Annotated in this window: 58 protein-coding genes and 2 tRNA genes (1 of these 60 cut by a window edge); 25 read left to right on the forward strand and 35 right to left on the reverse strand. The window is 56.4% G+C overall.

The window, feature by feature from the left end:
• Positions 1 to 89 precede the first annotated feature (89 nt).
• From JN414_RS03870 to JN414_RS03880, 3 genes are read right to left on the reverse strand one after another with little or no spacing between them, the layout of a single operon-like run.
• Positions 90 to 1,067: an NAD-dependent epimerase/dehydratase family protein gene (locus tag JN414_RS03870; RefSeq protein ID WP_202206809.1), complete on the reverse strand. Its 978-nt coding sequence runs from the start codon at positions 1,065 to 1,067 to the stop codon at positions 90 to 92.
• Between the two features lie 3 nt (positions 1,068 to 1,070).
• The gene (locus tag JN414_RS03875; protein ID WP_202206810.1) at positions 1,071 to 1,562 is read right to left on the reverse strand and encodes a DUF192 domain-containing protein; all 492 of its coding nucleotides are present in this window, start codon (positions 1,560 to 1,562) and stop codon (positions 1,071 to 1,073) included.
• A 19-nt stretch (positions 1,563 to 1,581) separates the two neighbouring features.
• Entirely contained in the window at positions 1,582 to 2,238 is a 657-nt protein-coding gene (locus tag JN414_RS03880) for an MBL fold metallo-hydrolase (RefSeq protein ID WP_232309341.1), read from the reverse strand.
• Positions 2,239 to 2,385: 147 nt separating this feature from the next.
• Here JN414_RS03880 and JN414_RS03885 point away from each other — a divergent pair, with 147 nt between their 5' ends.
• Positions 2,386 to 2,736: a RidA family protein gene (locus JN414_RS03885; RefSeq protein ID WP_046900317.1), complete on the forward strand. Its 351-nt coding sequence runs from the start codon at positions 2,386 to 2,388 to the stop codon at positions 2,734 to 2,736.
• Positions 2,737 to 2,907: 171 nt separating this feature from the next.
• Positions 2,908 to 3,630, forward strand: coding sequence for a CHAP domain-containing protein (locus JN414_RS03890; RefSeq protein ID WP_202206811.1), 723 nt, complete (start codon positions 2,908 to 2,910; stop codon positions 3,628 to 3,630).
• A gap of 69 nt (positions 3,631 to 3,699) precedes the next feature.
• Here JN414_RS03890 and JN414_RS03895 read toward each other — a convergent pair whose 3' ends face one another.
• The 7 genes from JN414_RS03895 to JN414_RS03925 all read right to left on the reverse strand — a co-directional run bounded on the left by JN414_RS03895 (position 3,700) and on the right by JN414_RS03925 (position 9,118).
• Positions 3,700 to 4,158 (reverse strand): 23S rRNA (pseudouridine(1915)-N(3))-methyltransferase RlmH, encoded by a 459-nt coding sequence (locus JN414_RS03895; RefSeq protein ID WP_202206812.1) that lies wholly within the window; start codon positions 4,156 to 4,158, stop codon positions 3,700 to 3,702.
• Entirely contained in the window at positions 4,159 to 4,611 is a 453-nt protein-coding gene (gene rsfS, locus JN414_RS03900; protein WP_202207243.1) for a ribosome silencing factor, read from the reverse strand. It lies immediately after the preceding gene.
• Positions 4,612 to 4,706: 95 nt separating this feature from the next.
• Positions 4,707 to 5,294: a nicotinate-nucleotide adenylyltransferase gene (locus JN414_RS03905; RefSeq protein WP_237389865.1), complete on the reverse strand. Its 588-nt coding sequence runs from the start codon at positions 5,292 to 5,294 to the stop codon at positions 4,707 to 4,709.
• Between the two features lie 32 nt (positions 5,295 to 5,326).
• Positions 5,327 to 6,583, reverse strand: coding sequence for a glutamate-5-semialdehyde dehydrogenase (locus JN414_RS03910; protein WP_202206813.1), 1,257 nt, complete (start codon positions 6,581 to 6,583; stop codon positions 5,327 to 5,329).
• Positions 6,576 to 7,670, reverse strand: coding sequence for a redox-regulated ATPase YchF (ychF, locus tag JN414_RS03915; protein ID WP_099211167.1), 1,095 nt, complete (start codon positions 7,668 to 7,670; stop codon positions 6,576 to 6,578). Before ychF ends, JN414_RS03910 begins: the two co-directional genes overlap by 8 nt.
• A 215-nt stretch (positions 7,671 to 7,885) precedes the next feature.
• A complete protein-coding gene (gene pth / locus JN414_RS03920; RefSeq protein ID WP_202206814.1) occupies positions 7,886 to 8,455 on the reverse strand; it encodes an aminoacyl-tRNA hydrolase in 570 nt (189 codons plus the stop codon).
• Between the two features lie 3 nt (positions 8,456 to 8,458).
• Positions 8,459 to 9,118, reverse strand: a complete 660-nt coding sequence (locus tag JN414_RS03925) for a 50S ribosomal protein L25/general stress protein Ctc (RefSeq protein ID WP_086634762.1) — start codon at positions 9,116 to 9,118, stop codon at positions 8,459 to 8,461.
• A 209-nt stretch (positions 9,119 to 9,327) separates the two neighbouring features.
• Between JN414_RS03925 and JN414_RS03930 the strand changes: the two genes are divergently transcribed.
• Complete coding sequence (locus JN414_RS03930) at positions 9,328 to 10,653, forward strand: MFS transporter (RefSeq protein ID WP_202206815.1); 1,326 nt, start codon at positions 9,328 to 9,330, stop codon at positions 10,651 to 10,653.
• Positions 10,654 to 10,674: 21 nt separating this feature from the next.
• Here JN414_RS03930 and JN414_RS03935 read toward each other — a convergent pair whose 3' ends face one another.
• The gene (locus JN414_RS03935) at positions 10,675 to 11,550 is read right to left on the reverse strand and encodes an SDR family oxidoreductase (RefSeq protein WP_202206816.1); all 876 of its coding nucleotides are present in this window, start codon (positions 11,548 to 11,550) and stop codon (positions 10,675 to 10,677) included.
• Positions 11,551 to 11,775: 225 nt separating this feature from the next.
• Here JN414_RS03935 and JN414_RS03940 point away from each other — a divergent pair, with 225 nt between their 5' ends.
• Positions 11,776 to 13,884, forward strand: coding sequence for a catalase (locus JN414_RS03940; RefSeq protein ID WP_202206817.1), 2,109 nt, complete (start codon positions 11,776 to 11,778; stop codon positions 13,882 to 13,884).
• 38 nt (positions 13,885 to 13,922) lie between these two features.
• Here the strand turns inward: JN414_RS03940 and JN414_RS03945 are convergent, their stop codons facing one another.
• The 4 genes from JN414_RS03945 to rfaD are packed head-to-tail and all read right to left on the reverse strand — an operon-like array spanning position 13,923 to position 17,943.
• Complete coding sequence (locus tag JN414_RS03945) at positions 13,923 to 15,323, reverse strand: amidohydrolase family protein (RefSeq protein WP_202206818.1); 1,401 nt, start codon at positions 15,321 to 15,323, stop codon at positions 13,923 to 13,925.
• A 55-nt stretch (positions 15,324 to 15,378) separates the two neighbouring features.
• On the reverse strand, positions 15,379 to 16,152 hold the full coding sequence (gene pgeF, locus JN414_RS03950) for a peptidoglycan editing factor PgeF (RefSeq protein ID WP_202206819.1): 774 nt from the start codon (positions 16,150 to 16,152) through the stop codon (positions 15,379 to 15,381).
• A complete protein-coding gene (lgt, locus tag JN414_RS03955; RefSeq protein ID WP_099211185.1) occupies positions 16,145 to 16,951 on the reverse strand; it encodes a prolipoprotein diacylglyceryl transferase in 807 nt (268 codons plus the stop codon). Before lgt ends, pgeF begins: the two co-directional genes overlap by 8 nt.
• 11 nt (positions 16,952 to 16,962) lie before the next feature.
• Positions 16,963 to 17,943: an ADP-glyceromanno-heptose 6-epimerase gene (rfaD, locus tag JN414_RS03960; RefSeq protein ID WP_202206820.1), complete on the reverse strand. Its 981-nt coding sequence runs from the start codon at positions 17,941 to 17,943 to the stop codon at positions 16,963 to 16,965.
• 82 nt (positions 17,944 to 18,025) lie between these two features.
• Between rfaD and JN414_RS03965 the strand changes: the two genes are divergently transcribed.
• From JN414_RS03965 to JN414_RS03985, 5 genes are all read left to right on the forward strand, one after another.
• Entirely contained in the window at positions 18,026 to 18,316 is a 291-nt protein-coding gene (locus JN414_RS03965; RefSeq protein WP_202206821.1) for an accessory factor UbiK family protein, read from the forward strand.
• Between the two features lie 201 nt (positions 18,317 to 18,517).
• On the forward strand, positions 18,518 to 19,024 hold the full coding sequence (locus tag JN414_RS03970) for a YbjN domain-containing protein (protein ID WP_086634776.1): 507 nt from the start codon (positions 18,518 to 18,520) through the stop codon (positions 19,022 to 19,024).
• Positions 19,021 to 19,848: a pyrroline-5-carboxylate reductase gene (proC, locus tag JN414_RS03975; protein WP_202206822.1), complete on the forward strand. Its 828-nt coding sequence runs from the start codon at positions 19,021 to 19,023 to the stop codon at positions 19,846 to 19,848. The genes JN414_RS03970 and proC overlap by 4 nt, the downstream gene beginning before the upstream one ends.
• 80 nt (positions 19,849 to 19,928) lie before the next feature.
• Positions 19,929 to 20,618: a TetR family transcriptional regulator gene (locus JN414_RS03980; protein ID WP_202206823.1), complete on the forward strand. Its 690-nt coding sequence runs from the start codon at positions 19,929 to 19,931 to the stop codon at positions 20,616 to 20,618.
• A 69-nt stretch (positions 20,619 to 20,687) separates the two neighbouring features.
• Positions 20,688 to 20,762, forward strand: a tRNA-Gln gene (locus JN414_RS03985).
• A 6-nt stretch (positions 20,763 to 20,768) separates the two neighbouring features.
• On the opposite strand, the gene JN414_RS03990 is transcribed toward JN414_RS03985, so the two are convergent.
• Positions 20,769 to 21,038: an HU family DNA-binding protein gene (locus JN414_RS03990; protein WP_202206824.1), complete on the reverse strand. Its 270-nt coding sequence runs from the start codon at positions 21,036 to 21,038 to the stop codon at positions 20,769 to 20,771.
• A 162-nt stretch (positions 21,039 to 21,200) separates the two neighbouring features.
• Between JN414_RS03990 and JN414_RS03995 the strand changes: the two genes are divergently transcribed.
• Complete coding sequence (locus tag JN414_RS03995) at positions 21,201 to 22,100, forward strand: rhamnan synthesis F family protein (RefSeq protein WP_202206825.1); 900 nt, start codon at positions 21,201 to 21,203, stop codon at positions 22,098 to 22,100.
• On the opposite strand, the gene JN414_RS04000 is transcribed toward JN414_RS03995, so the two are convergent.
• Together JN414_RS04000 and JN414_RS04005 are read right to left on the reverse strand one after the other, a co-directional pair.
• Complete coding sequence (locus JN414_RS04000; RefSeq protein ID WP_202206826.1) at positions 22,086 to 24,860, reverse strand: glycosyltransferase; 2,775 nt, start codon at positions 24,858 to 24,860, stop codon at positions 22,086 to 22,088. The genes JN414_RS03995 and JN414_RS04000 overlap by 15 nt on opposite strands.
• Before the next feature lie 108 nt (positions 24,861 to 24,968).
• The gene (locus JN414_RS04005) at positions 24,969 to 26,324 is read right to left on the reverse strand and encodes a calcium-binding protein (protein ID WP_202206827.1); all 1,356 of its coding nucleotides are present in this window, start codon (positions 26,322 to 26,324) and stop codon (positions 24,969 to 24,971) included.
• 566 nt (positions 26,325 to 26,890) lie between these two features.
• Between JN414_RS04005 and JN414_RS04010 the strand changes: the two genes are divergently transcribed.
• Positions 26,891 to 29,734, forward strand: coding sequence for a glycosyltransferase (locus JN414_RS04010; protein WP_237389866.1), 2,844 nt, complete (start codon positions 26,891 to 26,893; stop codon positions 29,732 to 29,734).
• A gap of 100 nt (positions 29,735 to 29,834) precedes the next feature.
• Here the strand turns inward: JN414_RS04010 and JN414_RS04015 are convergent, their stop codons facing one another.
• Both JN414_RS04015 and JN414_RS04020 read right to left on the reverse strand, forming a co-directional pair.
• Positions 29,835 to 31,226 (reverse strand): NAD-dependent succinate-semialdehyde dehydrogenase, encoded by a 1,392-nt coding sequence (locus tag JN414_RS04015; protein ID WP_202206828.1) that lies wholly within the window; start codon positions 31,224 to 31,226, stop codon positions 29,835 to 29,837.
• A gap of 91 nt (positions 31,227 to 31,317) precedes the next feature.
• On the reverse strand, positions 31,318 to 33,336 hold the full coding sequence (locus JN414_RS04020) for an NAD(+) synthase (RefSeq protein WP_202206829.1): 2,019 nt from the start codon (positions 33,334 to 33,336) through the stop codon (positions 31,318 to 31,320).
• Positions 33,337 to 33,499: 163 nt separating this feature from the next.
• On the opposite strand from JN414_RS04020, the gene JN414_RS04025 reads away from it, so the two are divergent.
• Complete coding sequence (locus JN414_RS04025; protein ID WP_046900350.1) at positions 33,500 to 33,673, forward strand: DUF1328 domain-containing protein; 174 nt, start codon at positions 33,500 to 33,502, stop codon at positions 33,671 to 33,673.
• A gap of 6 nt (positions 33,674 to 33,679) precedes the next feature.
• On the opposite strand, the gene JN414_RS04030 is transcribed toward JN414_RS04025, so the two are convergent.
• Genes JN414_RS04030 through mlaD form a run of 6 tightly spaced genes read right to left on the reverse strand, consistent with a single transcriptional unit; the run spans position 33,680 to position 37,718 of the window.
• On the reverse strand, positions 33,680 to 34,195 hold the full coding sequence (locus JN414_RS04030) for a disulfide bond formation protein B (protein WP_202206830.1): 516 nt from the start codon (positions 34,193 to 34,195) through the stop codon (positions 33,680 to 33,682).
• Positions 34,192 to 35,529, reverse strand: a complete 1,338-nt coding sequence (locus tag JN414_RS04035) for a trehalose-6-phosphate synthase (protein WP_064275514.1) — start codon at positions 35,527 to 35,529, stop codon at positions 34,192 to 34,194. Before JN414_RS04035 ends, JN414_RS04030 begins: the two co-directional genes overlap by 4 nt.
• Entirely contained in the window at positions 35,517 to 36,239 is a 723-nt protein-coding gene (gene otsB, locus JN414_RS04040) for a trehalose-phosphatase (RefSeq protein ID WP_202206831.1), read from the reverse strand. Before otsB ends, JN414_RS04035 begins: the two co-directional genes overlap by 13 nt.
• Positions 36,240 to 36,289: 50 nt before the next feature.
• Complete coding sequence (locus JN414_RS04045) at positions 36,290 to 36,964, reverse strand: DUF2155 domain-containing protein (RefSeq protein WP_202206832.1); 675 nt, start codon at positions 36,962 to 36,964, stop codon at positions 36,290 to 36,292.
• A gap of 2 nt (positions 36,965 to 36,966) precedes the next feature.
• A complete protein-coding gene (locus tag JN414_RS04050; protein WP_202206833.1) occupies positions 36,967 to 37,188 on the reverse strand; it encodes a hypothetical protein in 222 nt (73 codons plus the stop codon).
• Positions 37,185 to 37,718, reverse strand: coding sequence for an outer membrane lipid asymmetry maintenance protein MlaD (mlaD, locus tag JN414_RS04055; RefSeq protein ID WP_207204216.1), 534 nt, complete (start codon positions 37,716 to 37,718; stop codon positions 37,185 to 37,187). Before mlaD ends, JN414_RS04050 begins: the two co-directional genes overlap by 4 nt.
• Positions 37,719 to 37,912: 194 nt before the next feature.
• Here mlaD and JN414_RS04060 point away from each other — a divergent pair, with 194 nt between their 5' ends.
• The 8 genes from JN414_RS04060 to JN414_RS04095 all read left to right on the forward strand — a co-directional run bounded on the left by JN414_RS04060 (position 37,913) and on the right by JN414_RS04095 (position 44,505).
• Entirely contained in the window at positions 37,913 to 39,427 is a 1,515-nt protein-coding gene (locus tag JN414_RS04060; RefSeq protein ID WP_202206834.1) for a vitamin B12-dependent ribonucleotide reductase, read from the forward strand.
• Between the two features lie 145 nt (positions 39,428 to 39,572).
• Positions 39,573 to 39,941, forward strand: a complete 369-nt coding sequence (locus JN414_RS04065) for an AtpZ/AtpI family protein (protein ID WP_086634744.1) — start codon at positions 39,573 to 39,575, stop codon at positions 39,939 to 39,941.
• The gene (locus JN414_RS04070; RefSeq protein ID WP_046900946.1) at positions 39,919 to 40,668 is read left to right on the forward strand and encodes a F0F1 ATP synthase subunit A; all 750 of its coding nucleotides are present in this window, start codon (positions 39,919 to 39,921) and stop codon (positions 40,666 to 40,668) included. The genes JN414_RS04065 and JN414_RS04070 overlap by 23 nt, the downstream gene beginning before the upstream one ends.
• A 46-nt stretch (positions 40,669 to 40,714) precedes the next feature.
• On the forward strand, positions 40,715 to 40,939 hold the full coding sequence (locus JN414_RS04075) for an ATP synthase subunit C family protein (RefSeq protein WP_007284348.1): 225 nt from the start codon (positions 40,715 to 40,717) through the stop codon (positions 40,937 to 40,939).
• Between the two features lie 8 nt (positions 40,940 to 40,947).
• Positions 40,948 to 41,508 carry an ATP synthase F0 subunit B' gene (locus JN414_RS04080; RefSeq protein ID WP_046900359.1) on the forward strand — a complete coding sequence of 187 codons (561 nt, stop codon included), beginning with the start codon at positions 40,948 to 40,950 and terminating at the stop codon, positions 41,506 to 41,508.
• A 10-nt stretch (positions 41,509 to 41,518) separates the two neighbouring features.
• Positions 41,519 to 42,019, forward strand: coding sequence for an ATP synthase subunit B (locus JN414_RS04085; RefSeq protein WP_046900360.1), 501 nt, complete (start codon positions 41,519 to 41,521; stop codon positions 42,017 to 42,019).
• Between the two features lie 4 nt (positions 42,020 to 42,023).
• Positions 42,024 to 42,776, forward strand: coding sequence for a glycosyltransferase family 2 protein (locus JN414_RS04090; RefSeq protein WP_202206835.1), 753 nt, complete (start codon positions 42,024 to 42,026; stop codon positions 42,774 to 42,776).
• A 76-nt stretch (positions 42,777 to 42,852) separates the two neighbouring features.
• Positions 42,853 to 44,505, forward strand: a complete 1,653-nt coding sequence (locus JN414_RS04095) for a glycosyltransferase family 39 protein (protein WP_202206836.1) — start codon at positions 42,853 to 42,855, stop codon at positions 44,503 to 44,505.
• Positions 44,506 to 44,522: 17 nt separating this feature from the next.
• Here the strand turns inward: JN414_RS04095 and JN414_RS04100 are convergent.
• Positions 44,523 to 44,598, reverse strand: a tRNA-Ala gene (locus JN414_RS04100).
• Between the two features lie 143 nt (positions 44,599 to 44,741).
• Between JN414_RS04100 and JN414_RS04105 the strand changes: the two genes are divergently transcribed.
• Positions 44,742 to 45,047 (forward strand): YggT family protein, encoded by a 306-nt coding sequence (locus JN414_RS04105; protein WP_046900947.1) that lies wholly within the window; start codon positions 44,742 to 44,744, stop codon positions 45,045 to 45,047.
• A 3-nt stretch (positions 45,048 to 45,050) separates the two neighbouring features.
• Here the strand turns inward: JN414_RS04105 and JN414_RS04110 are convergent, their stop codons facing one another.
• From JN414_RS04110 to JN414_RS04120, 3 genes are all read right to left on the reverse strand, one after another.
• Positions 45,051 to 45,263, reverse strand: coding sequence for a hypothetical protein (locus JN414_RS04110; RefSeq protein WP_202206837.1), 213 nt, complete (start codon positions 45,261 to 45,263; stop codon positions 45,051 to 45,053).
• A 98-nt stretch (positions 45,264 to 45,361) separates the two neighbouring features.
• A complete protein-coding gene (gene tldD, locus JN414_RS04115) occupies positions 45,362 to 46,825 on the reverse strand; it encodes a metalloprotease TldD (protein WP_202206838.1) in 1,464 nt (487 codons plus the stop codon).
• A gap of 76 nt (positions 46,826 to 46,901) precedes the next feature.
• On the reverse strand, positions 46,902 to 48,065 hold the full coding sequence (locus tag JN414_RS04120) for an aminotransferase (RefSeq protein WP_202206839.1): 1,164 nt from the start codon (positions 48,063 to 48,065) through the stop codon (positions 46,902 to 46,904).
• Between the two features lie 530 nt (positions 48,066 to 48,595).
• On the opposite strand from JN414_RS04120, the gene glnA reads away from it, so the two are divergent.
• From glnA to JN414_RS04135, 3 genes are all read left to right on the forward strand, one after another.
• Positions 48,596 to 49,978, forward strand: a complete 1,383-nt coding sequence (gene glnA / locus JN414_RS04125; RefSeq protein ID WP_064275530.1) for a type I glutamate--ammonia ligase — start codon at positions 48,596 to 48,598, stop codon at positions 49,976 to 49,978.
• A gap of 84 nt (positions 49,979 to 50,062) precedes the next feature.
• The gene (locus JN414_RS04130; RefSeq protein ID WP_064275503.1) at positions 50,063 to 50,692 is read left to right on the forward strand and encodes a trimeric intracellular cation channel family protein; all 630 of its coding nucleotides are present in this window, start codon (positions 50,063 to 50,065) and stop codon (positions 50,690 to 50,692) included.
• Between the two features lie 29 nt (positions 50,693 to 50,721).
• Positions 50,722 to 51,714 carry an MBL fold metallo-hydrolase gene (locus JN414_RS04135; RefSeq protein ID WP_202206840.1) on the forward strand — a complete coding sequence of 331 codons (993 nt, stop codon included), beginning with the start codon at positions 50,722 to 50,724 and terminating at the stop codon, positions 51,712 to 51,714.
• A 21-nt stretch (positions 51,715 to 51,735) separates the two neighbouring features.
• On the opposite strand, the gene JN414_RS04140 is transcribed toward JN414_RS04135, so the two are convergent.
• Positions 51,736 to 51,948 (reverse strand): heavy-metal-associated domain-containing protein, encoded by a 213-nt coding sequence (locus JN414_RS04140; protein ID WP_046900368.1) that lies wholly within the window; start codon positions 51,946 to 51,948, stop codon positions 51,736 to 51,738.
• Between the two features lie 84 nt (positions 51,949 to 52,032).
• Positions 52,033 to 52,344 carry a putative quinol monooxygenase gene (locus tag JN414_RS04145; protein WP_235271740.1) on the reverse strand — a complete coding sequence of 104 codons (312 nt, stop codon included), beginning with the start codon at positions 52,342 to 52,344 and terminating at the stop codon, positions 52,033 to 52,035.
• A 157-nt stretch (positions 52,345 to 52,501) separates the two neighbouring features.
• Between JN414_RS04145 and JN414_RS04150 the strand changes: the two genes are divergently transcribed.
• Complete coding sequence (locus JN414_RS04150) at positions 52,502 to 52,957, forward strand: YbaK/EbsC family protein (protein ID WP_202206842.1); 456 nt, start codon at positions 52,502 to 52,504, stop codon at positions 52,955 to 52,957.
• Positions 52,958 to 53,020: 63 nt separating this feature from the next.
• Here JN414_RS04150 and gcvP read toward each other — a convergent pair whose 3' ends face one another.
• From gcvP to gcvT, 3 genes are all read right to left on the reverse strand, one after another.
• Positions 53,021 to 55,858, reverse strand: coding sequence for an aminomethyl-transferring glycine dehydrogenase (gcvP, locus tag JN414_RS04155; RefSeq protein ID WP_202206843.1), 2,838 nt, complete (start codon positions 55,856 to 55,858; stop codon positions 53,021 to 53,023).
• A 76-nt stretch (positions 55,859 to 55,934) separates the two neighbouring features.
• Positions 55,935 to 56,294, reverse strand: a complete 360-nt coding sequence (gene gcvH / locus JN414_RS04160; protein WP_048842819.1) for a glycine cleavage system protein GcvH — start codon at positions 56,292 to 56,294, stop codon at positions 55,935 to 55,937.
• A gap of 17 nt (positions 56,295 to 56,311) precedes the next feature.
• On the reverse strand, positions 56,312 to 56,767 hold the final stretch of the coding sequence (gene gcvT, locus JN414_RS04165; protein WP_202206844.1) for a glycine cleavage system aminomethyltransferase GcvT. Its footprint extends 678 nt past the window's final position; 456 of the gene's 1,134 nt are visible here — the last part of the coding sequence; its start codon lies beyond the right edge, outside the window — the gene reads right to left on this strand; its stop codon occupies positions 56,312 to 56,314.

Below are 56,767 nucleotides of genomic sequence, written 5' to 3' on the forward strand. Positions count from 1 at the left end.
GCCAGACCCTCGAAGAAGGCCCCGCCGCGTCGGTGAACGGGCTTATACGGCCACCTACACACACCGTCAATCAAAAAATCATATAAAAATCAAAAAACTGACTTTTTATGAAAATCCTTGAACCATTGGGCAAATTTCATGACCCCGTCCTCAAGCGAGACGCTCGGGGTCCAGCCACATAACGCTTTCACATCCTCTAAGCTTGCCCAAGTTTTCTCCATATCTGCCACGGGGCGAGCTTGATGTTCTATGCATGCAGATCGCTCGAGATGTTTTTCCAACAGCGCAATCAGTGTCGTCACTTTTTCCGGGCGATCTCCCCCCAGATTCAAGATGCGCGCCTCACCCACTTGAGGAGGAACGTCCGTGATCGAAAGAACACCCGATGTGATGTCATCTATATAGGTGAAATCCCGAGACAGTCCTTTTCCCTCGTAAAGGGTGACCGGACGGCCCTCGCAGATAGCTTTCGCGAAACCGTAATAAGCCATATCTGGCCGACCCCACGGCCCATAGACGGTAAAGAACCTCAAGCCTGTCTGTGGAATACCGTGAAGATAAGCATATGCGGAGGCCGTGAGCTCACCTGCGCGCTTTGTAACCGCATAAAGTGAACCCGGCTCATCCACGCGATCACTCTCTTTGAAAGGCAACGACTGGTTGCGACCATAGACTGAGGACGAAGACGCATAGACAAAATGCTTCAACCTTTTCAGGCTTCTGGATGCCTCCAGCAAAACAACCTGCCCCATGACATTCGCTTGTACATAGGAATACGGGTCTATGAGTGAGTATCGAACTCCCGCCTGAGCTGCCAGATGAATGATGACTTCAATATCAGAATGGCCATCAATGACTGATCGCATAGCCTCGCGGTCAGACACGTCCTTCTGCTCGAACACAAACCCTTTTTGACACGTCAGTCTGTTCAGGCGCGCCGTTTTCAAGAGCGGGTCATAATAATCATTCAGCGTATCAACGCCGACTACCTCCATGCCTCGCGCCAGCAAGGCATGCGAGACGTGAAAACCGATAAATCCCGCTGCCCCGGTAACTAAAACCTTCACGTATCAGTGCTTCAGTGCCGGGCTACTTACGGTATCCCCTACGCGGATACCCAACTCTTCCGTAACCCCCCCAGCAAGCTCAAGCGTGTTGGCCACAACCCCGTCACTGCTCAGGATTGCCTCACTCAGCGGAACCGCCTTCTCCGCAATGGCATGAACATGATTGGTGGAATCAATGAAAACGATATCGAGGGATACCAGTGTGTTTCTCATCCACATGTCCGAAACCTGCGGCTGCGGCCAAAGGAAAAGCATTCCCTTGTTTTTGGGCAGCTCCTTGCGGAACATTTCGCCGACTTCCTGTTCCCTGTAGGTTTTGGCCAACTCCACCGTAAACGAGTGCTTAACTCCGTCTTGCGTCGTGATTGTCAAAGGTGCTGTCGGAAGAACAGGCTGCGCCTGACGAATAGGTTCTTCTGCGGCACAGGCGGAAGCCGTCATACTGCCCGCGAGAACACCTATCGCACCTAATATGGAACAAGCCATTACACGCATGGGAAACCCTCTTTGAAATTTATCGTTCAGAAACAAGAAATGGATTGGACCGGCGTTCTTCCCCAATGGTCGTAGGCATTCCATGCCCACACAGCACCACAGTCTCATCCGGCAAACTCATGAGATGTTGGCGAATACCTGCAATCAGCGCAGGAGCATCCCCATAAGCAAAATCGGTTCGGCCTACCGTCCGGCGGAACAATGTATCGCCAACAATGGCACGACGACTGCCATGATCCACAAACACGATATGTCCTGGCGTATGTCCGGGAATATGACGCACCTCGATATCATGGCCCAGAAGTTGGAGTGTCTCACCGCTTTCCAGAAAGCGGTCCGGAACAACACTCACCATCCCTGTCATACCAAAATGCGCAGCCTGTTTCTCAATACTACTTAGCAGGAACGCATCACGCCGATCTGGCCCGAGAACAGGCACAGGATCTGATTGAATTTTATTCAGGCGTTCCCGGAGCTCATCAGCGCCGCCAGCATGATCAAGATGTCCATGCGTAAGAAGAATAGCCTCAACCGTCAGCCCACGGAGCTGAGAGAGCAGTTCATCCACATCCCCCCCTGGATCGACCACCACGGCATGGTTCCGTTCGTCCCAGAGGATCGTGCAATTCTGCCGGATCGGCGTCACAGGCACTCTTTTGACATTCAAAGGGACCACGGTTTTTTCTCCCGCACGGCCAGTTTAGCGATACCTCCCGGCGATACCGCGTCCCACCCCCTACGACAAGGGAGCCAAGAGGTGATTGACCGCTTCTTAAAGCCGCCTCACTCTGGGGCTTTCCAATCTCGGGATCAGGATACCCCCATGAGCCGCATCATTCGCACAGAACCCAACGCCATTCTTTCCAAGGCTGTGGAATATCATGGCTTTGTTTTCACTCAAGGCGTTGTCGCCTCAGACCTGTCACAAGATATCGATGGCCAGACCAAAGACGTCCTGGCTCAACTCGATGCCATTCTTGAAGAACACGGCACAGACAATACCCGCATTCTTCAGGCACAGATCTGGCTTAAAGACATCGCAGACCGCAATGCTCTCAACACGCACTGGTCCGCATGGCTCCCGGAAGGACTAGCTCCTGCACGCGCCTGCGTTCAGGCTGTCATGGCTGACCCACGCATCCTCGTGGAAATCATGCTGACAACCACGAAATAAGCCACCCGACCAAATACGGCACAATTAAGGCAGAATGCGACACGAGAAAGATTTTCATTAGAAATGAAAATTTAACCCTCAGTGATGCATTCTGCCCTTGTCAGGGTTGCATGAAGATTGTTAGCTCCCTGTCACCCGAACGACACAAGCCTATTCAGGATCAAAAAGATCGTGACGCATAAAAGTTGCCGGAAAACATTTTTCTCTGCCCTGGCGCTCTCAGCTGTCATGTTCTTTGCGAGTCATGCACAGGCCAAACACCTTCGTGGTTCACATGGCGGTCATAGTGTCTTCCGCTCTCATCGAGCCTCTCATTCCTACCACCACACCTTTTCAGCGGCGCACGTTATTCAGTGCGTAGCTTACGCTAAGGAAGCTTCTTCCGTCGTGCTGCACGGCAACGCACGGGACTGGTGGTATAACGCCGCGGGCCGCTATGCTCGTGGTAACGCTCCTGAGGCGGGATCAGTTCTAAATTTCCGTGGCATCCGTCGTATGCCTCTGGGTCACGTCGCTGTTGTCCGTTCCGTCGAGAACAATCGCACAATCTACATTGACCAGTCTCACTGGGCGTCCAACGGCATTGCACACAACGTGCGCGTCGTTGATGTGTCACCCAACAATGACTGGAGTGCAGTCCGCGTTGCCCTCAACGACCGTAGCGGCCGTCTTGGCAGCATTTACCCGACATACGGCTTCATCTATGGCCGCGCAGACGATGGTCGCCAGGCGCCGCAGGTCATGGTCGCCCGCGAAAGCCATGCAACCACCTTCCGTCATCGTGCGATCTTCAGAGGATCGAATGCTCTGAGTCATCCGATGAGCAACACAGAAGTGGCGGAAGCCCCGGACGATGCCTTTACATCTGACGCGCCGAACCGGTCTATCCGATAAGAATACTCCAGAAGCGAAAAGCGGGGCTAAGTGCCCCGCTTTTTTTATACCCAATCGCTCAGAAACTGCTTAATCAGGCCGGCTATCTTTATGATACGGATGGTTCGAATTGATAGCCTGAGCGCGGAACACCTGCTCGGCAATCATCACGCGCACTAGCATGTGGGGCCAAGTCATCGCTCCGAGAGCAATAACGGCGTCGGCTCTTTGGATCACTGATCCATCAAGCCCCTCTGCTCCGCCAATCAAGAAATGTACCGGACGGCCAGTTTCCTGCCATCGAGAAAACGTAGCCGCAAACTGCAGGCTGCTAAATGTCTTTCCTCCCTCATCGAGGGCAACGACAAAAGCATTGTCAGGACAGGCCCCCAGAAGTCCGGCAGCGTCTTTGCGCTTCTGCTCCATGACAGAGCCTTTGGAGGGCGCAATCTCTGTCACAGTCAACGCAGGCCGAATCCGGGCAGCGTAACGGTCGAAAAGCTCCCGTTCCGGGCCGGACTTCAGTCGCCCAATAGCAACGAGCTTCATTCAGCCCTGCTCTTCGTCCTTACCGACAGCCACTTCGGATTCGCTCGAATCCAGATCAGAGCCCCACATCTTCTCAAGAGCATACAGCTCGCGGCTTTCTGGCTTGAAAAGATGAACAACAACATCTCCCGTATCCAGAAGCACCCAGTCGCTGCCATTCGCGCCTTCAACCAGAACCCGGTTGAAGCCGTCTTCACCCAGCTTCTTCTCGATGTGATGCGCCATGGCTGCAATCTGCCGATCTGCCAGACCCGTTGCCACAACCATATGGTCTGCAAAGTTGGCACGGCCAACCAGATCCAGAACCACAATGTCCTCTGCCTTGTCTTCCTCAAGGCTGCCCGTGATGATGGACAGCATTTTTGTCAGAACATCAGGCTGCACAGGCTCGCGCTTGACGGCAGTCTTCTTGGGGCCAGCAGCAGCAGCCTTCTTGCGAGGCGTTCCAGGCACCTTGGCAGCCTCGGCCAGTGCCGCATCAGGGGTGCTGGTTTTCCGACGCGTGGTCTTGGCCTTCGGGTCGGTTGAGGTCGTCTTGGTGATGGCTTTTACTCCTGATCCGGTTCCAGACAGATTTGCCCGGACTCTCGCAACGCTGTAGCCGATATATCGTTCTGCGGCGCAGAAAGGAACGTCCATGCGCATCCTTTTCTTTGCGCCAGTATAGCAGCCTCCCTAGAAGGCCGTCGATTTCGCCGTAAAGCCGACGCCGCAGCCCCGTGCAAAGCAGGCGTTACACTCCCTGGCCGCGGCAGAATCGCTATTGGCACCATACGGGCCAGCATCCTCCAGTTTTTCCAGCGAGAGAATTGCGCCAGCCCATCCGCTCCCATCAACCAGACAAACTGAACATGAGGAAAGCGCTTCTGAAGCAATGCCACAGTCTTCACTGTAAAACGCTGTTTCAGCCTTGCTTCTATATCCGTAGCACAGATTCGACGGTCATCAGCGATCTTCCGGGCTGATGCAAGGCGCGCCCTGAACGATCCCATGCCCTTTCGAGGCTTGAGAGGATTCCCAGGTGAGACCATCAGCCACACCTGATCCAACCGCAGAGAGCGCAACGCCTGCTGAGCCACCTTCAGATGACCATAATGCGCCGGATTGAAAGAGCCACCCAACAGCCCAATCCGCATACGTCGGCCATCGCCAAACGTCGGGATCGTATTCAGCCTCGCACCTGTCCGTTGCCAAGCACTTCATAGCGATAACACGTCAACTGTTCGAGCCCCACCGGGCCTCGCGCATGCATCCGTCCCGTGGCAATGCCGATTTCAGCCCCAAAGCCAAATTCACCACCATCACAGAACTGAGTCGATGCATTCCACAGCACAACCGCACTATCAGTCCCATTCAGGAACGCGGCGGCAATCTCAGGATCTTCAGCGATAATCGCTTCCGTATGAGCACTGCCATGACGCGCGATATGGTCGAGAGCCTCCTCAACGCCATCAACAACAGCGATGGAGAGAATCGAATCCAGCCACTCCGTATCGAAATCGGCGGCACTGGCAGGAGGCAAGGTTGAAACTATAGATCTGGCAGCCTCATCCGCCCGGAATGTGCAGCCCTTGGCAGCCAGATCATCCACAATGTGCGGCAGGAGTGACGGAGCAATCGCCCGATCAATCAGAAGCGTTTCTGTCGCCCCACAGATTCCCGTACGGCGCATCTTGGCATCCAGAAGAACCCGACGCGCCATCTCAGGATCAGCACTGGCATGAACATAGGTGTGATTCAGTCCATCGGCATGGGCCAGAACAGGCACCCGCGCCTCACGCTGGACGCGTTCCACCAAAGATTTTCCACCACGTGGAATGATGAGGTCCACGCCCTCAGCAGCCTGAAGGAGCGCACCCACAAGAGTACGATCGGCAGACGGCAAAATCTGCACACAAGCCGGATCAAGACCCGCAGCCGTCAGCCCTTCAACCATCGCCGCATGAATTGCGCGCGCCGAATTCAGGCTTTCGCCTCCACCACGTAAAATGACAGCATTGCCAGACTTGATGCAAAGAGCCGCAGCATCAGCCCCAACATTCGGCCGGCTTTCGTAAATCATACCGATGACACCGAGCGGAACAGCAACACGACGGAACAGCAACCCGTTAGGGCGCTCCCATTCTGCAAGAACGCGTCCAAGCGGATCAGGCAGCTTTGCAACGTCTTCCAGACCCTTTGCCATGGCCTGAACGCGCTCAGGCGTTAACGTCAGACGGTCCCGGAATGCAGCAGTCCGATCATCAGAAAGCCCGGCTAGATCCTGCTCGTTTGCCGCAACGATTGCTGCGCTGTTGGCACGAAGTGCCTGAGCAGCAGCATTTAGTGCCAGATTACGCGTCGCCTCATCTGCTCGCGCCAATCCACGAGCAGCCTGACGGGCCTTATCCGTCAGCCCTTTCAGAATAGCCGCAGCGTCAGACATTGAATCGGAACAGGAGAATATCTCCGTCCTGCACAACATATTCCTTGCCTTCGATCCGCAACTTCCCAGCCTCCTTAGCGCCTGCTTCACCATTGCAGGCCACATAGTCGTCAAAAGCAACTGTTTCGCAGGCAATGAAGCCACGCTCGAAATCATTGTGAATGACAGCAGCAGCCTGAGGCGCCTTCACACCTGCCGTAATGGTCCAGGCACGCGCTTCCTTAGGGCCGACCGTGAAGTATGTCCGCAGACCCAGCAGGCGATAGCCCGCTGCAATCACGCGATCCAGACCACTGTCGCTCAGACCAAGCCCCTCAAGGAACTCCGTGCGATCTTCCTGCGGCAACTGGCTAACCTCAGCCTCAATCGCAGCAGACACGATCACAACGCCAGCGCCCTCCTCCTCAGCCCGCTTCCGAACTGCCTCAGAGTGAGCATTGCCGGTCGCCGCAGCAGCCTCCTCGACGTTACAGACATACAGAACCGGCTTCGTCGTCAGAAGCTGAAGACGCGCAGCCTCACCTTCCTGCCCCTTCGGCACGGCGGTGCGGGCAGGCTTGCCATCACGCAGTGCCACAATCAGCGGCTCCATGAGCTCAAGCTGCGCCTGTGCTTCGCGATCATTTCCACGCGCACGCTTCTGAAGATTGATCTGGCGCTTCTCAAGGCTTTCCAGATCAGAAAGCATCAGCTCGGTCTCAATGATGTCCGCATCCCGAACCGGGTCGACCCCACCTTCAACGTGGGTGATGTCATCGTCTTCAAAGCAGCGCAGAACATGAATGATCGCATCCGTCTCGCGGATATTCGCCAGAAACTGGTTTCCCAGCCCTTCACCCTTGGACGCGCCACGGACCAGACCCGCAATATCAACAAACTCAAGGCTGGTCGGAATCTCTTTCTGGGACTTACCAATCTTCACCAGAATATCCAGCCGAGGGTCCGGCACGGCAACACGGCCCGTATTCGGTTCAATGGTGCAGAATGGGTAGTTCGCTGCCTGCGCTGCGGCTGTTTCCGTCAGAGCATTGAACAACGTGGACTTGCCAACATTGGGCAGACCAACGATGCCGCAATTGAAACCCATTGTGCTCTCCATCTTTCAGGCCGCCACATCGGTCAGCCCAGTCTCAGAATTCAGTTGCCCTGTGTTCGCAGAATCCACGCCCACGGACAACACCTGCACCCTGCAAAACAGGCAGCAGAGTACGATTCCCGCCCGAGAACTCTCTCTGGCAACGATACCCGCACGTTATAACAGTGAAAAAAGCTGACCATAAGAGACCTGAAGTCTCGCGGCACTCAGGCCGTAAGCAGCGCCACTTTCGTCATGAACGCTTCATTCTCGCCCTTGGCCAGAATAGGCGCAGCATCCGCAACTGCCTCAAGCCACCGCTCAAGCTCCGGCTCTTCCGCCTTGGCGAAATTCCCCAGAACATGCCCGTGCACCCGGTCCTTATGCCCCGGATGGCCAATGCCCATCCGCACACGCCAGTAATCCGGTCCGGGAAGACAGCGATCCATTGAGCGAAGGCCATTATGCCCAGCCGCTCCGCCGCCACGCTTGATGCGCAGCTTGCCGAAAGCAAGATCGAGTTCATCATGGAAAACGGTAATGTCGGCCTGCGCGATCTTGAAGAACTGCGCGGCCTGCTGAACGCTGTCGCCCGACAGGTTCATGTAGGTCATCGGCTTGAGGAGCAGAATTTTCTGCCCCCCAATAACGCCCTCGGAAGTCTCCCCCCGAAAGCGCTTGCGCCACGGGGAAAACCCGTGACGCCTGGCGATTTCATCAACCGCCATGAAGCCGATGTTATGTCGATGACGGCTCATCCCCGGCTCGGGATTGCCGAGACCGGTCCAGAGCCTCATGACTTACTTCTTCTTTGCGCCCGGCTTTGCGGTAGCTGCAGCAGCAGCGGCAGCAGCCTTGGCAGCAGCTTCAGCTTCCATTTCCGCATCAATGGTCGGCGGAGCGATAGAAGCGATCACGAGATCAGCAGCCTGATGACCCGTCAGCTTTACGCCTTCCGTGCCCTTCAGGTCGGACCAGCGAACGCTGTCATGAATGTCGAGGACACTCAGATCAACAGTGAAGCTTTCCGGAATGCTGGCTGCATCAGCAGCAACGTCCACGGAATGACGGACAACGTTCAGAACGCCACCGCGCTTGATGCCAGGAGCCTTCTCTTCACCAACGAAGATGATGGAAACCTGAACATGCACCTTCGTGCCAGCTGCAACGCGCTGGAAGTCGATGTGAATCGGAGCATCCGTCACCGGGTGCAGCTGCACGTCACGGATCAGGGCTGCAACCGGCTCTGCGCCTTCTGCTGCCAGGTTGTACACGCGGGAGGACCAGCCACCACGGTGCAGTTCCTTCATGATCACGCGCGGATCAAGAGCAATGATGGAAGGCTCCTGCTTGCCACCATAGATTACTGCCGGAACCAGCCCGGCACGTCTCGTTGCGCGCGCTGCCCCCTTACCAGCCTTCGCGCGCGTCGAGACAGCAAGTGTCGTCAAATTAGCCACTGTTACGCTCCTGCGTATTGAATTTTGTCACCACACAGACCTCCAGGGGTGCCTGTGCGAGCGGCGAAATAGCGGAAAACTGCGCCACACACAACCTTTTTCCCAGATTCTACCTTCCTGATACCCTACCCCAACCATGGCTGGACCCACGCCCAAACCGCCAGATAGTCTGTCACAGTCCCCATAGTTGCCTGCGTCCCAGAGAATCCATGAGCATCGCCCTCCGCATCGAACATCTGCCATTCACACCCTTCCATCGCCGCCTACTGATCCTGGGGGGCTGCGGATATATGTTCGACGGCCTAGACTCGGCGATTGTAGCCTTCACGCTCCCCGTTCTGAAAACGGAGTGGCATCTGTCTGGCCCCTCTCTCGGCCTTCTCGGAAGCGCTACGTATCTGGGCTACGGCATGGGCTCGCTCCTTGCTGGCTGGTGGGCCGACAAATCAGGACGCAAATCCGTCATGATGAGCGCCCTTGCCCTCTACGCTATCGGCTCCCTGTTTTCAGCTATGTCCAGCTCCTTCAGCAGCTTCTTTTCAGCCCGTCTTCTTGCAGGACTAGGCGCAGGCGCGGAAGCAACCATTATTGCGCCCTATCTGAGCGAGTTTGTCTCTTCCCGCTATCGAGGCGCCTTCACGGCAAGTCTCACCGGGTTTTATTCGTTTGGATACGTGACAGCAGCTATTCTCGGCTTCATGCTCGTTCCATCGTCTCCTGACGGCTGGCGGTGGGCCTTGATGGCCACAGCCCTGCCTGTCCTGATGCTATTATGGTGGAGGCGCACCCTTCCGGAATCTCCAAGATGGCTGGACCAACGCGGGCGGACACACGAAGCCTGCCATATCGTCGGACTGATCGAGCAGAGCGCAGGTCTGGCCCCAGGTCTCACAACGACATCACACTCAGAGCCGCAGGCGATCCGCCCCCTGAAGGACCTGTTTGCTCCAGATCTCAGACGCTCAACTCTCATGAGCTGGGTCATGTGGCTGACCATCACTTTCTGTTTCTATGCGTTCTTCACATGGATCCCCACTCTCATGATCGAACGCGGCATGACGGTCACACGCAGCTTCGCCTACGCCATTTCCATCTATGCAGCCCAACTCCCAGGATATCTTGCTTCGGCATATTGCACCGAACGGCTCGGCCGAAGAACGGCCGTAGCAACCTTCATGATCGCTGGCGGGATTAGCGCCATCGGCATGGCGGCCAGTCAGACCCCCGCTCAGGTTCTGGTCTTCGGCATCCTGCTGTCCATGTTCATGAACGGAACCTATGGCGGCATTTACGCTTATACACCCGAGCTTTTTCCGACAGCCCTCCGAGGGCGGGGAATGGGTCTCGCCTCAGCTATTGCTCGGCTAGGCGCCATCTCATCGCCCGTCCTGATTGGCTGGATTTACCCCGCAGCAGGTTTCCCCGGCATTTTTGGCCTCACAACCTGCCTGCTCCTGCTAGGCGCGAGTGTCACATTGCTGTTTGGTCCCAAAACTGAAAAACGCCCGCTCGATCAGGAGCAGGCGTTTCCATAATTTACCAATACTTTCAGCACATCAAAGCATCGGCATCCCACCATTGACCGCCAGCAGCGCACCAGTCGTGTAACTATTCAGTGGGTCTGCAAAATAAACATAGGCACCCGCAAGTTCTGCTGGCTGACCCGGACGGCCCAGCGGGACATCAGAGCCCACTTTCTTCTGTGCCTCTTCAGGCATCCCCGTGGCAATGAAAGGCGTCCAGATCGGTCCCGGCATAACGCCATTTACACGGATCCCGCGCGCCGCAAGCTGCTGCGCCATACTAACTGTAAAATTCGCAATCGCCGCTTTTGTCATGGAATACGGCACCAAGATCTCGGGAGGGGTTTTTAGATTAACTGAAGACGTATTGATGATGGATGCCCCTGCCTTCAAATGCGGCACGGCAGCCTTCGTCAGGTAGAAGAGTGCGTGCGTATTCGTGTCAAAATGCCGCTTCCACTCCTCCTCACTGATATCCTCCAGATGCTCCGCCCAATTCTGGAAAGCTGCATTATTAACAAGGACATCGAGATGCCCCAGCTCCGCGAGAACCTTATCTATAAGAGCTGAGCAATGGGCTGAATGCCGAATATCTCCGGGCAACAACAGACAACGACGCCCCTCTGCCTCAATCTGGGCCGCAATCTCCTTGGCATCCGAGCTTTCGTCTTCAAGATAGGAAATGGCAATGTCCGCCCCCTCCCGTGCAAAAGCCAGCGCAACAGCACGCCCGATACCAGAGTCACCACCAGTTATCAGAGCCACTTGTCCCTTCAGCTTGCCAGCCCCCTTGTAAGTCTTCTCGCCATAATCGGGCTGAGGCGTCATCTTCGCTGAGAGTCCTGGAAAGGGCTGACTCTGCGCTTCAAAAGGCGGCCGAGGATAACGGTTGCGAGGATCGACAGGCATTCAAGCCTCCTGCTCTGCGAAAACGATGCAAGTAAGTCTCTAACGGTCCGCTCTTTCTTTCAGTTCAGAACATTTCCTCAAATTATTTTCCGGAACATTTGCCCTCGTCTCAGACTTCTAAAGTGACAGATTTCCAAAAAAGGAAATCAACGCACAGGAATTGAATCGAAACACCCGGCGTTATTTGCGCCGGACATTCGAGACGACAGCAGATCGGACCGAACCATGAGCGACACGGCAGACAAACGCACCACCGTGACCATCGGTGACCAGACCTTCGAGCGCGGCCCTCAAGGCGCAACCCATCAGACCGCAGAGGGCGACGCACCGACCCTGACAACCCAGCAGGGCGTTCCCGTCGCAGATGACCAGAACTCCCTAAAAGCAGGCCCACGCGGCGGAACGCTTTTGGAAGACTTTCATTTCCGGGAGAAGATCTTCCACTTCGATCACGAGCGCATCCCCGAACGCGTTGTTCATGCTCGCGGCTACGGCGCTCATGGCTTCTTCGAACTCACAGACTCCCTGTCTGACTACACAACTGCAAGCGTCCTCGGAAAAACCGGCACCCGCGTCCCGGCATTCGTCCGCTTCTCAACCGTCGCAGGTGGCAAGGGATCATTCGATCTCGCCCGCGACGTCCGCGGCTTCGCCGTGAAACTCTATACCGAACAAGGCAACTGGGATCTCGTGGGCAACAACATGCCCGTGTTCTTCATCCAGGACGCCATCAAGTTCCCCGACATGGTGCACGCCGTAAAGGAAGAACCCGATCGCGGCTTCCCGCAGGCGCAGTCCGCCCATGACAACTTCTGGGATTTCGCATCCCTCTCGCCCGAAACCGTTCATATGCTCCTTTGGATCATGTCAGACCGGGCCATCCCCCGCTCCTTCCGCTTCATGGAAGGCTTCGGTGTCCATACCTTCCGGCTCATAAACGCCGAAGGAAAATCCACCTACGTGAAGTTCCACTGGAAGCCGAAGCAGGGCCTTCAGTCAGTCGTCTGGAATGAAGCCGTCAAGATTAACGGCGCCGACCCTGACTTCCACCGTCGCGACCTCTGGCAGGCCATCGAATCCGGCGACTATCCGGAATGGGAACTGGGCGTACAGCTCTTTGATGACGCCTTTGCCGACAAATTCGACTTCGACATTCTGGATGCGACCAAACTCATCCCGGAAGAACTCGTCCCCGTGCGCCGAATTGGCCGCCTCGTGCTGGACCGCATGGTGGACAACTTCTTCGCCGAAACCGAACAGGTCGCCTTCTGCACCCAGAATGTCATCCCCGGTATCGGCTTTACCAACGATCCCCTCCTACAAGGCCGGAACTTCTCGTATCTGGACACACAGACAAAGCGTCTCGGTGGCCCGAACTTCACGCATATCCCCATTAACGCGCCCAAATGCCCATTCCACAACTTCCAGCAGGATGGCCACGCTGCCATGCACAACCCGAAGGGCCGCGTGAATTACGAGCCCAATTCCTGGGGCGCAGGTCCGCGTGAAAACCCCAAGACCGGCTACAGGCACTTCCCCGATGACAACGGTCGCACGACCCGCGAGCGCGGTGAACTCTTCGCCGATCACTACAGCCAGGCACGCCAGTTCTACATCAGCCAGACAAAGCCCGAACAAACGCACATCAAGAACGCGTTCGTCTTCGAACTCAGCAAGGTCGAGACGCCAAACATTCGCTCCCGCGTCATCGCCCATCTTCTGAATGTGGATGAAACGCTGGCCAAGGGCGTGGCCAAAGGTCTGGGCCTGAAAGACCTCCCCGCCCCAGCTCCAGCTGCCCGTACACCCATCACGGATTTGGCCGCCTCAACAGCGCTCAGCATCCTCAAGAACGGCCCCGAATCCTTCGCAGGCCGCAAACTGGGTGTCGTGATTACAGAGGGTACGGATGCGGCCTTGCTGGATGCACTCCAGAAAGCCGCAAAGGCGGAAGGCACACTGATTGAACTGGTCGCCCCCGTTGTCGGCGGCGTAACGCTGACAGATGGCAAGACCATCCCGGCTGGCCAGAAAATCGTCGGCGCCCCATCCGTGCTTTACGACGCCGTCGTGCTGCTCTCTTCCGTGGAAGGGACAAAGCTTCTGAGCAGGGAAGCAACAGCCCGTGACTTCGTGGCAGATGCGTTCGCCCACGCCAAATTCATCGCTTACGGCCCGGACGCTGCCCCCCTTCTGGCAAAAGGCGGCATCACGCCCGACGAGATGGACGATGGTGTAATTGCCATCAAAAAGGATAGCGATTTTAAACCCTTCATCGCAACCTGCCGGAAACTCCGCTTCTGGGATCGTGAAGCCAAAACCCACAGCGTCTGACACACAAAAAGAGCCGGGGATTACTCCCCGGCTCTTTTTTAATGCTGAACAGAGGCCGCAACCCGCCGATCAGCTTCCTGCCGAACATGCGCAAAATCCTGCTTCAGCGGCTTTCCATGCTCAACCAGCAGCACGCCCCCCACATACACCTGCTCCAGATTTTCCTGAGCCGCCGCAAAAACCAGCGTGGCATACGGGTCAAACACATACCCAAGATTGGTCGGATCAATCACAAGAAAATCCGCAAATTTCCCAGCTTCCAGGCTTCCAAGCCGATCCCCGACTTCCAGAACATCCGCACTCCCTCGCGTGTGCAGGCGCACCACATCATACGGGCTCATGATCGCGGCACTCTGATACTTGTCCCGGATGGCATAAAGCCCGGTCCGCATGTTCTCAAACGGGTCTGCCAGATCCGCACTGGCTTCCCCATCCTCTCCCATACCAACCCGCAAACCAGCTTTCAGATAGGCCGGAATATCCGCCGTCCCTGACGCCAGACGACCATTTGAAAGCGGATTCCAGACCATGGACGCCCCAGCCTTTACGGATCGGGCAATAATCTCAGGCGTCGTATGGATGAAATGCCCGAAAATCAGATGCGGCCCGAGAATGCCTTCATCCTCAAACCAGCGGAACCGGGCCTGCTGAGCTGAAACGTTCTCAGGTGGCTCCAGATAATGACTCTGGTTGGACAGATGATACTCCCGCATCAACGCGCCTTCGATCTTCGCAACGTCTCCGGTGTCGTGAAATCCCGTCCCACCATTGATCATCACGGACAGGAACGTGGATCCCACATGCTGCCCGGCGGACCACGCCAGAAAATCGTTCACATGTTGTCTGGCTTTAGCAAGCGACACATCGCCCTTACTCGGCAATGGCTCCAGACCATGCACGAACCGAATTCCAGAAGCCGTCTCTGCCTGGAACTGCAACCGGTCCGTCGCCTCGACAACAGCAGGGTTCGCCCCACCGTAATTGAAATTATAAGCCGCAGTCACACCATGCGCGAGATGGTCGAGCGCCCCATCCAGCGTGAACCAGTAGATATCTTCAGGCCGCGCAACGCTCGCTTTTCCGGAATACAAAGCCTCAATCCAGCCCATCAACGTCTGATCCGCCGCAAGGCCACGATACGCGGCCTGCCAGAGGTGGCTATGAGCGGAAATGAACCCTGGCATGACCCAATGTCCATGCAGATCCACATCCTGATCCGCTTGAAGATCCTTTGGAGGAGCACCGGAGCCGATTTGATCGATCACGCCATCTGAACGGACAGAAAAATACCCTTTAAAAGGCGCTTTCTGCCCATCGGCCATTGAAAAGATCAGGGCGTTACGAACCAGAAGATGAGAGGGTTTGGCGTAGGCGACGCCCCCGGCACAGGCAGCCACCAGCATGGAACAGAGAATCTGAGCAGGACGAAGCATTTTCATACCGGAACGATAACAGTCCCAGCGATCCGCACAAGCGCTGCGGCACTCTGCAATACTATGATGAAACGCGAGGCCGGATTGCTGAGATCTGGTGACCAATATGGCCACCGCCTGCGAGTGTCCGTCGGCGGTGGCTGAAGAACCTCTGGTCCGTCAATGTATCCACACCCAGTACTTCAACCTGCTGAACACCAGCAGCTTTCAGCCGCGCCGAGCAGTATTCTGGCAAATCGAACATGAAATGCCCTGCCCGCTCTGCCACACGGAAAAACAGGCCTGCGTTCCCGTCCTGAGCCAAAACGGCATCCCGCATATCCGGGCCAACTTCATAACTCTCAGGCCCAATGCAGGGGCCGACTACTGTCCGGATATTCTTGGCGCCCAGAGCTTTCATTTGCGTCACAGCAGATTCGAGAACGCCACCTACTGCTCCACGCCATCCGGCATGCGCGGCTCCCACAATCTGTCCATCCTCCGAAGCGAGAAGAACAGGACCGCAGTCTGCCGTAATCACTCCAACCCCGACGTCAGGGCGATCCGTCACCAGCGCATCGCCATCCTGCCCACGCCCCATAGCCCAGAGAACCGTCTCCCGGGTCACTGGAACCGTAATGTCACTATGCGTTTGCTTCAGACCCAGAAGCTTTTCTGGCTCAACCCCGATCTGCCGCGCAACACGCGCACGGTTTTCGCTCACGTTCGCCAGATCATCAGGAGACGACAGAGAGCAGTTCAGGCTGTCATAAGGTTTCGGGGACACGCCGCCGAGGCGCGTAAAAAAGCCATGTGGCACGCCAAGACCATTACTTCTGAGAATAGCCTCAGACATGTGCGCTCTCCTGCGCCGGACGACGAAGGGCATACGTCATCAGACCCAGCCCAGCGAGCGCCATCGGAATACACAGGATTTGCCCCATCGTGACCCCACCAGCCAGAAAGCCAATATTCGCATCCGGCTCCCGAAAAAACTCACAAAAGCTCCGCGCGCAGGCATATCCAAAGAGGAATAACCCTGACAGAAATCCGAAATGTGCCCGCAATCTTGGACGGGTTGCCGCGAACAGCATGACGCACAACAGGAGAACGCCTTCCGTCAACGCCTCATAAAGCTCGGAAGGATGCCGTGCCACGGGCCCACCTGTGGGGAATACCATGGCCCACGGCAGATCAGGCGATGCTGGACGCCCCCACAGTTCCCCGTTCACAAAGTTGGCGCAACGACCTAGCGCCAGCCCAATCGGAACCACCGGCACGATCCGGTCCGCAAAAGCCAGAAAACTCAGACGGTTTTTCCAAGAGAAGAACGCCAGAGCCAGAATGACGCCCAAAGCCCCACCATGAAACGACATTCCGCCGTCCCACGTCTTGATGATGTCCACTGGATGCGCGAGATAATCCAGAGGTCGGTAGAACAACACGTACCCAAGACGACCACCCAGCAGAACACCCAAAATAGCGTAAAACAGGAAATCATCGACCTGTTCACTGGTCGCTACTTCCGGTGCCAGCCTGTTCAATCGTCTCGCAATTGGCAACGCAATGATGAACGAGACCATATACGCCAAGGCATACCAGCGCACCGGCAGCGGGCCGACATGAAACGCAACGGGGTCAAACCCAGGGAACATCAAGGGCTGGCTCAAAGGTTTGACTCCGCTTGGGAAAGATAATCACGCACATACTGCCGTATTCCGTCTTCAAGCGACGTAAACGGCGCATCATATCCTGCCTGACGCAAACGGCTCATGTCCGCACAGGTGAAAGACTGATACTGCCCGCGAAGCTTCTCAGGCATCTCAACGAATTCCACGTCCCGCGCCCGATGCGCAGCGTCACAGACTGCATGCGCCAGATCCAGATAGCTCCGCGCCACACCGGCTCCGCAGTTGAAAAGACCACTGACATCCGGATGGTCGAAAAGCCATAGCATGACATTCACAACATCCCCGACCCAGATGAAGTCACGCTTCTGCTGGCCATCGGCCATTCCTGGAACGTCAGATTTGAACAGTCGTGCCGCAGCACCTCGCTGAAGATCATCATACTTGACCTTCACGACGGAGATCATGGACCCTTTGTGATACTCATTCGGGCCATAAACATTGAAAAATTTCAGTCCAGCCCACTGCGGTGGGGCCGGATGCCCAGCTTCCAGCTCACGCTTTACCCACAGATCAAAAACCTGCTTTGACCATCCATAAAGGTTCAACGGTCTGAGATGATCAATCGCATCCAGCCCGTCACGGAACATCTCAGGCTGGTCTGCGGCGCCATATGTCGCCGCAGACGAAGCGTAAATCATCCGGACATCGTTCTGGGCGCACCAACGCCAGAGAAACTGCGACAACGCCACATTAGTCGACCAGACAAGGTCTCCGTCTCGTGCAGTCGTTGCGCTGATCGCGCCCATATGAAAGACCGCTTCGATCTTTGGCGCTGTCTCGAGGAAACTCGGGAGCGCCTCAGGCGTGATGATCTGATCCGGCGCATGAGACGCGAGGTTGCGCCATTTTACGCCCTCACGAAGCCGGTCCACAACAACCGTCCGCAGCCCGCGCTGACGCAGGGCGGCATGAAGGCACGATCCAATGAATCCGGCTCCGCCGGTGACGATAATCATCCTTCCTGTATAGTCTGCCCCCGAAAACGATCCAAGCGACGCGCCACACACGACACGCCGCCTCTCTGCAGGAGTTTCTCCCATGTCTGACAGACCCCGCTTCTTCGACGACCTCGCAGGCCTTGCCGGCAATGCTTTTTCGGCTGTCACCGGTGCCCGCGAAGAACTACACTCCATCATCCGCACCCGCGTTGACGAAGTCCTGACCTCCCTTGAACTGGTTCGTCGTGATGAGTTCGATGCCGTTCAGGAAATGGCGACGCGCGCGCGCATGGCACAGGACGAAGCAGAAGCCCGCCTTGCTGCCATCGAATCGCGCCTGACAGCACTCGAAGACCTCGCAACTGAAGAAAAGGGTGGCCCTCAGGGCTAAAACGGTCGCTTTCGCTGCGATCCTGATGCAACACATCTTCGTACGAACTGCTTGAAGCTGTGCGTGATACTTGCACACTTCACCAAGGCCACATAACGTGATCAACGTCAGGAGAGGTCATTCCCCTCCTGGCCGCAGACATCTGGAGCGCCGCACCGGTGCATGACCGGTTCCGGCCTCCACGGCCTTGGGAGATCCGACATGCCTGCCCTGAGCACCTCACTCACCACAGAAACAGAATCCCATCCGCTTGACCTCATGGAACAGGTCATGGGCCTCTACGAATGGGAATTCGAGCGCCTTGGCCAGTCCGAAATGGCGGCTCAGGCCCCAGGTCAATGGTGTGACTACTCTCTCTATTTCACCTGGTCAGACGAGCTTTCAGCCCTGCATCTGAACTGCACGCTGGATCTACGGTCCCCCACAGCACGTCGATCGGACGTGCATGAACTGGTCTCCCTCGCCAACAACAAGCTGTGGGTTGGTCATTTCATTATTGATCCGGAAACCGGTGTTCCCTCCTTTCGCCATACGCTCCTGATGCGTGGTGTCTCAACCCCTCCAGGTGAAAGCATGGAAGACCTGATCGATATCGCAATGTCAGAATGTGAGCGCTTTTACCCCGCCTTCCAGTTCACTCTCTGGGGCGGAAAATCTCCTCAGGATGCACTGGACGCTGCCATGCTTGATTGTGTCGGAGACGCATGACCTTGCCATCAACACCTTCAATTCTGCTGGTTGGTTGTGGAAAACTGGGAGGCGCGCTTCTCGACGGGTGGCTCGCCTCTCCCACACCTCCCCATATCATTGTCGTTGATCGACACAGATCCAGTTCGGACGATACCTTTTCAGTCGTTCGAGCCGCGTCTGACATTCCATCGACCTTTACGCCGGATATTATCGTCCTGGCCGTAAAACCTGCGGCAGCGGAAGAAGCAATCAGTGCCTTAGGGGAGTCCTTGGGCTCTCGCATGAAGAAGGCTGCACTGCTTTCCGTCATGGCCGGCAGAACCTGTGCCGCCCTGTCAGATGCGACATCTAAAAGCGGCGCCACTCTCCCCATTCTTCGCGCCATGCCGAACACCCCTTCAGCGATCGGCGCAGGTATCAGCGGCTTCTATGCGTCTCCTCAGGCGACAGAAGAACAGACAAGCCTCTGCCACGAACTTCTATTCGCTGTTGGCGATGTTGTCCGCGTCGATAGTGAGGAAGACCTTTTAGCAGTAACAGCCGTCTCCGGCTCAGGTCCTGCGTATGTGTTTCTTCTTGCTGAACTGCTCGAAAAAGCTGGAGAAGCACACGGCCTTTCCCAAACGACAGCACGCCGTCTGGCACGCGGAACAATCTACGGTGCAGGCCGGATGCTGGATGACATGCCTGACGACGCGGCCGATCTGCGCAAAGCTGTCACCAGCCCGAACGGAACAACCGCTGCTGCCCTGAATGTTCTCATGGCTCCAGACGCATGGCCGTCAAATATTTCAAAAGCCATTGACGCGGCCACAAAACGGGCCGACGAACTCGCCGGTTGATCGTTTCTCTCTGGTGGGAACTTGCTGACACTGGCAAACGCTCCCACCATTAAGAAACAAGATTTCTACAGGAGACCGGCATGGAAGAGCGGCAGGACCCATTTGATACCGATGAGCTGGCATCAGACAGCACACCGGAACTGGACAGGGAAGCCTTCGATATTGCTCTCCTCCAGTCTGCCTTGAGTTTGGCTGGCTCAGACGGCTGGCACCGGTTTTCTCTAGTTGATGCCGCGCGCGAGGCAGGTCTGCCTGTCGATGCTGTGCGCTCACGCTATCCGGTCAAAGCACTGCTGCTGCTGCGCCTGGGACGGCTCGCCGATGAAAGCGCACTCCGCGACGAAGGAAATGGCGGCACACTTCGCGAATATCTTTTCGACCTGATGATGCGCCGATTCGATATTTTCGAAGAATATCGCACAGGCGTCAGGGCTGTCCTGCACGCCGTTCCCTATGACCCCGCTCTGGCAGCCCTGCTCGCCGGAGCAACTGTGGATTCCATGCGCTGGCTTGCTGACGCAGCAGGCATGGACTGTTCCGGTCTTGGCGGCATCTGGCGCATTAACGCCCTGACCGCCGTCTGGGGACACGCGCTCCGGGCCTGGGAAAAAGACGAAAGCCAGGATCTCGGAAGTACAATGGCGGCCTTGGATCAGGCCCTCAACCGAGCCGAGCGTCTGGGTATCCTGAAGGCATCAGCCCGTCGCAAAATGGACGAAGCCATGCGCACTACAGGGCTGCCAGATCACGAACTGGAACTTGAATTCTGATATTGGGCTTTACGAGACGCATTGGTTCGGATTAAAAGCCGATCCATCGCGTTCGTAAACGCGATCTACTGGGGCGTAGCCAAGCGGTAAGGCAGCGGATTTTGATTCCGCCATGCGGAGGTTCGAATCCTCCCGCCCCAGCCAAACTTTCTATAAATTCTGCTTCAATCCCGGGCTTGCCTTGAATCGGACCGTTCGCCCGGCAGGAACCTCAACAGGCTCTCCTGTCCGTGGGTTTATGGCATGACGTGCTTTTGTTTCGCACACAGTGAATGTCCCGAAAGAAGAGATAGTAAATCCCCCTTCGCGCTTTAGTTCATCAATAATAGCATCTACAAGATCGCTGGCCGCACGCTGTGCAGCGACACCTGTACAGTCGATAGAGTCCTGAAGAACGGCTGCGAGAAATGCCTTACTCATGGGCGCATGCTTCTCCTCTTTTGCGGACCTATCTCAGGATGTATCTTCAACACCTGAACATTCATCATCTTTTACAGCATTCCTCAGTATTTCTTACAATACAATCGGGCAACGATGATATAATCGCGCAAACAGCGTTAGCGTTCCATCGTCAGGGATTTCATGTCGCGTTCTATCTGCCTTTTCGCCTATCACGACCCATCAGCAACACTGGCTCCACACACCAGACACCTCCTGAGCCAGATTGCAGGATGCGGGTTCGAACTTCATGTCGCAGTCTCCGGACTGGATCCAAATGACACAGCGAGAATGACAGCCCTCGAAAACAGCTTTGCCTCCGGTCCGATCCCGATCAGGGCTAACCTGTACGCCAGAAAGAATTCTGGTCTTGATTTTGGAGCCTGGCAGGATCTGCTCAATAACCACTGCGACGCGGGAGCGAGTGAAATCCTCTTCGCGAATGACAGCGTGTTCGGGCCCATGACGCCTTTACGGCCCATTATGGAAAACATGCGGGCCACCCGCTCCCCTATCTGGGGCATGGTACGATCAGAAGCTATTACAGCTCATCTTCAGTCCTGGTTTCTCGTCATGACACGCGATGTTCTCGATCATCCCGCCATCAGGCGCGTGTTCCAGCAGCCATTCAACAGTATGAGCAAGCCGGAAATCGTCTTGCATGGTGAACTCGGTCTCGGCTTGGCCATGCAGGCCGCCAAACTGGATATCGCAGCTTCATGGAGCAGCACACGGGGGCTGGCACGCCTTTTATCCTTGAACCCAATGCATACAGATTGGCGCACTGTGCTCCACTCAGGGCAAGCACCGTTCATCAAGACAGAGCTTCTGCGAGATAACCCAAGCGGTGTCGCGTCAGTCCATCTGTGGCGAAGCGAAATTCCTGACAAAACCTTTTTTGACCCAGACTGGATCGCACTCTATCTGGCCAATAATCCACCGCGCGTTCAGCACAAGAAGGCCGGTTTCCGGGCACGACTGGTGCAGGCCCTTGCCAGTGAAGACAGACTGCGTGCCTTACCAGCTCTTTTAATGGGTCACTAACTTGGTTTTACGCTTGGCCACGCGCTCCAGAAAGCCTAGCACCTCTTCTGTCTGCGCCTCATACGTTGCCAGATCGCCCTTGAATGGATTGACATATCCGTCAAACTTTTCGGCCTGATTGAGCAAGGCTTCAACAGCCGCCGCGAGTGTTTCAGGACGCCCATCAAGAGGAAGATGCGTCCCGTTGATCCCGTCCACAACATCCTCTGACTGTCCCCCTGGAGCAGTCGTCACAACCCAGACGTCGCGCGCCAGAGCTTCACGAACAGTCAGGCCATAACTCTCTTTCCATTGGGAAGGAAACAGAAGAACATCAATCTGATCATAGAAGTCATCGAGTCCAGCCTGCGTGAAGGCAGGTACAATTTTTAGATCCCCTTTTACTGACCAGTCTTCAGCATGAATGGACCTGAAACCAAGATTGATCTTGTTATCAACCAGAACCAGCTCCCAGTCAGATCGCTCAAGAGACTCCATACATTTTTTAAGCTGTGGATATCCCTTTACTGCCTCAGTTCCGCCAACGAATCCGAAGCGTAGCCGCGAGCCCGGAATTCTCTGGCGACGAGAGCGTTCAGGCCACCGAAAGCCATTCCTGTTCACAACGATCCGCTCCGGCTCGACGCCATTAGCAAGATAGAGCTGACGATGCGCCTCAGACGGACTTATCAACAACGCCGCCTCAGCCAACGCCTGATGCATGATCGTCACGCGATCCCGTAAGTGTCGGGCATGAGGTTGGCACATCTGGCAAACCTGCTGGTCAATACGGGTCTGGAAGCAGTAATGCCCATCTTCCCGGACCATGAACTGCCGGTCGCATAGCCACCACGCATCATGCAGTGTCAGAACATACGGAACCCCGCGCTCCTGACAGACCCGCAACATTGCAGTACCCAGCCCCTGAGCCGCATGCACATGCACGACATCTGGCTGATAAGCGTCTAACCAATCGGCAAACACCTCAGCCATCTGCGGATTGTCGAGAGCTCCTATGAGGTCCGTTCCCTCCGGAATCACCGCGGATAACACATCCGTACCGTTGATGACGTAGCGAATACTTCCTGACAGATTTTCGTCCAGCCGTGGACGAGACGTCATGACTCCCACTTCAACACCACGCTGCGTGAGCCTTTCTGCCAACTCCTCTGCAACGATCGTCGCCCCTCCGAATGAGCGTGGAGCGTAATAGACATTTGCCATAAGGACGCGCAAAGCGTGCCGATCCGGCATCACAGGCATACCGAAAACAGCCTGCCCCTGCGTAACCGCCATCGCATCGGGCGCGTACCGTTCCATCACATCCTGCAGGGCCTGAGCCGCAAGGCGCCGACGCAGCGGTATATCTCGGGCCAAGGTCAAAAAACTCTGTTTCCAGTCATCATCGGTGACGGCCAGCAGACCATTCTCGCCATGCCGCATCACAGAGAGAAAAGCACTCCGGGGGGAGCAAACCGAAGCAACCTGGACGACTGCCGCCTCCAGAAATTTGATATTGCTTTTGCAGTCGTTGAAGAGCGTCGGTTCCAGAGGTGCAATGGCAATATCCGTTCGGGAAAGCACGCCCAGATAGTCGCGATAGGACAACTCAATGAGCCGCTCTACACGGTCTCCAAACTTATCAAAGTCACCCGAAAGCTTGAGTTGACCAATGACCCGCAGACATAACCGCGGCTCATCTTCCATCGCAGCAATCAGCCCAGCCTGAGCCTGCCGAAAATCTTCATCGTGCGTATTGGTTCCTGATCCATAAGAAACCCACACACGCTCTATATCCGTACCTTCATGGGTAGGAAGAGACGCCGCGATCTCAATCGTCTCATGATCAAGAGCATTTTCCAGCACTGAAACGTCTGTAAGGCCTGCGTCCAACATGGCTTGCGCCAATGCCGGGGTCGAAGCGATGCCACGGCCACACGCAAGCATACAGCGCCGGAATAAGGTAACACCCGACATGAGCAGATCCTGCTCTGCCTGCGGCAAACTGCTGATGTTCCCATTCTGAAGATACTCTTCAGCATCGAAAATAAGATCATCCACTTCCCACCACGGCTCAAGACGCAGGCGGTGGGCCTCGGCGACCAGCTTCATGACAGTCTCGAAGCCAGGAACCCTGTAAAAAATAACCCGCGTACAAAGCTGTAACCCAGACATCGCAACACCAATGTCCCGCCAGTCTACAACCTGAACAGACCATCCAAGGCGTTCCAGCAGATCCCGCTTTTGCCACACACGATACTTCGCACACTGCCGCAAAGAAACTTCTGCAATAATCAGAACTTTCGGGGCCAGTGCGGTCGCCGTTTTATCGAGTGGATCACTGTAAACGGAAAGCCCCGACACAGCTTCATCTGGAGAGGCCTTCTTGGCAGAGGTAAGAGAATCAGAAACTTTCCGCCCGTTCTTTCTGCCGGAACGAGGCAAAACCTGACGTACCAGAGCATTCCCTAAAGCACTGGCGCCCCCTTTGCCCCAAAGTTCGAGAACGCGGTCAGGCAGGTCTTTAAGAGACCTGCCAGAAGGCAGACGACCTAGCGTCAACCCTCTTATGAGCCTCAGTGGAGCAGTAACCCGCCATGAGAGGGAGCTCTGAACAAGAGCCATCTGCTCCCGGAGGTGCGTGTTCTCAATTTGCAGTCCCTCAGCCCTCATTCCGTTCAGACGTGCAGAACTGCGGTAACTCTCAAGTAGGACCCGCCGCGAATCTTCTTCGGCTGCCTCTGGAAGGAGTGTCACGTTGGAACCGGGATGCACTGTCATCAAAGAAAAGGCCAAAGTCTGGAAACGAAGAGGTACAAACAAAAAGAGCTGGGTTCTTACGAACCCAGCTCCCTTCATGAATGCTGGCGAACCAACAGACAGGGTAGATCAGCTCAGATTGAAGTTCGAAGCCTTCAGATCCGTAACGCCAACAAACGTGATGTTGGAGCCATCGGACAGAGCAATGGTCGTATTGCCACCGGCAACAGTTGCATTGGACAGAACGTTCTCAAGCCCACCGTTGTTCTGAAGACCGTACTGGTACAGAGCCATCAGGTTACCTGCTGCGCTGCCAAAGTCACTGATGGTGTAGTTGCCACCAGCGGATCCCTTGTTCAGAGCAAACAGGTTAGCAGAGCCGGAACCACCCTCAAGGGTAGCATTGCCCGTTCCACCAACCAGCGTATCAGCACCGGTTCCGCCAATGACGGTCGTGTTGCCGGTACCTGCGAAAGCCTGCAGAACACCGTGAGAAGACGCAGCAGAGATTGCTTCGTCGCCCTCGTTGCCCACGAACAGGCTGTAGCCGGACGTGCCATCGAACTGAGCGTTCAGGCCGGATGCACCGAACATGGTGGCATTGCCAGCCGTGATGGTGGTGTTACCCGTACCGTTCAGGAAGGACAGGGAGCCACCGACACTGATGCTGTTGCCAGTACCCCGAACCTGCTGGAAGTCACCTGCAGCAGAAATCGTATCGTTCAGGCCACCAGCAACCGTTGCGGTCGTTCCAGTCGCGAAGTACGTGCTGGAGCTGCCACCCGTGATAAAGCCGTTGCTGCCAACCGTTACGTTGTTGTCGTACGTCGTGTCATAGACCGTGGCATTGTTGCCAAGAGTTACGACCGAGCTGCCACCCAGAAGGGTAACAGTGTCCGTACCAGCAGAGCCATCAATCGTGTCCTGGCCTTCAGAACGAACAGCGTTCGTACCTGCACCCAGGGTAATCAGGTTATTGCCTGTTCCGCCACCGATGGTGTTGTTACCATCTGTCCCGGAAATCGTGTCGTTGCCCGACCCTGTAGCAATGTTCCAGTTACCGGTCTTGCCCGTCCCCGTGAACGTGTTGTCACCAACACCACCGATGAACGTGCCGTTCTGGTTTCCAGCCTGAACCGAAACGCCAACCCAGCTACCTGTCAGCAGGCTGATGTTCGAAGCGGTATCATTGGAAAGGTCAATTGAAACAGCGCCATTCAGTGTATCTGTAGCGCCGTATGAACCGGCGGCGATGTAAGCTACATCCCCGTCGATGCTATAGCTGCCGCCCTGAGTAATAACGCCCTGAGAAACGCTTGCGTCGCTCAGGCTGCTGTTACTGCCTGGAACCAGATCATAACTCGTCAGACCGCTAACACCAGCGATAGCAGACAAATATTGACTGGCCAGAGCGTGGGCCTGCGCACCGTCGACCGTGACCGCAAGGATCCGGCCGGAGGCGCCAACCACGGTAGTGATTGCCATTACCATGCACTCCTAAAAAAAGGTTGCCTCGCACTGGCGGCCCTCAGACCACCCAAATGATCGAGTGACGAGTCTTGCATATACCAAAGCCTATTTACCAAAAGCAATAAGGATTTGACGTATCTGTGCAAGACCTACCCGAGCATCGGAGCAATATAGAGACCCACTCACAGTGCAATTCCCTACTGTGATTTGAAAGACACAGAAAGGCTGGGGCAGGAATGCCCCATCACAGAAGGGAGCATTTTACGAATGGTTGCAATGACGGGATAAACTTTACAGCACGCAATCAATAAAAAATTAAAATACTTCATAAAAAACAAACAGAAATAGGGATTGTGTCTCTACAATGCCTTAAGATGTTTTCACACCATACCTTTACGAATCTGTAAATTGCACCTGTGACAAACCCATCCTCAACCTCCCCCTCGCCCTCTCTGCAGGATAGGTATCTGGCCGAATTAGCCAATTTTCTTATCCAGAGGCCCTTACCCGAGAGAAATTCAGGCCCCCAGGGAGATGGGGCTGACCACGCCGCCAGAGCAATTCTCTGGCTAGGAAGCGTCTTGCAAAATGATGCCTTCCCACAGGTGGCCACTATCCTTTTGTCTCCGGCGCTGGATGATGAACTTGGCTCCCAGCTCAGAGCTTGGCAGGAACTTGAAAGTCATCATTCAGAAAGAACATTCGCGAGAATCCACAGCGATGGTGATTCCGGCATATTGCTCTGTCACCGAACGCATGAGGAACAATGGGCAAAATCCAGTATTCCCGTGGTTCTAGTAGGGAAAACAACTCAGAGCCGCCCGAATGAAGTCGTTCTGTCAGACCATATTGCGCTCCGCCCAGCAGGGACGCATCCCTTCATTGAGCTTTTGGTGGGTCAGTCCGATAAATCCCGTGATTTCCGTCACAGGGTTCGCCAGCTTTTTGCTCATGACCTAGCCACACGCCAGAACGCCGCAGAGCTTCAACGATACAAGCAGGCTGCTGAACATGCAGAACACACAACTCACGCTCTCCGGATCGAGAGCCGGTGTCTCTCCAGAGGCATCCGCATTCGAGACGAAAAGATTGCGTCCCTGACGCATATTCTTGACCCGATACGCCAGGAACGTGACGCTTTCCGCGTAAAAATGGCGGAAGAAAACCACAGGCGGACAACGATCGAACACCATTATACAGAAAACCGCGAGGGTCTGGATTCCCTAAGAATCTTTCTGTCGCAACCCGCACCTTTATGGCGCCGGGTTCTTCGGGCTTTTCGAAAACCCTTTATTCCACATATCCCAACACTTCCTGAGCCTCTCGCCTTGCAGTCTTGTTCAGAGCAGGAAGACTTTTCATCTAGTACGTCTTTCGCTCTGGTAGAACCTTCTACAGTTCCCGATGATGGAACCTGTTCGCCTGAAGTCATACAGCGCGTTCTCTTCATCGCCGGTGAGCCCGATACACCTGGCGTTGCCTATCGATGTGACCGAAATGCCGAAGCCGTCCGTAACGCAGGATATGAGGCACGTATCCAGCCTTGCGCCACAGTCGGGTACGAAGACATCCGCTGGGCTGACGTCATGATTTTCTGGCGCGTGGAGTATAGCGGCCACGTCAGCACCATTCTTGATCTGGCGCAGCAGGAAGGCGTCAGAACCATTTTTGACGCCGACGATATCGTTTTTGTTCCACATTACGCGCGTATCGACTTCATTGACGGCATTCGCTCTGTGGGCGCGACGGAAGAGCGCATTGAGCGCTGCTTCGCAGACATGCGCCGGACTCTTGTGCGTTGTGAACAGGGATCAGCAACAACCCGGGAGCTGGCTCTTGCAATGCATGAGCTGCGCCCCGTCATCCATCTTCTTCCGAATGTCTATGACCATGAGACACTGCGTCGATCCCGCCTGGGCTGTCGCCTCCGCGGAGAGCCTGGTCGTTCAACATCTGACGACGGACTGATCCGCATTGGATATGCTACGGGTTCTCGCACCCATCAGCGTGACTTCACCATTGCTTATCCTGCTCTGACCAGTGTGCTGAAAGCACGCCCCAACACGCGACTGGTTCTATTCAGGGAAAAAGACAATCACCGTCCCGTCCTTCTGATGGAGGAGTTCCCGGCTCTCAAGGCCGTAGAAAGCCAGATCGAATGGCGAGATATGGTTCCCCTTTCCGAACTTGGGGAAGAGTTCGCCAGATTCGATATCTCCATTGCGCCACTGGAAGTCGGCAACATCTTCTGCGAAGCCAAAAGCGAGATAAAATTCCTTGAAGCCTCTCTTGCAGGCAACGCCTCCATCGTTTCTCCAACCGGCCCATTCCGTCGGGTCGTAAGAAACAATGAAACCGGCCTCCTGGCTGAAACCCAGGAAGAATGGACCAGCGCGCTCCTGAAACTGGTCGACAACCCCGATCTGCGCCGCACTCTGGCCCGTAACGCCTATCATGACGTTCTCTGGCCCTTCAGCCCGGAAGCTCAAGCCCGGCGCATGGCACTCGCCCTGTCTTCCCTCAACGGCGATGTGGAAGCGGCTCAAGCGGCGGAAACTCTTCTGGCCCGCGGCCGCGTAAAGCCTCCTGCGCTGCCGGTCGTTCCAGAGAGTGAAACGCTCTTCCACCATGACATTCTGGGCGAAGCAGACGTCACAGTCATCGTAACATCCTACAATTACGCCAATCACGTTCTGGATGCTCTGGATTCCGTTGTTGCCCAGACACTTCCAATCCTGGACCTTATCGTGGTGGATGATGGGTCAACGGATGAATCCGCTGACCTCATCAGGATCTGGATGGAACGGCACACCGGCCGCTTCAACCGCCTGATCTTCAGACGGTCCATTCGCAATGCAGGGCTGGGTGGCGCACGAAACATCGGCATGGATGCTGCTGAAACCCCGCACACTCTGCAATTGGACGCCGATAACATCCTGCGCCCGGATGCTTGTGAAACACTATTGGCCGCCATGACATTTGGCATCGCCTACGCCTATCCGCTGATCCAGTGCTTTGACGAGAACGGGCCACTCGTCACAAAGAAGACCCCTGATCTGATCACACCACCCGGCGCACCTGTTCTTCTCGGCGATCTACCCTCGAATCCCCTGACACTGGTTTCAGGCAATCGCATTGATGCCATGGCCATGGTCGCCAAATGGGCGTGGGCAGCAGCCGGCGGCTACTATGTTTCACGTGAAGCAATGGGCTGGGAAGACTATGATCTCTGGTGCACTTTTGCTGAACTCGGACTACCAGGACGACAGGTTCCAGCCGTTCTGGCGGATTACAGGCAACACAGCAGTTCCATGACCAACGCATCGACAGAGCGGACCGCCCACAAAGCGCGTGTCGTTGCATATGTGCAGGACAGACATCCCTGGATTAATCTGACCGCAGAGAAGGCCCATCAGAGAGCCTGACCTTCCCCGATCAGTCTTTCAGACACAAAAAAACCCGGACAGTTTCCTGTCCGGGTTTTTTCATGAACAGGCCGGATCGCAAGATCCGACCAACTCACAATCAGAACGGTGCGTCGATATCCACGACATCAATCAGCTTGTGATTCACAAACTCCTTGATGCCCAGACCAATCAGCTCACGGCCATAGCCAGAACGAGCCACACCACCAAACGGCAGATCAGCCTTCACCATCGTGGGATGGTTCACATAGACCATGCCCGTGTGGATCTTCTCGGCAACCTTCACGCCACGCGCCGTATCCTTGGTAAAGACGGAACCGCCCAGACCAAACGGAGAGTCATTGGCAACGCGGATCGCCTCAGCCTCGTCCTTCACACGATAGAGCTGCGTGACAGGACCAAAGAACTCCCAATGACGGGCTTCATTGTCGCCATGCAGGTTCGTCATCAGCAGCGGCTGGAAGAAGGCACCCTTCTCAGGAACCGGTGCGCCGATCACTTCAACAACAGCACCGTGCTTCTTGGCTTCTTCAACCTGAGCCTTCAGATCATCAGCAGCCTTCTGTGAAGACAGCGGCGCAAGCGTCGTAGCCGGATCCATTGGATCACCAGCCTTGAACTTGAGAACCTCAGCCTTATAGATCTCCAGGAACCGGTCGTAGATGGAATCTACAACGATCAGACGCTTGGAAGACACGCAGACCTGGCCTGCATTCCAGTGACGCCCGAAAGCAGCCCACTTGGCAGCCTTTTCAACATCTGCATCTTCCAGCACGACAAATGCATCGGCACCGCCGAGTTCCATCGTTGCCTTCTTGAGCGCCTGACCAGCTGTGCTTGCCACAATTGCGCCCGCACCTTCAGAGCCGGTCAGCGCCACACCACAGACGCGCGGATCATTCAGGATCACAGCCGTATGGTGACGGGCAGCATAAAGATTGTGGAATGCGCCCTTGGGCAGGCCAGCCTCGATCATCAGGTCATCGAAGATGGCAGCACACTGCGGCACATTGGATGCATGCTTCAGCAGAACCGTATTACCGGCAGAGAGCTGAGGCGCGATGATGCGGGCGATCTGGTAGTACGGGAAATTCCAAGGCTCAATTGCAAAGACAATGCCCTGCGGCTGATGGATCAGGATGGCTTCGCCTTCCTTCGGATCAGCAACCGGAAGCTTTTCCGGCTTCAGAAGCTCTTCAGCGTTCTTGGCATAATATTCGAAGATCTCAGCGGAGAGAATGGTCTCCAGCTTTGCTTCTTCATAAAGCTTGCCCATCTCAAGGGTGAGAAGCTTCGCATATTTATCGATATCACGGCGAAGGATTGCGCCTGCAGCAGCCATAACCTTGGCGCGGTCTGCAAAGGAAACGTCGCGCCAGCTCTTAAATGCCTCATATGCGTCGGTAATCGCCTGCTGCACTTCCTGGTCAGTTGCTTCCGGGAAGGTTTTAAGCGTTTCACCCGTATATGGATTGGTCGTAGCGTAAGCCATGACGGAAAATCTCCGTTGAATAAAATGGTACCCAGCATATTGGCATGAAAGCCATGGGACGGAACCCCCAACCCCTCAAAAGTTTGAAAGTTCACATAGCCGTGTTCTGTTTAAGCTCTTCCAGCCATGCTCGTGCGTTACCATCGGACGGTGCCCTCCAGTCTCCACGCGGAGAAAGAGAGCCGCCAGCAACGATTTTCGGCCCATTGGGCATGGCCGAGCGCTTGAACTGACTGGTGGCAAAAAACCTGTGGATAAAAATCCTTAACCAGTGACAGATTTCTTCCAGATCATAGGATTTTCGCCGGTCTTCAGGAAAATGCATCGGCCAGGAACCGGTTGTAACACTTCCCCATGCCTTTTCAGCCAAAAAGGCGATACGTGACGGGCGAAATCCATACCTGAGCACATAGAAAAGCGTGAAATCCTGCAAGGCATACGGGCCAATCATCTGCTCCGTACTCTGAATTCCCTGCCCCACATCCGGGACGAGTTCCGGGGAGATTTCAGCATTGACGATCTTCTCCAGAACGTCTGGTGCACCACCTTCCAGCCTCCCTTCCCGGACCAACCAGCGAATGACATGCTGGATCAGCGTCTTCGGCATTCCAGCATTCACATTGTAGTGAGACATCTGATCCCCGACACCATAGGTGCACCACCCCAGCGCCAGTTCGGAAAGGTCACCCGTCCCGATGACAATGCCGTTTCGATGATTAGCCAGACGGAAGAGAAAGTCCGTTCTCAGTCCTGCCTGCACATTCTCGAAGGTGATGTCATGAACCGGCTTGCCCTCTGCATAAGGATGACCAATGCCCGCCAGCATCGTCTCGGCCGCAGGCCGAATATCCAGCTCATTGGTTTCTACGCCCAGTGCTGACATGAGCGCATGAGCAAGCCCACGACTTTCGCTGCCAGTGGCAAATCCGGGCATCGTGTAGGCAAGGACATGCGTCCGGGGCCAGCCAAGCTCATCAGCAGCTCTGACAGCAACCAGTAACGCCAGCGTACTATCAAGGCCGCCGGAAACACCAATGACAGCACGCTGCGCACCACTCGCCTGCAACCGCTGACGAAGCGCGCTCACCTGAATGGTCCAGGCTTCGTAGCAATCCCGAGCTAGCGTCTTCGGATCAGAAGGGACAAACGGAAATCTTGCAACGTCGCGCTTTAACCCAAGGTCTTCCAGTGGGGCAGACAAGGCGAACCCAATGGTTCTAAAACGGTCACGCCCGACACCAAACTGGCCCGTCCGCAAGCGCTCCTGCCGGAGAAGATCAAGATCCACATCCGCGACCACTAGCCGCTCTCCCTGAGGGAAGCGATCTGACTGCGCGAGAAGACGCCCATTCTCGTGAATGGAAACCTGACCATCCCATGCCAGATCAGTGGTGGATTCCCCTTCCCCAGCCGCTGCATAAGCATAGGCTGTCAAAGTCCGCATGGATTGAGCCTGGCACAGCAGAGAACGGTCATCTGTACGGCCAATTGTAACTGGCGACGCAGAAGGATTGAGAACAACACTCGCCCCCGCCTGAGCCAGCATTCCGCTGGGAGGGTTGGCCACCCACAAATCCTCACAGATCTCGACGCCCAGCGTCAGACCCGGCAGATCATGCGCTTCAAACAGAAGGTCCGCGCCAAACGGAACCTCAGCGCCACCAATCCGCACCAGTCCGGACGTTCCCAAGCCAGACGTGAACTGTCTGGGCTCATAAAACTCTCGGTATCGTGGAAGATAGGACTTGGGAATAACGCCAAGAATACGCCCACGATGAATGACTGCTGCACAATTATAGAGCAACTCCCCCCGGCAAAGCGGCAGCCCGACCACGGCAACACTCATCAGGTCAGCCGTCTGCCTGGCGAGCCATTCCAGGGCAGTTCGGGCACCATCCAGCACCACATCCTGAAACCGCAGATCATCAAGCGTGTAGCCAGTCAGCCCCAGCTCCGGAAAAACAACCGCAGCAACACGCTGTCGGTCACAGTCCTTCAGAACCTCAAGAACCCTCTCCGCATTGGCTTTTGGCTCGGCCAGAGAAACGGGAAGCGTACAGGCCGCAATCCGGGCAAAACCCTGATGATAAAGTGAGCGGAATCTGGTCATGGTGTCCCTCTCAGACCCAGGCGACCCGGAAAGCGGGCGTCACGTTTTAATGTGTTCAACGATACAGCCATTACGAAATTGAACCGGAGCGTCTTTGTCCCGTTCTGCCTTGCTCACCCCGTTTCTCCAACTGGAGGAACATCATGACCCAGGAGACTTACCAATGGATCTGCTTCGCTGGACGGTTGTCTTCCTCATCCTTGCCCTGTGTGCCGCCGTGCTTGGGTTCGGTGGGATTTCGGCAGATTTCGCCTATATCGGCAAGATCCTGTTCTTCATCTTCCTCGTACTGCTGATCATCAGCCTGATCTTCGGTCGCGGTCGCCCGAGACTCTGACAGGTTTCAGCCTCGGGAGCGCAGCATGCGCACGCTTCCGAGGCTGGCCACCACAAAAACGACTACAGCATACAAACCGCCCGTTTCCGTCATGGAAATCGGAAGGCCGAATAGATAATCCGGCGAATCACAGGGCTTGTTCGGCCGGGCCGGCATCGCTGCCATCCAGTCCTTGAAGCTACCGCCATGAAAAACCGGCGCGCGACATTCGGGAGCCGGACTTGGCCAGAACTTATGTTCAACGCCAGCATGCAGAACCGCCAACCCAATACTGACAGCAAGGCACAGCAGCCCCGCGAACACGGGATATCGTGCGTAACGTCGCGGCAAAAGCAACGTCAAAGCGCCAATCCCGATCAGAACGCGCCAGGGCCTCCTCTCCCACAGACACAGTTCGCACGGCGCCAGCAGAAGCCGGTGCTCCGCAAACCATGCCGTCCCGAGCGCCAAAACCCCGGCCAGAACGAACAGCCCTCCCAGTATCCTGGTCATATCGGGCTGCTTCGTTCCGGTCAGAGTCATGTGCGAGAGGCCTCCAGGCTATCTAGAAACTGCTTGGCCCAGCTTCCCGCTGTGTTGCGAGAGACTTCGCCGTAAAGTGCGGACCATGCCTCATGACGGGTCTGCACGTCCATGGTGAGTGCCGCATGAAGTGCATCTGCCATCCCCTCAGCGTCCAGCGGATTGACCTGAAGCGCCTCTGGCATCTCAGGTGCTGCACCAGCGAACCGTGACAGAACCAACACGCCCGGATCCTTGGAATCCTGAGCCGCGATAAACTCTTTGGCGACAAGATTCATGCCATCGCGTAGCGGTGTGATGTAGCCGACATCGGACACGCGATAGAGCCCCGCCAGAACATTCCGGGAAATCGGCCAGGTCGTATAACGGATCGGCACCCAGTCCGGCGTGCCATATGCCCCGTTGATCGTTCCCACCAAGCCATCAAGCTCTTCCTTTAGAAGACGATAGCTCTCAACGCCTGTACGGGAAACAGGCGTGATCTGAAGGAACGTTACCTTGCCCCGATACTCCGGATAATTTTTCAGGAGCATCTCGTACCCCCGCATCCGCTCGGGCAGACCTTTAGAATAATCCAGTCGATCCACACCGATAATCAGGCGCTTCCCAACCAGACTGTCCACAATCTGCTCCACGTCTTCCGTGGATGCACTTTCAATGGCCTGCTGCCTGAAACGGATCGGGTCAATCCCGATCGGAACTGCCTCTACTTCTGCCTTGAGACCATATTCCGCGAAACATCCCCGAAGGTTCTGGGCATCTTCTGGTGTCTGCACACCAATTCGGTCACAGCCCGCCAGCCCCTTCAAAAGGCGCTGCAATTGCGGCAGGAGACGCGCCACACTCCAAGGTGGAAAAGGAATATGCAGGAAAAAGCCAATCCGGCCCTTGACCCCTCTGTCCCGCAGCATCTCAGCCAGCGGAAACAGATGATAATCATGTATCCAGATCGTATCGTCCTCTTTCAGAAGAGGAACCAGACGATCGGCAAAGACGGCATTGGCTTCGTAGTAAGCCTCGCAATCTTCACGCGTGTAACGGATCAGCTGCGTTCTGTAGTGGCATAACGGCCAGAGAACGCCATTGGAAAAGTTCAGATAGAACCTGTCATACTGCCGGGGCGTCATATCAAATGTGGCATAAGTCACATTCCCAGCACGGTCCTCCATGACAGGCCGGTCCAGTGCGTCTTCGCACTGTTCCCCGGACCAGCCGAACCAGAGGCTGTCCCGTGTCTGAACAGCATCATACAACCCAACAGTCAGACCACCCGCAGGCTGCGTCCGTTCTCCGGGCGCTGGTGTACGATTGGAAACAACTATCAGGCGCCCCATCCATGCCCCTCCGATAAATCGTGCAGCCACCGGCGGAACGTGACTGCATCAGGAAAATCATCCGGAATGAGCCAGCCAGCACCGCCCATCTGGCGCGCAGCCTTCACTCCGTCCATGTCTGTAACGTCATCCCCGACAAAGAGTGGCAAGCGACCGCGAAAAGGATTTTCAGACATCAATTCCCGCACGGCTCCCCCCTTGTCCACGCCCAACGGACGAAGCTCGATAGCCATGTGAGCGTCCTGCAAACGGAAACCGCCAGCTTCCGGCGACCATTGCTCCGTCAACGCCCGAAATGCCGTTTCAGCCTCCGGCGCCTGACGATAGTGCAGGACCATTCCAGCCTTCTTGCGTTCCACGCTCGCACCGGGATGCAAAGAGACAATATCTTCCGCCTTCTGCAGCCAGTCAGCTGGCACAGAGGGGAGAGCAGGATGGGTGATGTCTTTTTCAGGTGAGGTCCGCACGGCCACTCCATGCTCCCCCGCTACGGCATGAGGAATACCGGGCAAAAAATGGTCGATCTGGGCAATCGGTCGGCCAGTCACGATAGCCAGCGCTCCGCCGAGCATATCTTTCAGGCGAAGGAGATCGTCTGCCAGTCCAGGAGGAACAATTACACTTTCAGGAGTAGGAGCGATATCGACCAGTGTTCCGTCGAAATCCAGCAGGATTGCAGCTTTTGAAGGCGGAAAAGGAATCTGGATCATGAGTAGGCTTCTCTTTCCAGTTTCAGGGGTACCCCCGCTCCGCCCACTCTTTATTCCAGGCCGGGATCGGCTGCGGGAGGAGGCAAGGACGGTCCGGCTGATGCCGGTGGTGCGGGAGGCACAAGAGACTGCGCGCCACCAGAAGGTGGCGCGAGAGGAATCGGTGCGTGGCTGTCTGGCGCCAGCGGAACCGCTCCTCCTTCAGATGATGACGAAGAACCGGACTGGTCGGTCCCCCCTTCATCTTCCGTTGCTATCGTACCGGCTAGTTGAGGCGCTTTTATGACGGGCAGCGGTCCAGCGTCCGGCGCAACACGATCTCCCGTGCACGCCACAACACGCACATCATAAAGCGAGCTGCCATAAGTCCCGAGAGATGGCTCATTCTGCAACATCCATCCGTCGAAGGGGGGTCGAGCCGAATCTCCCGAATCACGCAGGTGCAGCAACGCACCGGAATCAGCCGGCAATGTTTCCGGACGACTGACACACGCCTCAACCGCCACCGAAAGCGTTCGGTAGGAGGCATTTGCGCCCACCGGGATTGTCAGCGTTTCAATATGGGCATCCAGCCGATCCAGAACACGAATGACAGCCTGTGTCCGTCCCTGCCAGGTATTAGCCGGGTACATCGCCGGGGGGGCAAGCCCTACAGCAGCAAACGCCAATGACGTTACAGACAGAGCCAGAAGCGCCGTACCGGCAAACAGGAACCGATTGGTCATGATCAGGCGTTTCCTTGGGATTTCGGGTCCACGAGATCGGCAAGCATGGCGATGAAGGACTGGCGCATGGCATCTGGGGAAACACCCATCAGAATACCGTCCTCAAACGCATCCTGTAGGGCCTGACGCAATTCGGCATCGTTTTCTCTCAGCACGCGCACTTTCTCGACGCAGGCCACTGGCTGCCCATCACGATCCAGCCAGGGAAAGTCCTCGGAACTCACGGCTCGTCTGACAGGCCACCAGCAGGCTTCTGGGGCTTTTGAGCCTTCTGAAGCGTATCCGTGACCGAAAAGATGAATTTGCTCAGAAGCTGCTCAAGACTGATAGACCCCTGCGTCTCCGTCAGCGCCCCGCCAGCCTTGATAAGAGCGTCAGCGCCACCCGGTGATAGCGCAATGTACTTTCCGCCCAACAGACTGTCAGACGTGACAATCGCGGCAGAATCCGTTGGCAGCTTCACGTCCGGCGACAGTGTGAACGTCACCTGCGCCTGAAAAGTCTTCGGATCCACGACCTCAGACATCACATGGCCGACGGTAATTCCAGCCAGACGCACATCTGATCCGACATTCAGACCATCAATCTGGCTGAAAGACGCATGAACCTGGTAGCCACCATCATCATGACGATGGTGACCCAGCATCGCCAGAACCAGCATCCCGACCAGAAAGACCAGCACCAGAAACCCAGCCAGAAGCTCAAGCCGATCGTGGCGAGCTGCGGCAGGCGCTGTTCCCGTGGCTGCGCTCATGACATCACCTTCGAAAAAATCATTTTCCTGCACTAGCGGACTCCATCGCCGCAGTCCAACCCTCCCTTTGGAAACAGAGATTATCAGCTTGGGAAAATGTTATCCCCCATATCCCCATGTTCCCACCCATTAACCCGGTCAAAAGGCACGTTTTCCCGCTTCCGGGCCACCGGAACGCAGCGTAGATTCGCAGCATGACAGCCCGTCTTCATTGGACCGGCGTTCGCATGAGAACGCTTCGGGTCACCACCGATCCGGACGACAGCGCCACGCGCTCCGTCACCCTTCCGGCCGCCTGGGAGGATGATGCCGCGCAGGCACTGGCCCAGATCACGCAAAATGGTGGCCCCATCCGCCTTTCGACGGAAGCGGCACGCTGGGTTGACACAATTGATGCGTGTCCGCCTCTCCCCGGGACGCCAGCCAATGCCCCCTCTCCTGCCCGGAGCCTGTCTTATCTTCTGCTGATGCGTCAGCTCGCCCCCAACATTGCCCTGTGGGAACGTCACCCGGACGAAATTCCAGGTTTTGTTGTGCGACTGTCTGGCTTTGTTCAGGAGGACGGTTTCGCACCAGAGCATTTCGTGGCCTGCCTGAAGCTGGCCTGCGATTCCCTGCGTCGACTTCACGCAGCAACACGCGTGGAGCGAACAGGTGAGCTGCCGCTCTTTGACATGCCCGCTGATCCGTCAGAAGAACCCGCAGGCATTATCCTGCTAACGGACCTGGACGCTTGCCTCGCATCCATGGGGCTCGACTATGACAGTGATGCAGGACGAGAGGCCGCCAGAGCCATTGCAGCACTGGCCACGAGCATCGCACATGCAGGCACAAATCTCTCGCTCCCGACCATTCCAGCCTGCGCATCCCTGCCGGGGCTACGCGCTCTCGCGGCAGAGGCCTGCGCGGCCATGGAAGGCCAGCATCTTTCCCCGGTGGAAACGGGATTTTCTGGACCCGGGCCTGTCGACGCACTTCTAGGTGTTGAATCCTGTGGGTTGGCGCCGGTCTTTTCGCCCCTGCGAAGCGATGGACATCTCCGCGCCTCGACCCTTGCCAGACTGGCTTACAGAGGCCTGACACCCGAATCCGCCCTTGCCATGGCTCTTGCTGGTGAAGCTCCCCTTCCTCCGACAAGGCCGGAAGCCCATGCCGCCATGCATAAGGCCATGGAACGCTCCGTCGATTTCCTTCCGGAGTTGCCAGAACCCGAACTGGCGAATCTGCGTGCCAGACTGGAACGTGGTGCTCGGCGTCAGCTTCCAATGCGTCAAACCGGCTTCACTCAGCGCACTGCTGTCGGCGGCCACAGTCTCTTCATGCGCACGAGCGAGTTTGAAGACGGCACCCTGGGTGAAGTCAGCATCATCCCGACCCGAGAAACGCCAATGGCCCGGGGTTTAATGGATTGTCTCGGGCAGGCTGTCAGCATCGGTCTTCAGTTTGGTGCCCCGCTGGACGCTTTTGTCGAACGATTCGCTTATACCCGCTTCGGGCCTGCAGGCACGGTCGAAGGTGATCCGGGCGCTGCCTACGCATCGTCGATGCTCGATTACGCCTTCCGAACACTTTCGGAGGCTTATCTCGGTCAGCACATGCCAGACGCACCACAGATCGAACCCAACGCGGAAGATACATCTCCTATGTTGCCGTTCGATCATTCGTCGGGCGATACACCCCGCGGTCGACGCCTCAGACTGGTGAGTTGATGAAAATATGGCGTCTTCCGACGTCTGCGCTGCTGGAATACATTGACAGCCTGCGGACACGTCGGTAGCTAGCGCCTGCGCTGAGAAGGAATCCGGTCATTGTGCCCGGTGGACAGGATGCGCACAGGGTAAGGGATCAGACAGCGTGGGACACGCCCCTTCCGACGAGGATGACAGCTTTGATGTGCGCCTGAAGCGCGCAAGCAAAAAGCTTGATCCCCACGCGGAAGAGTTTTCCACAAAGTCCTCCGATGGAGATGCGGGTTCTATCGCATCTTTCGGGGTTGCGATCCGGGTCGGAACGGAGCTCGTAGCCGGTCTGGCGGTTGGTGTGGCATTAGGCTACGCTCTTGACCGCTGGCTGGGTTACAGGGTTCTTTTCCTTCTGATTTTTGCCCTGCTAGGTTTTGGTGCCGGCATGATGAATGTCTGGCGGGTTTTGAATGGGCCGGGCATGGTGCCCGAGCTGAAAGATGACGGGAGAAGCCAGCGTGGCAGCCGGATCGACGATTGACGCGCTCGGACAGTTCGAGCTCCATCCGGTTCTCGGATCTCTGGGCGAAGCTCTGCGGTTCTCACAGTCTCCACTGTTCATGCTGATCGCCGTTGTGCTGGTGCTCGCATTCCTCTTTATCGGAATGCGCCCAGCCTCCGTCGTTCCTGGCCGTCTTCAGGCCGCAGCCGAAATTGGTTACGACTTCATTCATGACCTTGCCATCGGCACGATGGGTGAAGAAGGCGCTGCTTTCTTCCCGTTCGTGTTCGCTCTGTTCTTCTTCATTCTCGCCGGCAATTACCTCGGCCTGCTTCCCTTCTCCTTCACCTATACAAGCCATATCGCAGTGACACTTGCGCTGGCCGTAACGGTGTTCGTGATCTCGATCCTCGCTTCCCTGCGCTTTCAGGGCCTGGGTTTCTTCAAGCACTTCATGCCAGCTGGCGCCCCTGTGTGGCTGTCGCCGCTGCTCGTGCCGATCGAGATTCTTTCTTTTCTTTCTCGCCCCGTCAGCCTGTCGATCCGTCTGTTCGCCAATATGGTGGCCGGTCACGTTCTGCTCGAGGTGTTTGCCGGCTTCACAATCATGCTCGCCGGTCTGGGCTTCTTCGGTCATATCCTGGCCGTTGCCCCGATCGCGATCAACATTGCGCTGACGGCTCTGGAATTGCTGGTGGGTGTGCTTCAGGCATACGTTTTCGCCATTCTCACCTGCATCTATCTGCGCGAGGCCGTCGCTCACTGAGCGCGGTTTTGCACAACCCCTGTATCGACCCTAAAGGAACCTGACCATGGACGTTCAAGCCGCTCGTGACATCGGCGCCGGTATTGCAGTAATCGCCCTCGCAGGCGTCGGCATCGGCCTCGGCAACATCTTCTCGACGCTCGTGAGCTCCATCGCTCGCAACCCGGCTTCCCGCCCGCACGTTTTCGGCCTCGGCATGCTCGGCTTCGCGCTGACGGAAGCCGTTGCTCTGTTCGCGCTGCTGATCGCCTTCCTGATCCTGTTCGCCTGAGGTCGAACATGCACCGCACGCCACGTCTTTTCCTGTTCGCCGCTCCGCTGGCGGCTGTGCCGGGCCGAGCTGTGGCTGCGGGCATGCCGCAGCTGAACGTCCATGATCCGCTGCTGATCGGACAGGTCGCCTGGGGAGCCGTCATTTTTGCCGGCTTCTATGTCGTCCTTAGCCGTTCCGCTCTGCCGCGGATCGAGCGCGTGCTGTCGAACCGACGCACCCGCATCCAGAATGACCTCGATATTGCCCGCCGTGCGAAAGCCGAGTCCGACCGCGCAAGCGCCGAACTCCTGAGCACCCGCCATGAAGCGGCCGCACAGGCCCGGGCCAATGTAGAGCGCATCCAGAATGAGGCTCGCCTCAGCGCTGAAACGCATGCACGGGAAACCGCAAAGCGTCTCGAAGCTGAAGTCGCAAACGCCGAAGCCCGGATTGCCCAGTCCCGCGAGCAGGCTCTTTCCAGCCTCCCCGCGATTGCCACTGGCACCGCTCAGAACCTGGTTTCCCGTCTGATCGGGGAACAGGATGAACAGACTGTCGCCAGCGCCGTGAAACGCGTCAGCGCCTAAGGAGACGACGATGTTCCAAGAACCCCGTTTCTGGACTGCTCTGGCATTTGTCCTCTTCTTCGTGATCTTTGGTCGCAAGCTCTGGGCCGTCATCACGAGCCATCTTGATGCCCGTGCAGAAGGCGTTCGCCGCGATCTGGACGAGGCAGCCCGTCTCCGGCGTGAGGCAGAGCAGATGCTCGAAGATGCGACCCGCGAGCGTGAGAAGACGCTGGCAGAAACGCAGGCCATGATTGCCCGCTCAGAGACGGAAGCTGCTGCTCTGGCAGAACGCGCCCGTCACGAAGCAGAAGCAGCGGCCGGCCGTTACGAGAAGATGGCGCACGACCGGATTGAAGCCGCAGAGCGCGCTGCAATCCGTGAAGTTCAAGAGCGCGCAACAGCCATTGCCATCTCGGCAGCTCGCGATGTTGTGGCCTCCCGTCTTTCCGAAAGCCCGGACGTTGCTGCTAAGCTGATTGAGCAGAGCATTCAGAACCTTCCGGAAGCGCTGCGCCGTTCTGCGGCCTGAGCTTATGACATCCGTCCGCCCATCCCCGACACCCGTGACTCTCTCCATTGTCATGGCTGTCCTGAATGAGGCGGACAATATTCTTCCTGTCTGTCAGGAGCTCGCAGGAGTTCTTGGTCGACTCCCTGAAAATACTGAAATCCTTGCCATTGATGATGGCAGCACGGATGCAACCGTCGAGAAGCTTCTTGAAGCACGACGTCAGTATCTTCCAAGCCTCAGAATCATCAGTCACCCACGTCGTCTTGGAAAGTCCGCAGCTCTAAGAACTGGAGCGACGGCGGCCTACGGCGAATGGATGGCAACCATAGACGGCGATGGCCAGGACGACCCTTCCTCCATCATCCGTATGCTCGAACTGGCGCGTAACACCAACTCTAAGCCACCCTTGGTGGTAGGAGTTCGTCGTAAGCGAAATGACCGTCTTTCACGACGCATTGCCACAAAGCTGGCCAACGGCTTACGCCGCCGCCTCCTAAATGATGGTTGCCCGGACACCGGGGCGCCTCTCAAGCTTTTCTCTCGCGAGATGTTCCTGCGTATTCCGCAGTTTGAGGGTGTACATCGCTTTCTACCGGCCCTCCTTGGACACTATGGCGCCCCGCTGATCTGCCATGAAGTTCAGCACCGTGCTCGTCTGCACGGCTCATCAAAATATACCAACTTCAATCGGGCTCTTGTTGGCATCCGTGATCTTCTGGGTGTCATGTGGCTACAAAACCGAACCCACCTGCCCGATCGTCTGACCGAACACTGATCCATCCTTTAACGAGGATGGCCTTTCAGACACTTTCCGGCCACCATTCTCTGATGGACCGGAACGGAGCCTCTGCATGAAACTGACATTCCGGCATTATGCCCTCCTCGGGCTAGTGGCCTTTCTGCTTGCCTTGCCGGGACGCATGACATTGCCCCCGCTGGATCGTGACGAACCACGTTATATGGAAGCGTCAGAGCAGATGCTCACGTCCGGAAATTTCGTAGACGTCCGCTTTCAAGACCAGCCACGCTATTTGCAGCCGGCTGGCATCTACTGGCTTGAAGCCTCTTCTGCAAAAATTGCGGAAGAACTCTTTGGCTCAGACGTCCTTCGCAAAACCTGGCCCTATCGCATTCCAAGCCTCATAGCCGCCGCCCTTATCATCCCCCTGACAGCCTGGATGGGAAGCGCACTTTTTGGAGCCGTTACCGGTCTGATGGCTGCGGGCCTCCTGATGGTTTCGACGCTCTTTGTCGCCGAAAGCCATATGGCGACAATCGATACAGTCCTACTCCTGGATATCCTGTGCTTTGAAGCAATGCTTCTGAAGGCATTTCTCGATCGTCAGAAGAACAGTCCGACATCTGTTTGGGTTGCGTGCGGTTACTGGCTAGCGTTAGGCGTCGGCCTAATGCTCAAGGGCCCTGTTGTTCTCATTCCAGGCTTTTGTACCCCACTGGCCCTATGGGCTGTCGAACGTGATCGAGAGTGGTGGTCCAGACTGCGTCCGCGCTGGGGTTGGCTGCTCATGCTTGCCGTAGTGGTTCCTTGGTGTGTCGCGATTGATGTTGTCAGTCATGGGGACTTCTTTTCACGCGCCATCGGCCGTAACTTTCTGGGGAAAGTGGCGCATGGACAGGAAGCTCACGGTCTACCACCAGGGTTCCATCTTATTGTTTTTGCGCTGGCATTCTGGCCTGGATCTTTTTTTGCTGCTTTGGCAATTCCGTCAGTCTGGAAAAATCGCAAACTGCCTCAGGTCCGGTTTTTGCTGAGCTGGATTATCCCGCACTGGCTGGTCTTTGAACTAATCGCCACGAAGCTTCCGCATTACGTGCTCCCAACATATCCGGCCATTGCAATCCTGACTGCTGCGGCTCTAACGATCTGGGGTCGTCCAGCTCTTTCCAAATGGAGCAAAATCGCCCTCGGACTTTACGGCGTTATATGGGGGATAGTCGGCTTGGCGTTCTGCTTCGCTGGCACGGTCGTGCTGTATAAAATGGAGCACATGTTTTCGATCCGTGAAGGCCTGGCTCTCTGTGGAGCACTGCCTCTCATGGGAGGAGGAATTCTTCTCCTGATGCGCAATCATCGGCAGCAGGCTGCATTCTGCGCGATGGGAGCCGCTGTCATTGCACAAGCCGGCCTCTTCCTGGCTGTCATCCCAAACCTTCAAACCATTCGACTGGCTCCACGAGTGGCGGCACTTTTTGAAGACGTAAAACCATGTGCTCAGACTGTACTCGTCTCGACGTCCTATTCCGAGCCAAGCCTTGTTTTCCTCGTAGGTGAACACACGCAGTTGATCGGCCCGGCAGCAGCAGCAGCTTACCTCCAACAGAACCCTCGCTGCACCCTTGCTCTCGTAGACCGCAAGGACGAAAAGATTTTCCGTGATGCCCTTAACCGGACGGACCTCAGCGTCGTGGAATATGGACGTATCCAAGGCCTGAACTACTCAAATGGCCATCATCTTGACCTGGGCCTGTTCGCCCCGGACTAAATTCCTGGAAATTGCCATGGTGGAGCTGAGGGGAATCGAACCCCTGACCTCCTCATTGCGAACGAGGCGCTCTCCCAACTGAGCTACAGCCCCATGGCACTTTTGATAGTTCCCATCAGCCCGGTTTCTGTCAAGCAATCCAGATGAGGTTGTCCTGTCTCGCCGAGGCAGATACAAAACCTGTTCCTGGCTGGCCGCTTACCCGGTCTTCCGCGTTTTCCGACGAGGTTTTCAGCATGCTTGCCCTGCACGCCATTATCCTGATGATCATTCAGGCATTCGTATGGGCTCTTCTGGCTTACTGTATCCTGTCCATGCTGCTGGGCTTTGGCGTGCTGGATATTCGTAACCGGTTTTTCTACTCGCTCTTCAACACCCTCGCGCGCGTCGTCGAGCCTATTCTGGCCCCTATTCGAAATATCCTTCCCAGCACAGGCGGCATGGATTTCGCGCCGATGGTCCTGCTACTGGCAATCCAGTTTCTGGTCTATCCCCTCGTCAACCGGGTATTCGCCATGCTGATTTACCACCCGGCTTTCTGAGACTTACCTTACTGCGCGCCACACTTCTTCCAGCGCATCAGCCAGATCATTGTGTGGTTCGCTCCACAGGCCTGAATGCGCCGGTGGTTGCATCCAGGCGCGCCACCTTTTTCCAGCCTCACGTTCAATACGAACAGACCAGTCTTCAGGCAAGCGGCTCAGCACCCGCTCCATACGAACCTGACTGGTCAGTGGCTTGGCGTAATTATGCCCCATGGTGGAGCTCCTTTCACAACGTGAACTCCTGAGCTGCAATATCCGGAAATGAGTTACGGCTACTTTTAAGAGCCGGGAAGCCGGAGAGCTTTACCCTGTCAGGCTGTGCCACCTACCGTCAGGCCAGACAACTTCAACGTCGGTTGCCCCACTCCGACAGGAACGCCCTGACCAGCTTTGCCGCATGTCCCAATTCCTGGATCAAGCGCCACATCTGACCCGATCATCGAAATCTGGTTCATGGCATCTGCACCATTTCCAATGAGCGTCGCCCCCTTCACCGGGCGCGTCACTTTTCCATCTTCAATCAAATAAGCTTCAGACGCGGCAAAAACGAACTTCCCGGACGTAATATCAACCTGACCACCGCCAAAGTTGACGGCATACAGTCCACGCTTTGTAGAGCGGATCATCTCGTCGGTCGTCGCTGTTCCTTCAAGCATCACCGTATTTGTCATACGTGGCATAGGAGCATGAGCGTAAGATTCCCGACGGCCATTTCCCGTAGAAGACACACCCATCAGACGGGCATTCAGGCGATCCTGCAAATAGCCCGTCAGAATACCGTCTTCGATCAGAACAGTCCGTCCTGTTGGAGTCCCTTCATCGTCGATGCTCAAAGATCCCCGACGCTCCGGCAGTGTGCCATCATCAATAACCGTCACCCCAGGAGCAGCCACCCGCTTCCCAACCATGCCGGTGAAGGAGGATGTTCCCTTCCGGTTGAAGTCCCCCTCCAGACCATGGCCAACAGCTTCATGAAGCAGAATACCTGGCCATCCTGGCCCAAGCACCACATCCATTTCTCCTGCAGGTGCCGGCGCTGCATCGAGGTTCAGCAGAGCCTGCCTCAGAGCTTCATCAACTGCTGCTTTCCATGTTGCGCCATCCAGAAGACGATCCAGTTCATACCGTCCTCCCTGTCCATGACTGCCACTCTCGCGACGACCGTCCTTTTCAACCACGACCGATACATTCAGACGGACCAGCGGACGAAGATCCGCAACGCGATCTCCAGCATCCGAACGCCGCATAATCTGCACGGCCTGCCACTCGGAACTCAGACTGGCACTGACCTGAACAACGCGGGTATCTACACCACGGGCATAGGCGTCAATTTCGCCCAGAACCGCCGCACGCGCTGCAAAGTCCGTTCCTTCCAGCGGTCGGGAATCAGAATAGAGACGCTGATTGGTTGATCGCGGGCCCGGCGCCATCACGCCACTTCGTCCCTGTCGCACGGCACCGACCGTGCTAACCGCACGTGCCAGAGCGTCTTCACTCATTTCATCAGAATGGGCGAAAGCCGTTTCCGTTCCCAAGACTGCGCGCAGACCGAAGCCTGAAGAGGTTGTGAAACTCGCTGATCGGATTGTTCCATCATCCAGCGAGATCCCCTCATTTTCGCGGTATTCGAGAAACAGTTCTCCATCATCTACCCCTGCCAATCCCTGTGCAACCAGTGCTTCGGCACCCTCCCGCGTCAGCCGGGAACCGGGGCGGTCAAAAAACAGGGCATCAGTTGTGGCAAGGGCTCCCAGCGCATCTGCGGCAATGGACATCGGGGTAATCTCCTGGCTGAGAGGATGGTGAAGAACTAGAAATGGGTCATAGCACGCGAATTGAAAGAGGCCGCCTTCAGGTGAGTGCTTTTTCGAGGCGACGCAGGGCTTCCTGAAGAATTTCCGGCTTCTTGCAGAATGCAAAGCGGATCATGTTGCGTGGCGGTTCAGGGCTCTCTGGGTCATAAAAGGCAGAGACCGGGATTGTCGCCACGCCTGCGTGTTCAACCAGCCATTCGGCAAACTCCACATCCGTTCGTCCCTGAGCATGACGTGACGTATCCGCCACGACAAAATAACTTCCATCTGCGGGAAGTGTCTCAAAACCGAGGCGATGCAATCCTTCCACAAGAATGTCTCGGCGCAATTCCAGGTCAGCGGACAAACTTTTGTAGTAGCTGTCGTCCTTATTCAGACCATGCGCCACGGCGCGCTGAAGATTAGGAGCCGTGGCAAACACCAGCACCTGATGAGCCTTGGCAACCACAGACGCCAGAGCCGCGGGCGCTGTGACATACCCGACTTTCCACCCTGTCAGAGAGAAGCTCTTGCCTGCGCTCCCAATGCGCATGCAGCGCTCCCGCATGTCAGGAAGCGTCATGAGGGGAATGTGTTTCACGTGAAACGTCAGGTGTTCGTAAACTTCGTCACAGATCACATATGCATCATGTTCCTTCACCAATCCTGCAATCAGCTCAAGTTCAGTCTGTGAAAAGACCTTGCCCGCAGGGTTCATCGGAGAGTTCAGGATCATGGCTTTCGTTTTGGGGCCAAAAGCTGCACGAAGCTCTTCTTCGGGAAGCTTCCAGTGTGGCGGCTGAAGACGGACGCACTTGGGAACTGCGCCGATCATCTTGAGCATGGGAAGATAGGTGTCATAGAGGGGTTCGATCAGAACCACTTCATCACCAGCTTCCACAACAGCCATCAGGCAGGCTGCCAGAGCTTCCGTTGCTCCGGACGTCACAACAACTTCTGTCGCCGGATCAATCTCAAGCCCATAAAAACGCTGGTTTGATTCAGCGACAGCCTGCCGCAGCTCCGGCAACCCCGTTAGCGGCGCATACTGGTTTCTATTATCCTTCAGCGCCTCAGCCGCGACGTTGATAATATCCGCCGGGCCTTCAGTGTCCGGAAAGCCCTGCCCCAGATTGATTGCATCATACTTGGCAGCAAGCTGAGACATAATCGTGAAAACGGTCGTGGGCAGCGAGGACAGATAGGTATTGGGCGTTTTCATGGACCAGCGCTTTTAAGACATGGAACGGAAGAGAGACTTCACCATTGCAGGACCCGCACGTCCTGAAAAGCCATTCCCTGCGCTTTGGTCCTCACCTCACGTTCTCAGTTGAACAAACGTCTTTTTTGGAATCAGTACCCGCACAGTAACTATGGAATTCCCGATCAATAAAATTTTCCCGATCGGACAACACCCCGGCAAGTCAGAGCTTCCCCATCCCTGATCGGCCAGAAAAACGCGTCCAATCAGGCCAAGTGCCATTTTGAGACACTTTCTTTCTTCAATTGATGATGAAATGAAGGTGTATGTCGTACTCGACAGATGGGAAATTGTCCCGTAATCGTTTTGAAGCCGTTCACACGATGCAAGGCGACAGATCGATGGCCAGAAAAGCCCCTACTTCCTCCACCGCCAAACCGAAAGCTGCAGCTCCACGCCGCGCTTCCGCCAAGGCTGCTTCCCCCAAGACAACCGCCGCAGTTGGCAAGCCACCAGCACCGAAGCCCGAGGCCGTTGCCCGCGTTTTCGAGATGATCCAGGAACATGCGGCTGAGTTCGTCGATCTGCGTTTCACCGATCCCAAGGGCAAGTGGCACCACACGACCCAGACGGTCTCCACCATTGAAGACGACACGTTCGTTGAAGGCTTCATGTTCGATGGCTCGTCCATCCAGGGCTGGAAAGCGATCAACGAGTCCGACATGGTTCTGCTGCCAGATCCGGAAACGGCCGTCATGGACCCGTTCTCCGCAAAGCCGCAGCTGATCCTGTTCTGTGACATTATTGATCCCAAGACAGGCAATTTCTACAATCGTGATCCCCGCTCCACAGCCAAGCTTGCAGAAGCCTATCTGAAGGAAGCCGGCTTCGGCGATACCGCTTTCTTCGGCCCGGAAGCTGAGTTCTTCATCTTCGACAACGTCCAGTTCGGCACTGGTCCGAACTTCGGCACGTACCAGCTCGACAGCATCGAAGGCCCAGGCGCCTCTCTGAAGGCCTACCCGGAAGGCAACATGGGCCATCGCCCTGTCGTCAAGGGTGGTTACTTCCCGGTCCCGCCAGTGGACAGCGAGCATGACCTCCGCGCCGAAATGCTCTCCACGATGGGCGAAATGGGTCTTCCGATCGAGAAGCACCATCACGAAGTTGCACAGTCCCAGCACGAGCTTGGCACGAAGTTCGACACGCTCGTGAAATCTGCTGACTTCATGCAGATCTACAAGTACTGCGTGCACAACGTCGCCCACTCCTACGGCAAAACGGCCACGTTCATGCCGAAGCCGATCTCGGGCGACAACGGTTCCGGCATGCACGTTCACCAGTCCATCTGGAAAGACGGCAAGCCAACCTTCGCTGGCGACAAGTATGCGGACCTGTCCGAAGACGCACTGTTCTACATTGGCGGCATCATCAAGCACGCCAAGGCTCTGAACGCGTTCACGAACCCGTCTACCAACTCCTACAAGCGCCTGATCCCAGGCTTTGAAGCGCCCGTCCTGCTGGCTTACTCCGCTGCCAACCGTTCAGCTTCGTGTCGTATCCCGCACGCCACGAACCCGAAGGCAAAGCGCGTTGAAGTCCGCTTCCCGGACCCGATGGCAAACCCATATCTCGCGTTTGCAGCCATGCTGATGGCCGGCCTTGATGGCATCCGCAACAAGATCCACCCTGGCGACGCCATGGACAAGGATCTGTATGAGCTGCCGAAGGAAGAGCTTGCTCAGATCCCGACGGTCTGCGGTTCGCTCCGTGAAGCCCTTGAAGCCCTCAAGGAAGATCACGCATTCCTTCTCGAAGGCGGCGTTTTCACCAAGGACCAGATCGAGAGCTACATCGACATCAAGTGGCCTGAAGTCTACAAGTTCGAACACACACCCCACCCGGTCGAGTTCGAGATGTACTACTCGGTCTAATCCGAGCAGACTTCTGCAAAACGGAGAAGCCCGGCCTTTGCGCCGGGCTTTTTCGTACCCGCTTTCCCTGTTACGGCACCCGTCATGATGCATCCCGCTTTCGAGGCTTTCTCAACTTCTGTCCTGCCCATTCTGGATATTGCCGGAACGGCCGTCTTCGCCGTTTCAGGAGCCCTCGCCGCAGCACGGGAACGCCTGACAATCCTGACCTTCATGTTCTTCGCCGCCATTACAGGTGTTGGCGGTGGAACCGTGCGCGATCTACTGATCGGTGCACCTGTCTCATGGATGCACAACTCCACTGGCATCACGGTCTGCATGGTCTGCGCCCTGCTCGTCTGGTTCACGCCAGGTCGCCTCTGGTCCGAGCGCGCCGTAGACTGGTTCGACGGAATGGGGATTGCAGCTTATGGCGTATATGGCGCAGCCAAAGCCATTGCCTATGGCATCCCACCGGTTCCAGCCGCTCTGATGGGAATTGTCAGTGCCTGCATGGGAGGCATTTTTCGCGATGTTCTGGCTGGCGTCCCATCCATCATCATTCGTCCAGAACTGTATGTTACGGCCGTTGCCCTCTCATCGTGCAGCTATGTCCTCCTGACAAAAGCAGGGTGTGACACCACACTGGCAGCTGCCATCGCCATTTTCGCAGGGTTTGCCCTTCGCGCACTTGCTCTTCTCAAGGGACTGTCGCTGCCGCATTATCGAAAATAGCCCCTCCTCACGGAAAAGAACGTCCGCTCATGCGCATCGCCCCCGTCCTGAAGGGACTTCTAACCGCTCTCCCTCTGCTTCTTTGTGGCTCCATAGCGCAGGCCTCAGACTTTGATATCGTCGTACTGGGAGCCGCCGGGGGCCTGGATGACGGAACGTTAAGCGCCTACCTGATCCGGCCTGAAGGTTCTGATAAAGGCGTTCTCTGCGATGCGGGAACAGTTCTGCATGGCCTGAAAGACGCCGTAAAAGTGGGGGCGTTCAAAACCCTTTCCCTCAAGTCCGCAACACTGACTCCGGAAGGGGAAATTCTTCGCACGACCATTGCGGCCTATCTGATCAGCCATGCTCATCTGGATCATATTGCTGGTCTGGTCGCCATCTCCCCGGATGACACACCCAAACCGATCATGGCTCTCGCATCCGTCAATGCCATTCTCGCAGACCATATCTTCAACTGGCAGGTTTGGCCCAACATGGGCGACCAAGGCGTCAAACCCCGGCTCGGCACATACCGCTATGACGATCTAACACCCGAGAAGCCAACACTCATTCCCGGGACATCTTTGCAGGTTCAGGCCTATCCATTGAACCACGGTGGTGTGGAATCGACAGCATTTCTGCTCACAAACGGCCAAGACGCCCTGCTCTATCTCGGAGATACCGGGCCAGACGCCCCACAGCACTCAGATCACCTGCATCGTCTCTGGCAGGCTATCGCGCCTCTTGCGCGTCAGAAACATCTCCATGCCATCATGATAGAGTGCTCTTATGACAACTCGATTTCCGATAGCCACCTGTACGGACATCTGACGCCGCACTGGGTAGAGGCAGAACTGGAAGACCTTCAGCAGATCGCAGGCGTTTCGCTCAAAAATCTGCCCGTCGTAATTACGCACGTCAAACCGACACTCAGACGCCAGCAAGATCCCGTTCTGCGCATTCATGAAGAACTGGAAGCGGGCAATACAACAGGCGTCCACTTCATTATGGCAGCTCAGAGCCTGCACCTCAGGCTCTGACCGCCAAAGGCAATCTCTCAGTCAGCCAACGACGTCAAAGCCAACGTCTTCCACTGTCTCTTTCAGCGCTGCCGTAGAAACCTTGGCATCGTCATACTGAATGACAGCCTGTGCTGGCTCCAGGGTCACATCCGCAGCAGAAACGCCAGGAACAGCTTCAAGGGCTTTCTGGAGCTTGCCTGAACACCCTGTGCAGGACATGCCTTCGACCTGAAATGTTACGGTTGCTGTCATGGGTGTCTCTCCTTCGTGCATGGTTTGCCGCCCCAACAGCGACACACCAGAAGAGACATATTCCCGCTGGAATTGAAACAGCTTTCAGATCGCGTCACTGATTTCATCAAGCGGCGTCACCTTCATCAACTGCACCGAAGCGTCCAGACGATCCAGCAACGCGGCAAGAGACCGGAAATGCGGCGTCTCCAAATGCTGCTCGAAAGCCTCAGTCGAAGCCCAGCGCTCCTCCGCCGTGAAGCGTCCTGCATGGTCCTGATCGCGGCTGATTACGTAGCGCTGGCAGCCTTCTTCCGCACGGGATGCAACAATGCAGCGTACCAGTTCCAGCTCCAGTTCTCGTGCCTGGTCAGACGATACAGTTAGAATGGCGACAACACAGGCAGCATGACTCACGATGTTTTCCTCACAAAAAAAGATACAGGAGCTGGTTCCCATCGGTAAACTGATGGCCCTCGCCCCTGTGCGCTGTCATTTCTACAAGATACGTTTTCTGAAATCTCCCCATGTTTCACATGAAACATCTTCCTGAAGTTTCCGGAGGCACCTATTCATGAGTCTTGAAAGCGTAAGGACTGATCTCGCCCAGCGCGCGCCTGATCTCTCCATCATCGTGACGGAGCGTTCCACGGCTACCGTTGAAGAGGCTGCTGCCACACACAATGTCGAACCCGACCAGATTGCCAAAACACTCGGCGTGAAGGTCGGGTCAGGGCCACAGGCTAAAATTGCCCTGATTGTCATGGCAGGAACCAAACGTCTGGATAATCGTCTGACAAAAGACGCTCTGGGAGGGCGCCCCCGCTTCCTTAACGGAGACGAGGTGCTGGCACTTACAAGCCATCCGCCCGGCGGCGTTTGCCCCTTTGGACTATCAGAGCCACTTCCCGTTTATTGCGATGAGTCTCTTCGCGCATTTAAGGCAGGTGCCACCAATGCCTCCGTCATGCTCACCCCGGCGCGTCTGGCAGAACTGACGTCTGCACAGTGGGTCACCGTCACATCCTGATGGACGATAACAAAAGGCGCCCCTTTTGAGGGCGCTTTTTTTTACTCACAAAACAGATTAATATTACGCGTCTGCGTAAGTCGAAATATCCGGGCACGAACACACCAGATTCCGGTCGCCCCACGCGTTATCCAGCCGTCCGACAGGCGACCAGTACTTGGACGTGTTAACCCCACCCGGGAAACAGCCCTTCTCCCGCGCATAGGGGCGACCCCACTCACCGGCCAAATCAGCCGTCGTGTGAGGCGCAAACCGTAGCGGACTATTCTCTACGGCAACTGCCCCCGCTTCCACATCTGCAATTTCTGCCCGAATGGCGATCATCGCATCGCAGAACCGATCCAGCTCGACCTTCCCCTCAGATTCTGTCGGCTCGATCATGAATGTCCCCGCCACCGGGAAACTGACCGTCGGGGCATGGAACCCATGGTCAATCAGACGCTTGGCAATATCGTCCACCGTCACACCAACTGCATCCTTGATTGGCCGCAGATCAACAATACACTCATGCGCCGTAAAGCCATTGCTGCCCCGATAAAGCACCGGGTAATGCGCTTCCAGACGCGCCGCGATGTAGTTCGCATTCAGAATGGCTATTTCCGTCGCCCGGCGCAGCCCGTCATCGCCCATCATCATGATGTACGCCGCAGAGATCGGCAGAATGGACGCTGACCCATAAGGCGCAGCAGAAACGGCAATTCCGTTCTGTCCCGGCAGATACGGCGCCAGATGGCTGCCCACACCAATCGGCCCCATGCCCGGTCCACCACCGCCATGCGGAATGCAGAACGTCTTGTGCAGATTGAAATGCGAAACATCAGCCCCGTACAGACCCGGCCGCGCCAGACCGACCTGCGCATTCAGGTTCGCACCATCCAGATAAACCTGCCCACCAGCCGCATGAACAAGATCACAGATCTCGACAATCCGCTCCTCAAACACACCATGCGTGGACGGATAGGTAATCATGATGGCCGCCACACGGCCGTCATGCTGCGCAATTTTCGCCTTCAGATCCTCAACATCAACGTTGCCATTGCTGTCACAGGCCACAACAACAACACGCATCCCCACCATGTGGGCGGAAGCCGGGTTCGTTCCATGGGCGGACGCCGGAATCAGGCACACATCCCGATCCATATCTCCGCGCGCCTGATGATACCCACGGATCGCCAGAAGGCCCGCAAACTCACCCTGCGCACCAGAATTTGGCTGAAGCGACACAGCATCGTAGCCGGAAATCGCACACAGCGTCCGCTCCAGATACGCAAACAGTTCCGCATACCCAGCCTGCTGATCCTTCGGCGCAAACGGATGAATCCGCCCAAATTCAGGCCAGGTGATGGGAATCATTTCCGCCGTCGCATTGAGCTTCATCGTGCAGGAACCCAGCGGAATCATCGTCCGGTCCAGCGCAAGGTCCTTGTCAGACAGAGACCGCATATACCGCAGCAGATCCGTCTCCGAACGATGAACATGGAACACCGGATGCGTCAGCAAAGCCGCCTGACGGGACAGCGCCTGAGGCAGACCTTCTTCAACAGAAAGCTCGCGCTCCAGAACCGCAACACGCGCCTCATCTGCCCCGAAGCACTGCCACAGCGCCCGAACGGTCGCCGGCGTTGTCGTCTCATCACAAGACAGACCAATTCGTCCTACGCCCGCATCACGCAGATTGATCCCGGCGTCTAAAGCCTTAGCAATGATGCCCTGCGCTTCGGAGCCAACCTGAACCGTGAGCGTGTCAAAGAACGTTTCCGTCTCAACCGTCACACCCAGAGCCTTCAGCCCCGCAGCCAGAATAGCCGCCAGACGATGCGTACGCCCCGCAATCGCCTTCAGCCCTTCCGGTCCATGATACACCGCATACATGGACGCAATGACGGCCAGCAGAACCTGCGCCGTGCAGATGTTGGACGTCGCCTTCTCGCGGCGGATATGCTGCTCACGGGTCTGCAACGCCAACCGATACGCCGGGCGCCCGGCGCTATCACGGGACACACCGACCAGACGCCCCGGCATGTGCCGCTTGTAAGCATCCTTCGTCGCCATGAACCCGGCATGTGGGCCACCACCGCCCATCGGCACACCATAACGCTGCATGGACCCAATGGCGATGTCCGCGCCCAGAGCCCCCGGGCTTTCCAGCATCACAAGAGCCAGCGGATCACACGTTACGGCAACAATACCGCCCTGAGCATGAACAGCCTCAATCACACCGCGCGGGTCACGCACAGCGCCGGACGACCCCGGATAGGAGAGCAGCGCACCAAACACAGACGCCGCATCCAGATCCGTCGCCGGATCACCAACCACAATCTCCCAGCCCAGCGGCTCGGCCCGCGTCTTCAGAACAGCCAGCGTCTGCGGATGCGTATCAGCATCTACGAAGAACCGGTCGGACTTGGACTTGCAGACACGCTTGGCCAGCGCCATCGCCTCTGCACAGGCCGTGCCCTCATCCAGCAGGGACGCATTGGCAATATCGAGCCCCGTCAAATCAGCCACAAGCGTCTGGAAGTTCAGAAGCGCTTCAAGGCGTCCCTGACTGATTTCCGGCTGATAAGGCGTGTAAGCCGTATACCAGGCCGGATTTTCCAGAATATTGCGCTGAATCACAGGCGGCAGAACCGTGTCGTAATATCCCTGCCCGATCATGGACGTCAGAACGCGGTTCCGGGACGCAATCTCCCGCAGACGCGCCAGAGCCTGCTGCTCCGTCAGCGCCGCGCCAATCCCGTGGTCGCCGCGATCAAGAATGGCTTTTGGAACCGTCCGATCAATCAGATCCTCAAGGCTGGACGCCCCAATCGTCTGCAACATCTCCGCAATTTCAGAGGAGCGTGGGCCAATATGGCGGGAGCTGAAGTCTTCGGTCTGTTCAGGCCACAGGATCGTCACGGTATCGTTCTCTGGAAATCTTGATGGGCAGGGAAAGAAAAATGGGTCCGGCAAAAGCCAGACCCATCACAGAACGTCAGAGGCTCTTGTACTGCTCTGCCGTCAGAAGGGACGTCACGTCATCCGGGTTGGAAACCTTCATCTTGAAGATCCAGCCCTCACCTTCCGGGTCATTACCAACCAGCGTCGGCTCGTCGGACAGCTTCGTATTGAAGCCCGACAGCACACCGGCAACCGGAGCATAGATGTCAGACGCCGCCTTAACGGATTCCACAACCGCAGCAGCATCGCCAGCCGCTACGTCCGTACCCTCGTCCTTGGCTTCCACGAACACCAATTCGCCCAGCTCTTCAGAAGCATGAGCCGTGATGCCCACAGTTGCTTCTTCCCCGTCCAGACGGATCCATTCATGCGATTTGGTATAATAAGTCGTCATCGCTGCTTTTCCTTGGCTTAACGCTTGAAACCGGGCGCCACGAACGGCATCGCCCGAACATGAACCGGAACGAATTTTCCACGCAGTTCGGCAAACAGTGCCGTGTCATTCCCTGCGTAATCTGTTGCGACATATCCCATCGCCACCGGCGCCTGGACCGTCGGGCCAAACGCCCCTGACGTCACCAGACCGATCTCTTTCTGGCCTTCCGCATCCGCAAAAAGCTTCGCCCCCGCACGAACAGGCGCACGCCCCTCCGCCATCAGGCCAACACGCTTGCGGCTGACACTTTCACGAGCCTGACGCAGAACGATCTCCGCCCCCGGATAGCCTCCTTCACGAGAGCCCCCTTCGCGCCGGGCTTTCTGAATAGCCCAGGCCAGAGACGCTTCAATCGGCGTGGTCGTCGTATCGATATCATTGCCATACAGGCAAAGCCCCGCTTCCAGACGAAGCGAATCCCGGGCTCCAAG

Origin of the sequence: Gluconobacter sp. Gdi (genome assembly GCF_014132155.1) — a bacterium.
GTDB lineage: Bacteria > Pseudomonadota > Alphaproteobacteria > Acetobacterales > Acetobacteraceae > Gluconobacter.

Bases quoted from the DNA above. Each gene is read 5' to 3' on its own strand.
- JN414_RS03875 (WP_202206810.1), bottom strand. From the start codon at position 1,562: ATGCGTGTAATGGCTTGTTCCATATTAGGTGCGATAGGTGTTCTCGCG.
- JN414_RS03885 (WP_046900317.1), top strand. From the start codon at position 2,386: ATGAGCCGCATCATTCGCACAGAACCCAACGCCATTCTTTCCAAGGCT.
- JN414_RS03895 (WP_202206812.1), bottom strand. From the start codon at position 4,158: ATGAAGCTCGTTGCTATTGGGCGACTGAAGTCCGGCCCGGAACGGGAG.
- JN414_RS03905 (WP_237389865.1), bottom strand. From the start codon at position 5,294: ATGCGGATTGGGCTGTTGGGTGGCTCTTTCAATCCGGCGCATTATGGT.
- JN414_RS03910 (WP_202206813.1), bottom strand. From the start codon at position 6,583: ATGTCTGACGCTGCGGCTATTCTGAAAGGGCTGACGGATAAGGCCCGT.
- ychF (WP_099211167.1), bottom strand. From the start codon at position 7,670: ATGGGTTTCAATTGCGGCATCGTTGGTCTGCCCAATGTTGGCAAGTCC.
- pth (WP_202206814.1), bottom strand. From the start codon at position 8,455: ATGAGGCTCTGGACCGGTCTCGGCAATCCCGAGCCGGGGATGAGCCGT.
- JN414_RS03930 (WP_202206815.1), top strand. From the start codon at position 9,328: ATGAGCATCGCCCTCCGCATCGAACATCTGCCATTCACACCCTTCCAT.
- JN414_RS03935 (WP_202206816.1), bottom strand. From the start codon at position 11,550: ATGCCTGTCGATCCTCGCAACCGTTATCCTCGGCCGCCTTTTGAAGCG.
- JN414_RS03940 (WP_202206817.1), top strand. From the start codon at position 11,776: ATGAGCGACACGGCAGACAAACGCACCACCGTGACCATCGGTGACCAG.
- JN414_RS03945 (WP_202206818.1), bottom strand. From the start codon at position 15,323: ATGAAAATGCTTCGTCCTGCTCAGATTCTCTGTTCCATGCTGGTGGCT.
- pgeF (WP_202206819.1), bottom strand. From the start codon at position 16,152: ATGTCTGAGGCTATTCTCAGAAGTAATGGTCTTGGCGTGCCACATGGC.
- lgt (WP_099211185.1), bottom strand. From the start codon at position 16,951: ATGTTCCCTGGGTTTGACCCCGTTGCGTTTCATGTCGGCCCGCTGCCG.
- rfaD (WP_202206820.1), bottom strand. From the start codon at position 17,943: ATGATTATCGTCACCGGCGGAGCCGGATTCATTGGATCGTGCCTTCAT.
- JN414_RS03965 (WP_202206821.1), top strand. From the start codon at position 18,026: ATGTCTGACAGACCCCGCTTCTTCGACGACCTCGCAGGCCTTGCCGGC.
- JN414_RS03970 (WP_086634776.1), top strand. From the start codon at position 18,518: ATGCCTGCCCTGAGCACCTCACTCACCACAGAAACAGAATCCCATCCG.
- proC (WP_202206822.1), top strand. From the start codon at position 19,021: ATGACCTTGCCATCAACACCTTCAATTCTGCTGGTTGGTTGTGGAAAA.
- JN414_RS03980 (WP_202206823.1), top strand. From the start codon at position 19,929: ATGGAAGAGCGGCAGGACCCATTTGATACCGATGAGCTGGCATCAGAC.
- JN414_RS03990 (WP_202206824.1), bottom strand. From the start codon at position 21,038: ATGAGTAAGGCATTTCTCGCAGCCGTTCTTCAGGACTCTATCGACTGT.
- JN414_RS03995 (WP_202206825.1), top strand. From the start codon at position 21,201: ATGTCGCGTTCTATCTGCCTTTTCGCCTATCACGACCCATCAGCAACA.
- JN414_RS04000 (WP_202206826.1), bottom strand. From the start codon at position 24,860: ATGACAGTGCATCCCGGTTCCAACGTGACACTCCTTCCAGAGGCAGCC.
- JN414_RS04005 (WP_202206827.1), bottom strand. From the start codon at position 26,324: ATGGCAATCACTACCGTGGTTGGCGCCTCCGGCCGGATCCTTGCGGTC.
- JN414_RS04015 (WP_202206828.1), bottom strand. From the start codon at position 31,226: ATGGCTTACGCTACGACCAATCCATATACGGGTGAAACGCTTAAAACC.
- JN414_RS04020 (WP_202206829.1), bottom strand. From the start codon at position 33,336: ATGACCAGATTCCGCTCACTTTATCATCAGGGTTTTGCCCGGATTGCG.
- JN414_RS04025 (WP_046900350.1), top strand. From the start codon at position 33,500: ATGGATCTGCTTCGCTGGACGGTTGTCTTCCTCATCCTTGCCCTGTGT.
- JN414_RS04030 (WP_202206830.1), bottom strand. From the start codon at position 34,195: ATGACTCTGACCGGAACGAAGCAGCCCGATATGACCAGGATACTGGGA.
- JN414_RS04035 (WP_064275514.1), bottom strand. From the start codon at position 35,529: ATGGGGCGCCTGATAGTTGTTTCCAATCGTACACCAGCGCCCGGAGAA.
- otsB (WP_202206831.1), bottom strand. From the start codon at position 36,239: ATGATCCAGATTCCTTTTCCGCCTTCAAAAGCTGCAATCCTGCTGGAT.
- JN414_RS04045 (WP_202206832.1), bottom strand. From the start codon at position 36,964: ATGACCAATCGGTTCCTGTTTGCCGGTACGGCGCTTCTGGCTCTGTCT.
- mlaD (WP_207204216.1), bottom strand. From the start codon at position 37,718: ATGAGCGCAGCCACGGGAACAGCGCCTGCCGCAGCTCGCCACGATCGG.
- JN414_RS04060 (WP_202206834.1), top strand. From the start codon at position 37,913: ATGACAGCCCGTCTTCATTGGACCGGCGTTCGCATGAGAACGCTTCGG.
- JN414_RS04075 (WP_007284348.1), top strand. From the start codon at position 40,715: ATGGACGTTCAAGCCGCTCGTGACATCGGCGCCGGTATTGCAGTAATC.
- JN414_RS04080 (WP_046900359.1), top strand. From the start codon at position 40,948: ATGCACCGCACGCCACGTCTTTTCCTGTTCGCCGCTCCGCTGGCGGCT.
- JN414_RS04085 (WP_046900360.1), top strand. From the start codon at position 41,519: ATGTTCCAAGAACCCCGTTTCTGGACTGCTCTGGCATTTGTCCTCTTC.
- JN414_RS04090 (WP_202206835.1), top strand. From the start codon at position 42,024: ATGACATCCGTCCGCCCATCCCCGACACCCGTGACTCTCTCCATTGTC.
- JN414_RS04095 (WP_202206836.1), top strand. From the start codon at position 42,853: ATGAAACTGACATTCCGGCATTATGCCCTCCTCGGGCTAGTGGCCTTT.
- JN414_RS04105 (WP_046900947.1), top strand. From the start codon at position 44,742: ATGCTTGCCCTGCACGCCATTATCCTGATGATCATTCAGGCATTCGTA.
- JN414_RS04110 (WP_202206837.1), bottom strand. From the start codon at position 45,263: ATGGGGCATAATTACGCCAAGCCACTGACCAGTCAGGTTCGTATGGAG.
- tldD (WP_202206838.1), bottom strand. From the start codon at position 46,825: ATGTCCATTGCCGCAGATGCGCTGGGAGCCCTTGCCACAACTGATGCC.
- JN414_RS04120 (WP_202206839.1), bottom strand. From the start codon at position 48,065: ATGAAAACGCCCAATACCTATCTGTCCTCGCTGCCCACGACCGTTTTC.
- glnA (WP_064275530.1), top strand. From the start codon at position 48,596: ATGATCCAGGAACATGCGGCTGAGTTCGTCGATCTGCGTTTCACCGAT.
- JN414_RS04130 (WP_064275503.1), top strand. From the start codon at position 50,063: ATGATGCATCCCGCTTTCGAGGCTTTCTCAACTTCTGTCCTGCCCATT.
- JN414_RS04135 (WP_202206840.1), top strand. From the start codon at position 50,722: ATGCGCATCGCCCCCGTCCTGAAGGGACTTCTAACCGCTCTCCCTCTG.
- JN414_RS04140 (WP_046900368.1), bottom strand. From the start codon at position 51,948: ATGACAGCAACCGTAACATTTCAGGTCGAAGGCATGTCCTGCACAGGG.
- JN414_RS04150 (WP_202206842.1), top strand. From the start codon at position 52,502: ATGAGTCTTGAAAGCGTAAGGACTGATCTCGCCCAGCGCGCGCCTGAT.
- gcvH (WP_048842819.1), bottom strand. From the start codon at position 56,294: ATGACGACTTATTATACCAAATCGCATGAATGGATCCGTCTGGACGGG.